General features: G+C 68.2%; 51 protein-coding genes, 2 tRNA genes and 2 pseudogenes (2 of these 55 running past the window's edge). 21 read left to right on the top strand and 34 right to left on the bottom strand.

What is annotated here, in order from left to right; genetic code table 11:
- Positions 1-203, top strand: partial view of a hypothetical protein gene (locus NHN26_RS03590; RefSeq protein ID WP_253088153.1) — the final stretch only. Its footprint begins 265 nt before the window's first position; the window shows 203 of its 468 coding nt (coding positions 266-468); its start codon lies beyond the left edge, outside the window; it ends in the stop codon at positions 201-203.
- Between the two features lie 19 nt (positions 204-222).
- Here NHN26_RS03590 and NHN26_RS03585 read toward each other — a convergent pair whose 3' ends face one another.
- The 6 genes from NHN26_RS03585 to purM form a co-directional block, all read right to left on the bottom strand.
- Positions 223-594 (bottom strand): hypothetical protein, encoded by a 372-nt coding sequence (locus tag NHN26_RS03585; protein WP_253088152.1) that lies wholly within the window; start codon positions 592-594, stop codon positions 223-225.
- A gap of 61 nt (positions 595-655) precedes the next feature.
- Complete coding sequence (locus NHN26_RS03580) at positions 656-1000, bottom strand: hypothetical protein (RefSeq protein ID WP_253088151.1); 345 nt, start codon at positions 998-1000, stop codon at positions 656-658.
- A 212-nt stretch (positions 1001-1212) separates the two neighbouring features.
- Entirely contained in the window at positions 1213-1641 is a 429-nt protein-coding gene (locus NHN26_RS03575) for a hypothetical protein (protein WP_253088150.1), read from the bottom strand.
- 136 nt (positions 1642-1777) lie between these two features.
- Positions 1778-2941, bottom strand: coding sequence for a ribonuclease D (rnd, locus tag NHN26_RS03570; RefSeq protein ID WP_253088149.1), 1164 nt, complete (start codon positions 2939-2941; stop codon positions 1778-1780).
- A 148-nt stretch (positions 2942-3089) separates the two neighbouring features.
- Positions 3090-3680, bottom strand: a complete 591-nt coding sequence (gene purN, locus NHN26_RS03565; protein WP_253088148.1) for a phosphoribosylglycinamide formyltransferase — start codon at positions 3678-3680, stop codon at positions 3090-3092.
- Positions 3677-4723, bottom strand: coding sequence for a phosphoribosylformylglycinamidine cyclo-ligase (gene purM / locus NHN26_RS03560; protein ID WP_253088147.1), 1047 nt, complete (start codon positions 4721-4723; stop codon positions 3677-3679). Before purM ends, purN begins: the two co-directional genes overlap by 4 nt.
- 256 nt (positions 4724-4979) lie before the next feature.
- Between purM and NHN26_RS03555 the strand changes: the two genes are divergently transcribed.
- Together NHN26_RS03555 and NHN26_RS03550 are read left to right on the top strand one after the other, a co-directional pair.
- Positions 4980-5056, top strand: a tRNA-Ile gene (locus NHN26_RS03555).
- A 116-nt stretch (positions 5057-5172) separates the two neighbouring features.
- Entirely contained in the window at positions 5173-6693 is a 1521-nt protein-coding gene (locus tag NHN26_RS03550; RefSeq protein WP_253088146.1) for a fused MFS/spermidine synthase, read from the top strand.
- Positions 6694-6696: 3 nt separating this feature from the next.
- On the opposite strand, the gene NHN26_RS03545 is transcribed toward NHN26_RS03550, so the two are convergent.
- From NHN26_RS03545 to iscR, 9 genes and pseudogenes are all read right to left on the bottom strand, one after another.
- On the bottom strand, positions 6697-7917 hold the full coding sequence (locus tag NHN26_RS03545; RefSeq protein WP_253088145.1) for a cysteine desulfurase: 1221 nt from the start codon (positions 7915-7917) through the stop codon (positions 6697-6699).
- A complete protein-coding gene (locus NHN26_RS03540; RefSeq protein WP_253088144.1) occupies positions 7910-8512 on the bottom strand; it encodes a YIP1 family protein in 603 nt (200 codons plus the stop codon). The genes NHN26_RS03545 and NHN26_RS03540 overlap by 8 nt, the downstream gene beginning before the upstream one ends.
- A gap of 19 nt (positions 8513-8531) precedes the next feature.
- The gene (locus NHN26_RS03535) at positions 8532-9023 is read right to left on the bottom strand and encodes a YIP1 family protein (protein ID WP_132696956.1); all 492 of its coding nucleotides are present in this window, start codon (positions 9021-9023) and stop codon (positions 8532-8534) included.
- A 1-nt stretch (position 9024) separates the two neighbouring features.
- Complete coding sequence (locus NHN26_RS03530) at positions 9025-10314, bottom strand: SufB/SufD family protein (RefSeq protein WP_253088143.1); 1290 nt, start codon at positions 10312-10314, stop codon at positions 9025-9027.
- Entirely contained in the window at positions 10314-11069 is a 756-nt protein-coding gene (sufC, locus tag NHN26_RS03525; protein WP_253088142.1) for a Fe-S cluster assembly ATPase SufC, read from the bottom strand. Before sufC ends, NHN26_RS03530 begins: the two co-directional genes overlap by 1 nt.
- Before the next feature lie 212 nt (positions 11070-11281).
- Positions 11282-11611 (bottom strand): annotated as a pseudogene (locus NHN26_RS03520) (DMT family protein); the annotation flags it as partial.
- A 48-nt stretch (positions 11612-11659) separates the two neighbouring features.
- Positions 11660-13201, bottom strand: coding sequence for a Fe-S cluster assembly protein SufB (gene sufB, locus NHN26_RS03515; protein ID WP_253088141.1), 1542 nt, complete (start codon positions 13199-13201; stop codon positions 11660-11662).
- A gap of 53 nt (positions 13202-13254) precedes the next feature.
- Positions 13255-14301, bottom strand: coding sequence for a cysteine desulfurase family protein (locus NHN26_RS03510; protein ID WP_253088140.1), 1047 nt, complete (start codon positions 14299-14301; stop codon positions 13255-13257).
- Between the two features lie 67 nt (positions 14302-14368).
- Positions 14369-14830, bottom strand: a complete 462-nt coding sequence (iscR, locus tag NHN26_RS03505) for a Fe-S cluster assembly transcriptional regulator IscR (protein WP_253088139.1) — start codon at positions 14828-14830, stop codon at positions 14369-14371.
- 147 nt (positions 14831-14977) lie between these two features.
- On the opposite strand from iscR, the gene NHN26_RS03500 reads away from it, so the two are divergent.
- The 6 genes from NHN26_RS03500 to typA all read left to right on the top strand — a co-directional run bounded on the left by NHN26_RS03500 (position 14978) and on the right by typA (position 20368).
- Entirely contained in the window at positions 14978-15631 is a 654-nt protein-coding gene (locus NHN26_RS03500) for an alpha/beta hydrolase (protein ID WP_253088138.1), read from the top strand.
- A 12-nt stretch (positions 15632-15643) separates the two neighbouring features.
- Positions 15644-15889, top strand: a complete 246-nt coding sequence (locus NHN26_RS03495) for a hypothetical protein (RefSeq protein ID WP_253088137.1) — start codon at positions 15644-15646, stop codon at positions 15887-15889.
- 298 nt (positions 15890-16187) lie between these two features.
- Entirely contained in the window at positions 16188-17402 is a 1215-nt protein-coding gene (locus NHN26_RS03490) for an NADP-dependent isocitrate dehydrogenase (RefSeq protein ID WP_253088136.1), read from the top strand.
- A gap of 118 nt (positions 17403-17520) precedes the next feature.
- Entirely contained in the window at positions 17521-18126 is a 606-nt protein-coding gene (locus NHN26_RS03485; protein WP_253088135.1) for a YitT family protein, read from the top strand.
- A 19-nt stretch (positions 18127-18145) separates the two neighbouring features.
- A complete protein-coding gene (locus tag NHN26_RS03480; RefSeq protein ID WP_253088134.1) occupies positions 18146-18481 on the top strand; it encodes a DMT family transporter in 336 nt (111 codons plus the stop codon).
- A 66-nt stretch (positions 18482-18547) separates the two neighbouring features.
- A complete protein-coding gene (gene typA, locus NHN26_RS03475; RefSeq protein WP_253088133.1) occupies positions 18548-20368 on the top strand; it encodes a translational GTPase TypA in 1821 nt (606 codons plus the stop codon).
- Positions 20369-20481: 113 nt separating this feature from the next.
- Here the strand turns inward: typA and NHN26_RS03470 are convergent, their stop codons facing one another.
- From NHN26_RS03470 to NHN26_RS03460, 3 genes are all read right to left on the bottom strand, one after another.
- Positions 20482-20769, bottom strand: coding sequence for a DUF1330 domain-containing protein (locus NHN26_RS03470; RefSeq protein ID WP_253088132.1), 288 nt, complete (start codon positions 20767-20769; stop codon positions 20482-20484).
- 3 nt (positions 20770-20772) lie between these two features.
- Positions 20773-23430, bottom strand: coding sequence for an alanine--tRNA ligase (alaS, locus tag NHN26_RS03465; RefSeq protein WP_253088131.1), 2658 nt, complete (start codon positions 23428-23430; stop codon positions 20773-20775).
- Positions 23431-23528: 98 nt separating this feature from the next.
- Positions 23529-24275 (bottom strand): GNAT family N-acetyltransferase, encoded by a 747-nt coding sequence (locus NHN26_RS03460; protein WP_253088130.1) that lies wholly within the window; start codon positions 24273-24275, stop codon positions 23529-23531.
- Positions 24276-24383: 108 nt separating this feature from the next.
- On the opposite strand from NHN26_RS03460, the gene msrB reads away from it, so the two are divergent.
- Positions 24384-24779, top strand: a complete 396-nt coding sequence (gene msrB / locus NHN26_RS03455) for a peptide-methionine (R)-S-oxide reductase MsrB (RefSeq protein ID WP_253088129.1) — start codon at positions 24384-24386, stop codon at positions 24777-24779.
- A gap of 27 nt (positions 24780-24806) precedes the next feature.
- Here the strand turns inward: msrB and NHN26_RS03450 are convergent, their stop codons facing one another.
- Entirely contained in the window at positions 24807-25271 is a 465-nt protein-coding gene (locus tag NHN26_RS03450; protein WP_253088128.1) for an outer membrane protein assembly factor BamE, read from the bottom strand.
- Positions 25272-25353: 82 nt separating this feature from the next.
- Between NHN26_RS03450 and NHN26_RS03445 the strand changes: the two genes are divergently transcribed.
- On the top strand, positions 25354-25902 hold the full coding sequence (locus NHN26_RS03445; RefSeq protein WP_253088127.1) for a YceD family protein: 549 nt from the start codon (positions 25354-25356) through the stop codon (positions 25900-25902).
- Between the two features lie 115 nt (positions 25903-26017).
- On the opposite strand, the gene NHN26_RS03440 is transcribed toward NHN26_RS03445, so the two are convergent.
- From NHN26_RS03440 to cysS, 4 genes are all read right to left on the bottom strand, one after another.
- A complete protein-coding gene (locus NHN26_RS03440) occupies positions 26018-26785 on the bottom strand; it encodes a squalene/phytoene synthase family protein (RefSeq protein ID WP_253088126.1) in 768 nt (255 codons plus the stop codon).
- Positions 26782-27498, bottom strand: a complete 717-nt coding sequence (locus tag NHN26_RS03435) for a class I SAM-dependent methyltransferase (RefSeq protein ID WP_253088125.1) — start codon at positions 27496-27498, stop codon at positions 26782-26784. Before NHN26_RS03435 ends, NHN26_RS03440 begins: the two co-directional genes overlap by 4 nt.
- Positions 27498-29126 carry a citramalate synthase gene (gene cimA, locus NHN26_RS03430; protein WP_253088124.1) on the bottom strand — a complete coding sequence of 543 codons (1629 nt, stop codon included), beginning with the start codon at positions 29124-29126 and terminating at the stop codon, positions 27498-27500. The genes NHN26_RS03435 and cimA overlap by 1 nt, the downstream gene beginning before the upstream one ends.
- A gap of 190 nt (positions 29127-29316) precedes the next feature.
- A complete protein-coding gene (gene cysS, locus NHN26_RS03425) occupies positions 29317-30747 on the bottom strand; it encodes a cysteine--tRNA ligase (RefSeq protein ID WP_253088123.1) in 1431 nt (476 codons plus the stop codon).
- Positions 30748-30855: 108 nt separating this feature from the next.
- On the opposite strand from cysS, the gene NHN26_RS03420 reads away from it, so the two are divergent.
- Complete coding sequence (locus NHN26_RS03420; protein ID WP_253088122.1) at positions 30856-31188, top strand: MmcQ/YjbR family DNA-binding protein; 333 nt, start codon at positions 30856-30858, stop codon at positions 31186-31188.
- Between the two features lie 74 nt (positions 31189-31262).
- Complete coding sequence (locus NHN26_RS03415; RefSeq protein ID WP_253088121.1) at positions 31263-32651, top strand: pyridoxal phosphate-dependent decarboxylase family protein; 1389 nt, start codon at positions 31263-31265, stop codon at positions 32649-32651.
- Between the two features lie 19 nt (positions 32652-32670).
- On the opposite strand, the gene NHN26_RS03410 is transcribed toward NHN26_RS03415, so the two are convergent.
- Positions 32671-33270 (bottom strand): outer membrane protein, encoded by a 600-nt coding sequence (locus NHN26_RS03410; protein WP_253088120.1) that lies wholly within the window; start codon positions 33268-33270, stop codon positions 32671-32673.
- Between the two features lie 253 nt (positions 33271-33523).
- On the opposite strand from NHN26_RS03410, the gene NHN26_RS03405 reads away from it, so the two are divergent.
- Positions 33524-34378 (top strand): TPM domain-containing protein, encoded by an 855-nt coding sequence (locus NHN26_RS03405; protein ID WP_253088119.1) that lies wholly within the window; start codon positions 33524-33526, stop codon positions 34376-34378.
- A gap of 75 nt (positions 34379-34453) precedes the next feature.
- Positions 34454-35209 (top strand): SDR family NAD(P)-dependent oxidoreductase, encoded by a 756-nt coding sequence (locus NHN26_RS03400; protein WP_253088118.1) that lies wholly within the window; start codon positions 34454-34456, stop codon positions 35207-35209.
- 144 nt (positions 35210-35353) lie between these two features.
- Here the strand turns inward: NHN26_RS03400 and NHN26_RS03395 are convergent, their stop codons facing one another.
- Both NHN26_RS03395 and recA read right to left on the bottom strand, forming a co-directional pair.
- Positions 35354-37177, bottom strand: coding sequence for an ABC-F family ATP-binding cassette domain-containing protein (locus NHN26_RS03395; RefSeq protein WP_253088117.1), 1824 nt, complete (start codon positions 37175-37177; stop codon positions 35354-35356).
- A gap of 108 nt (positions 37178-37285) precedes the next feature.
- Positions 37286-38359, bottom strand: coding sequence for a recombinase RecA (gene recA, locus NHN26_RS03390; RefSeq protein WP_290442788.1), 1074 nt, complete (start codon positions 38357-38359; stop codon positions 37286-37288).
- Between the two features lie 467 nt (positions 38360-38826).
- Between recA and NHN26_RS03385 the strand changes: the two genes are divergently transcribed.
- From NHN26_RS03385 to NHN26_RS03365, 5 genes and pseudogenes are all read left to right on the top strand, one after another.
- Entirely contained in the window at positions 38827-39813 is a 987-nt protein-coding gene (locus tag NHN26_RS03385; protein ID WP_253088116.1) for a TDT family transporter, read from the top strand.
- Between the two features lie 63 nt (positions 39814-39876).
- On the top strand, positions 39877-40155 hold the full coding sequence (cowN, locus tag NHN26_RS03380; RefSeq protein WP_253088115.1) for a N(2)-fixation sustaining protein CowN: 279 nt from the start codon (positions 39877-39879) through the stop codon (positions 40153-40155).
- 212 nt (positions 40156-40367) lie between these two features.
- Entirely contained in the window at positions 40368-41813 is a 1446-nt protein-coding gene (guaB, locus tag NHN26_RS03375; protein ID WP_253088114.1) for an IMP dehydrogenase, read from the top strand.
- 68 nt (positions 41814-41881) lie between these two features.
- A complete protein-coding gene (locus tag NHN26_RS03370; protein WP_253088113.1) occupies positions 41882-43048 on the top strand; it encodes an RsmB/NOP family class I SAM-dependent RNA methyltransferase in 1167 nt (388 codons plus the stop codon).
- Positions 43049-43142: 94 nt separating this feature from the next.
- Positions 43143-45477: pseudogene (locus NHN26_RS03365) on the top strand (hybrid sensor histidine kinase/response regulator).
- Positions 45478-45711: 234 nt separating this feature from the next.
- On the opposite strand, the gene NHN26_RS03355 reads toward NHN26_RS03365, so the two are convergent.
- From NHN26_RS03355 to NHN26_RS03325, 7 genes are all read right to left on the bottom strand, one after another.
- On the bottom strand, positions 45712-47607 hold the full coding sequence (locus tag NHN26_RS03355) for an acyl-CoA synthetase (RefSeq protein WP_253088110.1): 1896 nt from the start codon (positions 47605-47607) through the stop codon (positions 45712-45714).
- A gap of 144 nt (positions 47608-47751) precedes the next feature.
- The gene (gene lysM, locus NHN26_RS03350) at positions 47752-48180 is read right to left on the bottom strand and encodes a peptidoglycan-binding protein LysM (RefSeq protein WP_132693771.1); all 429 of its coding nucleotides are present in this window, start codon (positions 48178-48180) and stop codon (positions 47752-47754) included.
- An 82-nt stretch (positions 48181-48262) separates the two neighbouring features.
- A complete protein-coding gene (locus NHN26_RS03345) occupies positions 48263-50056 on the bottom strand; it encodes an ABC transporter transmembrane domain-containing protein (RefSeq protein ID WP_253088109.1) in 1794 nt (597 codons plus the stop codon).
- A 91-nt stretch (positions 50057-50147) separates the two neighbouring features.
- Positions 50148-50221: transfer RNA gene (locus NHN26_RS03340), tRNA-Gly, on the bottom strand.
- 54 nt (positions 50222-50275) lie between these two features.
- Entirely contained in the window at positions 50276-50920 is a 645-nt protein-coding gene (locus NHN26_RS03335) for an SOS response-associated peptidase (RefSeq protein WP_253088108.1), read from the bottom strand.
- A gap of 90 nt (positions 50921-51010) precedes the next feature.
- Complete coding sequence (locus tag NHN26_RS03330; protein ID WP_253088107.1) at positions 51011-52069, bottom strand: quinone-dependent dihydroorotate dehydrogenase; 1059 nt, start codon at positions 52067-52069, stop codon at positions 51011-51013.
- Positions 52066-52404, bottom strand: a complete 339-nt coding sequence (locus NHN26_RS03325; protein ID WP_253088106.1) for a DUF952 domain-containing protein — start codon at positions 52402-52404, stop codon at positions 52066-52068. The genes NHN26_RS03330 and NHN26_RS03325 overlap by 4 nt, the downstream gene beginning before the upstream one ends.
- A 105-nt stretch (positions 52405-52509) precedes the next feature.
- Here NHN26_RS03325 and NHN26_RS03320 point away from each other — a divergent pair, with 105 nt between their 5' ends.
- Positions 52510-54099 carry a bifunctional metallophosphatase/5'-nucleotidase gene (locus NHN26_RS03320; RefSeq protein ID WP_253088105.1) on the top strand — a complete coding sequence of 530 codons (1590 nt, stop codon included), beginning with the start codon at positions 52510-52512 and terminating at the stop codon, positions 54097-54099.
- A gap of 142 nt (positions 54100-54241) precedes the next feature.
- Here NHN26_RS03320 and ileS read toward each other — a convergent pair whose 3' ends face one another.
- Positions 54242-55545, bottom strand: the end of a protein-coding gene (gene ileS, locus NHN26_RS03315; protein WP_253088245.1) for an isoleucine--tRNA ligase. Its footprint extends 1624 nt past the window's final position; only the last 1304 of its 2928 coding nucleotides appear in the window; its start codon lies off the right edge, out of view — the gene reads right to left on this strand; it ends in the stop codon at positions 54242-54244.

Genomic DNA, 55545 nt, shown 5'->3' with positions numbered 1-55545 from the left:
TGGTGCGCGACCGCGCCACCCCCGGCGAGACCGGCGTTCTGGTCTACGATTTCCGCCTCGCGCCTCCGAAGGGGTCCACCCGCGTCGGCACCGAGCCCTCGCGCGAACTGACCGCGGGCACCTTCCTGACCGATCAGGATCTGGACGGCGTGCGCGCCATCGTGGTGCGCGGCGCGCAGAACCAGCAGCGCGTCAGCCGCTGATCCGCGCGCCCCGTCCCGCTCACGGCGTCAGCAGATAGGCCCCGCCATACAGCACCGTCAGCACCGCGATGGTGAACAGCCAGTGCCAGAGCGTGGTCCAGCCCGCGCCCTTCGCCGCCGCCTGCTTGCGGGCGCAAAGCGGGCACAGCGTCTCGTTGCCGGGGATCGGGGTGCCGCACCCTTCGCAGGTTGTATCGGGCAGGTTCGCCTTGCGCCGACGCGGGCTGGCCGCAGGGATGGTGGTTGCCTTCGGCATCGGCGTGGCCGCCGAGGTCGGCGCGGGGGCGATCACATCAAGCGTGCTGAGCCATTTTCTGGCGCGATTGGCCACAAGCGTCAGCGCGGTTGCAGCCGTCAATAGGCTCGTCAGAGCCGGAAGGGTCATGGTCATGGAATATCCTGCGAAAGGGGCCGCAGCCTGTGGCGCGGCAGGGTCGATCGGGTGAATGAACTCAGCCCCGAACGCCCGGCGGCGCACGCGCCCCGTTGGCCCCGTCACGCGCCCCCCGCAGATACCCCGCGACCGTCACCGCCGCGATTGCGCGGCATCCGGTGACCCCGCCGGTCGCGGCCCCCGGGGTCAGTCCCGGCGGCACATCCCCGAAGGTCGCAAGCCCAGAATCTCCGGCGGCCCCACGCCCGGACAATTCCGCAAGCGCCGGGGCAGCGGACAGGGCCGCGGCCTGAAACACCGCCACCCCGCCCCGCTCGCCCGCCCGGACGCCCGTCGCAAGAACGAGACTCAGCGCCAGAAGCACCGCGACAGCGGCACCGAACCAGCCGCGCAAACGCGCCAAGGCCGCAGCGCGATGCGCCGCAGCCGGTTCTTCCGAAGCAATGCCCAGAATGCGGGAATGGTCCAAACCGGATCGCCCGAAAAGGCGGGGCGGCAGAATGACCGCCCCCGCTATCCGAACCATATCGCCGCAGCCGCCGCCGCTTCAAGTGCAAAGCCCGCCGGCCGAAGCCGACGGGCCATCCAGATATCCCGGTCCGGACCGGGTGCGGCCTATTTCTGGACCTCGCCCGTGATGATCTGACGGATGAACCGCCCGAACGCTCCATCCGGCAGGCCCGAGCCGCCGCCCGACACCTCACCGCCCGCGAGGGTCGCCCGGTCGCTCAGCAGCGGAAGGTTCAGCTTGGAGGACAGCGGCGTGGGATCCCCCGTCGACAGCTCGACATTGCTGCGGCGCTCGCTGAGGAGCGGCCAGTTGAACCGGCTGGAAAACGGCGTCGGATCGCCGGTGCGCAGTTCCATCGCCCCCGTGCCCGACCGGCTGGACAGCAAGGACAGGCCCAGCGCCGACGAGAACGGCGTGGGGCCCACCCCCGCCAGATTGACCGCGGATTTGCGACTGCTCAGAAGCGGCCAGTTGAACCGGCTCGACAGCGGGGTGGGGTCGTCGATCAACTGGTCATTCTTCTTGTCGGCCATGGCAGACTCCCGTGTTCGCCCAATACTGCCCCAAAGGTGATGCGCACGGCCCTCGCGGCAAGGGCATGGGCGCCGGGAAACCGCCGCAGCGCAGAAATCTCATGCAAACGTGAAGTGCGCCCCGTCCCCGCCGCGCTCAGAGCCCGACAACTTCCACATTGCTGCCCCGCGCGGTCAGCGCGATCTCGCCCCGGCACAGCCGCAGCGCGTCCTCGCCGAACACTTCGCGCCGCCAGCCCCGCAGCGCGGGCACGTCGCGTTCGCCCGCCGCGATCAGGTCCAGGTCCGACGAGGTCGCGATCAGCTTCTGCGCCACGCCGGTCTCCTCGGACTTGGCCTTGAGCAGCACCCGCAGCAGATCGGCCAGGGCCGGGTTCACCTGAAGCCGCGAATTGGTGCCCGGCACCTTGGGATAATCCTCGGGCGCGGTCTCCTGGGCGACACGGACGGCGGCGATGATGCCATCCGCGATCTCGCCCCGCCGCGCCTCGCGCAGCAGCAGCCGCGAGCGCGACAGTTCCTCGATATTCTGCGGCCGGGTCGAGGCCAGTTCCAGCAGCGCGTCGTCCTTGAACACCCGGGCGCGGGGGATGTTGCGCGACTGGGCATAGCCTTCGCGAAACCGCGCCAGTTCCCGCACCACGGCCAGGAACTTGCCCGAACTCGTGCGCGTCTTGATCCGCTGCCACGCCTCCGAGGGGCGCACGATATAGGTCTCGGGGTCGGTCAGCACCCCCAGCTCCTCCTGCAGCCATTTCGCCCGGCCGGTGCGGTCCAGTTCGGCGGCCAGATGCTCGTAGATCACCCGCAGATGGGTGACATCGGCCAGCGCATAGGTCTTCTGCGCATCCGACAGCGGCCGCCGCGACCAGTCGGTAAAGCGCGAGGTCTTGTCGAGATTGTCGCGCGCGATCTTGCGCACCAGCGTCTCGTATCCCACCTGCTCGCCGAACCCGCAGACCATGGCGGCGACCTGGGTATCGAACAGCGGCTCGGGAAAGACCTTGCCCTCGGTATAGAAGATCTCCAGGTCCTGACGCGCGGCGTGGAAGACCTTGACGACATCGGTATTGCGGAACAGTTCGTAAAGCGGGTCGAGCGACAGACCCTCGGCCAGCGGGTCGACCAGCACCGCCGCCCCCTCGGGGTCATCCGGGCCGGGGATCGCCAGTTGCAGCAGGCAGAGCTTGGCGTAATAGGTCCGTTCGCGCAGGAATTCGGTATCGACCGTCACATAGGGCCGGGTCGCGGCCTCCTTGCAGAAGGCGGCCAGCGCCTCGGTGGTGGTCACTGTGATCATCTGCGCCCGTGTCCTGCCGTGTTCATGCGTCTCTCTGCTCCGGCACCACTCCCGCCTCTGATAATGAATGCCGGGGGCCTTGGAAAGGGTGCTTTCTGTCCGCGCAAGGATCGGAAAACCTGCGGGAATCGGGCCATAGCAGGGCCGATCAGGGCAGCAGGACGGGGCTTTTGTCCCCCTCCGCAAAGCGGCGCAGGACTGCGGGATACAGAAGGTGCTCCATCGGCAGCACGCGCGCGGCCAGCGTCCCGGCGGTGTCGCCTGGCAGGATCGGCACCCGCGCCTGGCCAAGGATCGGCCCGCCATCCAGTTCCGCGGTCACCTCATGCACGCTGCAACCCGCCTGCGTGTCGCCCGCCGCAATCGCCCGGGCATGGGTATCAAGCCCGCGATATTTCGGCAGAAGCGAGGGATGGATGTTCAGCATCCGGCCCGCCCAGGCGGTCACGAACCCCTCGGTCAGCACCCGCATGAAGCCCGCAAGACACAGGATGTCGGGCGCGGCCCGGTCAAGCTCGGCCTGCAATGCGGCCTCGAACGCGGCGCGGTCACGGCCGAAGGGGCGGTGATCGACCACAGCGGTCGGAATGCCCATCGCCTGCGCCCGTGCAAGCCCCCCCGCCCCCGGCACGTTCGACAGCACCAGCACGGGCCGCGCGGGATGATCGCCCACCATGCTCTCGGCCAGCGCGACCATGTTCGACCCGCCGCCCGAGATCAGGATCGCGACGCGCTTCACACCAGCCGACCCCGGTAGGCCACCCCCTGCCCCGCCACGACCCGGCCGATCCGGTGCACCCTCTCGCCCTCGGCCGCCAGCAGATCGGCCAGCGCGTCAGCCCGCTCGGACGCAACCGCCAGCACCATGCCCAGCCCGGCATTGAAGGTCTTGAGCAGTTCCGCCTGCTCCATCCCGGCCGTCCCGACCAGCCAGCGAAAGACCGGCGGCAAGTCCCATTCCGACAGGTCGATCTCGGCGCCCAGCCCCTCGGGCAGGACGCGCGGCAGGTTCTCGGTGATCCCGCCGCCGGTGATATGGGCCAGCGCATGCACGCCCCCCGCCCTTATCGCCGCCAGCGCGGGGCGCACATAAAGCCGCGTCGGCACCAGCAGCGCCGCGCCCAGCGGGCCATCGGCAAAGGGCGCGGGCGCGTCCCAGCCCAGCCCGGCCAGCTCGACCACCTTGCGCACCAGCGAATAGCCGTTGGAATGCACCCCGTCCGAGGCCAGCCCCAGCAGCACATCGCCCTCGGCCACGCCAGCGGGCAACTCGGCGCCCCGCTCCATCGCGCCCACCGCAAAGCCTGCAAGGTCGAAATCGCCGTCGTGATACATCCCCGGCATTTCCGCCGTCTCGCCCCCGATCAGCGCGCAACCCGCCCGGGCGCAGCCCTCGGCGATGCCCTCGATCACGGTTGCGGCCTCATCGACCGACAGCTTTCCGGTCGCGAAATAGTCGAGAAAGAACAGCGGCTCCGCCCCCTGGCAGACCAGATCGTTCACGCACATCGCGACAAGGTCGATCCCCACCCCGCCCAGTTCGCCGGTGTCGATGGCGATCCGCAGCTTGGTGCCCACCCCGTCGGTCGCGGCCACCAGAACCGGGTCGGTGTAGCCGGCCGCCTTGAGGTCGAACAGCGCGCCGAACCCGCCCAGCCCCGACATCACGCCGGGCCGCGCGGTGCGTTTGGCGGCGGGCTTGATCCGCTCGACCAGCGCATTGCCCGCGTCGATATCGACCCCCGCCGCAGCATAGGTCAGGCCATTCTTGCGCTCGCTCATCGACGCCCTCCATCTGGTCGGCGCAGCGTTAGCCGATCCCCCGCCCCCTGTCCACGGGGCCCACCGCACGCCCCGTTAACCGCCCGCCTGTCCGCAAAAAGGTCCGATGGAAGTCCGATGGAAGTCCGATACGGTTCCGATCGCCATATCCCTGCAAAACAAGGCCGTTAACCCCGAATCGCGCCGCATCGCGGACTCCGCGGCCCGATGGCCACCTTGACGGCCCGCCCCGCTCTGCTACTCAGGGCCACAGGTCGGGCCTGTAGCTCAATTGGTCAGAGCAGGGCGCTCATAACGCCTTGGTTGGGGGTTCGAGTCCCTCCGGGCCTACCAGATTTCCGATGTCTGCCGATCCCGCTGCGGATCCGTCCGGCATATGGAAAAACCTCTTGCCGAGCCGCATCCCGGTTCCGCAAATGAACCCGCAGACCCAAGGACAAGGCCCGGCCATGACCCCATCTTCTCCAGCCGTACCGATCTGGCTTCTGGTGGCCCTGCAGGGCATCGTCTCGGCCGCAAGCCTTGTGGTCGAGATCGTGGCGGGGCGCATGATCGCGCCCTATGTGGGCATGTCGCTCTATACTTGGACGGCGATCATCGCGGTGGTGTTGGCGGGGTTCTCGGCCGGGCATTGGTGGGGCGGGCGGATCGCCGAACGCGACAGTCCCGCCGCCCTCCGGCGCACCGGCTGGGCCATCGTGGGCGCTGCACTGACCACGGGGGGCGCGGTTCTGCTGCTGCGCCAGGTTGCGGGGCCGGTGCTGGAGGCGGTGTCCCAGCCGATGGCGGCGATCACGGTTCTGGCCGCGGCGGTCTTCTTCCTGCCCTCGTTCTTTGCTGGCGTTCCCGCGCCGGTGCTGTCCATCGTGGCGATCCGCGCGGGCGGTCGGTCGGGGCACGCGCTGGGGGCGATGTTCGCGGCCGGCGCGCTGGGGGCCATCGCGGGCACGCTGCTGGCTGGATTCCTGTTCATCTCCTGGCTGGGCACGACACTGACACTGGCCGTCGTCACCGCCTGCTATGCCGTCGTCGCGGCGATCCTGTTCCAGCTGGCCGCAAGGCCCGGGATCGGCGCGCCCGCGATGGCGGCGCTGGTCGCTGCGCTGGGACTGGCCGGCGGCGGGCTTGCCCTGCCCCGGATCTGCGATACCGAAAGCCAGTATTTCTGCATCCGCACCGTCGAACTTGTGCCCGAGGCGCCGGGCAGCGTGCGGCTGATGGTGCTGGATCATCTGGCCCATGGCATTTCGGGCCGCGACGACCCCACGCTGGCCTATACCGAACATTCCGCGATGCTGGACGGGATCACCCGGATGCGGATGCAGGACCGGGCCTTTCGCGCCTATTTCATCGGGGGGGGCAGCTATTCGGTGCCGCGCATCTGGGCGGCGCGCGCGTCGGGTACGGTGACGGTGGCCGAGATCGACCCGCAGGTGACGCGGGCGGCGGCGCGGGATTTCTGGTTCGACCCTGCCACGACCGAGGTGCTGCACGAGGACGCCCGCCGCGCGCTGAACAGGCGGCCCGAGGCGCGGTTCGACGTGGTGGTGGGCGACGCGTTCCACGACATCGCGGTGCCCGCGCATCTGGTGACGCGGGAATTCTTCGAACTGGTGCGCGACCGGCTGGTCGAGGACGGCATCTATGTGATGACGGTGATCGACCATGCCGACCGGCTGCGCGCACTGGCCGCCATCGTTGCGACGCTGCGCGAGGTGTTCCCCGCGGTCGAGGTCTGGACCGAGATGCGCCCGCCCCTGCCCGGCGAGCGGCGGGTCTTTGCACTGGTGGCCGGGCAGACGCAAAGCCCGGTGGACGGCCTGACCCTGCGCGCGTCCGAGCCGCGCAGCTTCGGCGCACTGGACGACAGCTTCATCGAGGGGCTGCTGGCCGAACAGGCGCCGCCCGTGCTGACCGACGACTACGCTCCGATCGACCGGCTGGTGGGGCTGGGCAAGCTGATCGACTGAGGCTCAGGCGAACAGGTCGTGGCACAGCTCCAGCGCCTCGACCAGTTTGTCGACTTCGGCGCGGGTGTTGTACATCGCGAATGACGCCCGGCAGGTCGCGCTGACCCCCAGATGGTCCATCAGCGGCCCGGCGCAATGATGCCCGGCGCGCACCGCCACGCCCTTCTTGTCGAGCACGGTCGAGATGTCATGGGGATGCGCCGGGCCGTCCAGCGTGAACGAGAAGATCGCGCCCCTCCGGTCTGCATGGCCATGGACCTGCAACCAGTTCAATCCCTTCAGACGGTCCATCGCATAGGATCCGATATCCGCCTCATGGGCGGCGATCTTCTCCATCCCGACGTCCATCATGTAGTCGAGCGCCACGCCCAGGCCGATCTGCTGGACGATGCCGGGCGTGCCCGCCTCGAACTTCATCGGCGGGTCGGCATAGGTGACGATATCCTTGTGCACCTCGCGGATCATGTCGCCACCACCGAAGAAGGGCCGCATCTCGGCCAGACGCTCCTTGCGGATATGGATCGCGCCCGAACCCGAGGGACCGTAAAGCTTGTGCCCCGTGACGACGTAGAAATCCGCCCCCAGCGCATCGACATCGACCGGCATGTGAACCGCGGCCTGGCTGCCATCGACCAGCACCGGCACGCCGCGCTCGCGTGCGCCCCGCACGATGGCGGCCACATCGACCACGGTGCCCAGCACGTTCGACATATGCGTGACGGCAACCAGCCGGGTGCGCGGCCCGATCGCGTCAAGCACCGCCTGCGGATCCAGATTGCCCGCCGCATCCACATCGACCCATTTCAGCACCACGCCCTGCCGTTCGCGCAGGAAATGCCAGGGCACGATATTGGCGTGATGCTCCATCACCGACAGAACGATCTCGTCCCCGGCCTCAAACCGGGGCGCGGCCCAGGCATAGGAGACAAGGTTGATCCCCTCGGTCGCGCCCGAGGTGAACACGATCTCGTCCTCGTCCGCCGCCCCCAGAAAGCGGGCGACGATCCCGCGCACGGCCTCGTATTTCTCGGTCGCGATGTTGGAAAGCGTGTGCAGGCCCCGATGCACATTCGCGTATTCCTGCGCATAGGCCAGCGTCACCGCCTCGATCACCGCGCGGGGCTTTTGTGCCGAGGCGCCATTGTCGAGATAGACCAGCGGCTTGCCGTTCACCGTGCGGGACAGGATCGGGAAATCCGCGCGGATCTTCTCGACGTCATACATCCGAAAGCGCTCCGCCAAAGGTGATGCCGAGCAACGACATCAGGATGCTCATCCCGATGACGATCCCGAACATCGAGGCCAGGATCATGAAGAACGTCTTGAGCACCGAGGAAAAGCCGTGAAGAACAGCCACGAAATTGCTGAGAAGATAGAAGAAAAGCCCGATGCCGAACATGCCCACCAGGCCGGCCAGCGGCGGCAGGATCAGCAGGCTTGCGGTCTGCACCACCTGCAGCAGCACCATGATCACCTGCAGCCAGACCATCAGCGCCAGCGCACCCGCGAAGCTGCCGATGCCGCCGAAGAACCGTCCGATGCCGTAGACCGCATAGACCGTCACCACCAGAAGCCCGCCCTGCACCACCGCGATCAGCAGCGGGTTCTCGCCGAAGATCGGCAGCAGCGGGTCCGTTGGTGTCGGCACCAGGTAATCGCCGATCCGGGTCAGCAGCACGCTGACCGCCACCACCGCCATCAGCGCCTGCCACAGCACGCCCTCCGGCAGGTCGAGCGCAAGCATGCGGCGCGCGCCTTCGCGGGGGTCGCTCACGGTGTCGCGCGCAAGCGCGAGCAGGGAGGGGGGGCTGTCGGACATGGAACGGTTTTCCTGAAACTCAGACACGGCCGCTTTTCTCGGCCTCGGCCAGAGACAACAACCAGATCGCCGCGAACGCAACCGTAAGAACCGACGCAATCAGGTTCGTGATCGCCCCCGCCCCCAGGAATCCGGCCAGAAGACCAAAGCCCAGGATCGCGGGCGACACCACCAGCAGCGTCCAGAACAGTGCCAGACGTGCGCCGTAGAACGTGCCCGCGCCGCCCATCATCCGGGCAAAGAGGTGACTGAACGCCGCGATCCCGTAGAAGAACAACGGCGCCAGAAACATCCAGCCAAACAGTGCCGCACCCAGCAACGCCTCCAGCGGGACGGCGTCGCTCATCAGGGATTCGCGCATCAGCCGCGGCCATTGCGCTACGAAGATCAGGAAACAGGCCAGCATCAGGTAGACCAGCGCGCGGTCCTCACGCTGACCGGCCTGCAACTGGCGGCGGAGCGCGGCGCGCGGGCTGCGCCACGTCGCCACGATTTCCTTGATGATAGACATCCTACCCCCTGTGGCGGGCCAGCCACTGGACAAGCCGCTCGACGATCTCGCCGCGGATCTCCTCCGATTCGATCTCCTCGACCGCCTCGGCGATGAACGACAATACCATCATGTCGACCGCCTCGGCCCGCGGCACACCGCGCGAGCGCAGGTAGAACAGCGCCGTCTCGTCGATGGCCCCGCTGGTCGAGCCATGCGAACAGGCCACGTCGTCGGCATAGATTTCCAGTTCCGGCTTGACCAGGAACTGGCTGTCCCCGTCCAGCAGCAGCGATTGCGAGATCTGGTAGCCGTCGGTCTTCTGCGCGCCGGGCTGAACGAGAATCTTGCCCTGGAAGACGCCGGTGGCGCCGTTTTTCAGCACCTTCTTGAAGACCTGGCGGCTTTCGCAGCGCTCGGCGTCATGGGTGACGAAGACCGTGTCGTCATGGTGGAAATCCGCCCCGTCGCCCACGCAGGCGCCCGCCACATGGGCCACGCCGTCGTCGCCCGCCAGCTCGATCACGCATTCATTGCGCGTCAGCGCCCCATTCGCGGTCATGGTGAAGGACTTGAACGTCGCTTCGCGCCCAAGCCGGGCGAAGATATGGGTTGCCGCGCGCCGGTCATGGTCGCGCCCCTGCACCCGGACATGGTGGAAGGCGCCGCCATCGGCGATCTCGACCTCCATCACCTTGTTGAACCGCGCCGCGGCCGGGCCGTTCTCCAGAACGGTCAGATCGGCGCCCGGCTCGATCTTGATGACATGGTGCAGGATCGCGTCAGAGCTGTCCGACTCGTGCCGATAGATCAGGTTCACCGGCTTCTCGGCGCGGCCCGTCGCACGGATCAGAAAGCCATCGGTGGCGAAGGCGGTGTTCAGCGCGGCCAGCGGCCGGTCCACCGGCTCCTGTCCGCGTGCCTCCAGCGTGCCGTAAAGATCGGCGGCCCAGTGAATATCCTGACCCTGCGCCTCGGCCAGACGGGTGATCTCGATCCCCGCCAGCGCCGGATCGTCCGAGGCCGCCGCATCGAAGACCCCGTCGACGAAGACCAGCCTCACCCGATCCATGCCGTCGAAGACCGGGATCTTCTGGCGCGCGTGATGCGTCGCGGGCACCGGCTCGGCGGACACGAAATCCGCCGGATCGGTGAAGCGCCAGTATTCGTCGCGCCGCCCCGGCATGCCCATCGCCTGCACCCGCGCCAACGCCCCCTCGCGCGCGAGCCGCGTCCAACCCGGCGCGGAAGGCAGGCTCAGCCCGGCCAGCCGCACTTCGGTCGCGGTCAGTTTCGCCTGCGGCAAAGCCATCACGCCGCCTCCCCGATCAGGTCGGCATAGCCGTTCTTCTCGACCTCAAGCGCCAGTTCCGGCCCGCCCGTCTTGATGATCCGCCCATCCACCATGATATGGACCACGTCCGGCACGATATGGTCCAGCAAACGCTGGTAATGCGTGATGACCAGGAAGCCGCGATCGGGGCTGCGCATCGCGTTCACGCCATCGGCCACCAGCTTCATCGCGTCCACGTCCAGCCCCGAATCGGTCTCGTCGAGGATGCAGACGCGGGGCTCCAGCATCGCCATCTGCAGGATCTCGTTGCGCTTCTTCTCGCCGCCCGAAAAGCCCATGTTCACGGGCCGCTTCAGCATCTCGGCGTCGATGTTCAGTTCCTTCGCCTTCTCACGCACCACCTTCAGGAAGGTCGCCGCGTCCATCTCCTCCTCGCCGCGGGCCTTGCGCTGGGCATTCACCGCCGTGCGCAGGAAGGTCATGTTGCCCACGCCCGGGATCTCGACCGGATACTGGAAGGCCAGGAAGACACCAGCCGCCGCGCGTTCCTCGGGCTCCATCCCCAGGATGTCCTCGCCCAGAAGCGTCGCCGAGCCGTCCGTCACCTCATAGCCGCCGCGTCCCGCAAGGACATAGGACAGCGTCGACTTGCCCGATCCGTTCGGCCCCATGATCGCATGCACCTTGCCCGCCTCGACGGTCAGGGTAAGGCCCTTGAGGATCTCCTTGCCCTCTTCCTCAAGAGAGGCTCGCAGGTTCTTGATCTCCAGCATCTTTCTTTTCCTTCACCCAAGGGTTTCGACGATCCCCGGCGCGGGCATCATCAGAATGTTTTCGGTCTCGACGGTCATCCCCGTCCTTCCGTTCCTGTTGCATCCTGCGCCCCGGCGCTTGCCGCGCGGACGGGCGCAGGCGCGTCAATCGCGTCGATCACGCCGATCGGCTCGGGCAGCGGCACCTTGTCGGCGCGCGCGCCCGGCGCGAAGAAGACCAGCGCCGCGCCCGCCGCGATCAGCGTGAACCCCAGGATGACCTGCCAGCCGATCGCCTCGCGCAGATACAGCACCGAGAACCCGACGAAGACCGTCAGCGTCAGCACCTCCTGGATGGTCTTGAGCTGCGCGGCGGAATAGACCTGATGACCCAGCCGGTTCGCCGGCACCGCCAGCCAGTATTCGAAGAACGCGATGCCCCAGCTGACCAGCACCACCACGGCCAGCGGCGCCGCCTTGAACTTGAGATGGCCGTACCAGGCGAAGGTCATGAACACGTTCGACACGGCCAGAAGGCCGATCGGCGCAAGATATGGCCACATTGCCGCGCGTCTCCGAGATGCCAGCCCTGCCCCTGTCCGCCCGCCCCATCAGCCCACCGAACCCTCGAGGCTGATCGCCACGAGCTGCTGCGCCTCCATGGCGAATTCCATCGGCAGGGCCTGCAAGACCTCCTTGCAGAAGCCGTTGACGACCAGTGCGACGGCCTCTTCCTCGTCCATCCCGCGGCTTCGGCAATAGAACAGCTGGTCGTCATCCACCTTGGATGTCGTCGCCTCATGTTCGACCCGGGACGAATTGTTGCGCACCTCGATATAGGGCACCGTATGCGCCCCGCAGGTGCTGCCGATCAGCAGGCTGTCGCACTGGGTATAGTTGCGGCTGTTCTTGGCCTTGGGGTGCATCGACACGAGCCCGCGATAGGTGTTCTGCGCATGGCCCGCGGAAATCCCCTTGGACACGATCCGGCTGCGCGTGTTCTTGCCCAGATGCACCATCTTGGTCCCGGTATCGGCCTGCTGCCAGTTGTTGGTGATGGCGATCGAGTAGAACTCGCCCTGGCTGTCATCGCCGCGCAGGATGCAGGAGGGATATTTCCACGTCACCGCCGAGCCGGTCTCGACCTGCGTCCACATCACCTTGGACCGCGCGCCGCGGCAATCGGCGCGCTTGGTGACGAAATTGTAGATGCCGCCCTTGCCGTGCTCGTCGCCCGGGTACCAGTTCTGGACGGTGGAATATTTCACCTCGGCATCGTCAAGCACCACGATCTCCACGACCGCCGCGTGCAACTGCGCGACGTCGCGCTGGGGTGCGGTGCAGCCTTCCAGATAGGACACATAGGCGCCCTTGTCGGCGATGATCAGCGTGCGCTCGAACTGGCCGGTATTCTCGGCGTTGATCCGGAAATAGGTGCTGAGTTCCATCGGACAGCGCACGCCGGGCGGCACATAGACGAAGGAGCCATCCGAGAATACCGCGCTGTTGAGCGTGGCATAGAAATTGTCCGATTGCGGAACGACGCTCCCGAGGTATTTCTTCACCAGGTCCGGGTGCTTCCGGATCGCTTCGGAGACCGAGCAGAAGATGACGCCCGCCTTCTCCAACTCCTTCTGGAAGGTGGTGCCCACGCTGACCGAATCGAACACCGCATCGACCGCGACCTTGCGCCCTTCGGCGGGCGCGTCCTCGGCGCCCTCGACACCGGCCAGGATCATCTGTTCCTTCAGCGGGATGCCCAGCTTCTTGTAGGTCTCCAGCAGCTTGGGATCGACCTCGTCCAGCGACTTGGGCTTTTCCGCCATGCTCTTGGGCCGGGCGTAATAATACTGCTTCTGGAAGTCGATCTCGGGATAGTCGACCATCGCCCATTTGGGCTCGTCGAGCTGCTGCCAGCGCCGGAAGGCGGCCAGCCGCCACTCGGTCATCCATTCGGGCTCTTCGTTCTTGGCCGAGATCAGCCGCACGATGTCCTCGTTGAGGCCCATCGGGGCGTATTCCATCTCGATATCGGTTTCCCAACCATGCTTGTACTTGCCCGCCATCGACTGGACGGTCTCGACGGTCTCGCGATCGACCCCCTCGCGGATCTCCGTGACGCCCTCGCGATCGGCATTGTCCAAAGCAGCCATGTGATCCTTCCGCCTTTCCTGCCGGCCCCGCAGGGGCACCGGTCCAACTCGTTTCAGCCCGCCCGGGCCCTGATCCTTGCGGCTGCCGAAAGCCACGCCTCGGCAAACCGCATCACATCCTCTTGTCGCAGCCCCGGCCCCAGCGAGACCCGCACCGCCGATGCCGCCGCCACCTCGCCCAGGCCCATCGCCCGCAGCACGCGGCTTGCGCGCAGCTTGCCCGAGGAACAGGCCGACCCCGCGGAAATCGCGAACCCGGCAAGGTCCATCTGCATCACCTGGGTTTCGCCCTTCCAACCCGGAGTGGCGAAGCACGAGGTGTTTGGCAACCTTTGCGCAGCTTTCCCGACAAAAATAGTCTCGTTTGCGGCAGCCTCAATGCTGTTTTCTAGAATATTTCTAAGATGCTCGATTTCTAGCCATTTTCCAGCAGAAAGTTCTCGCGATGCCGCTTCCGCAGCCGCTCCGAAGCCCGCGATGCCCACCACATTCTCGGTTCCAGCCCTGCGGCCCAGCTCCTGCCCGCCCCCGCGGATTCGCGCCTCCAGCTCGATCCCGCGCCGCAGAACAAGCGCCCCGACCCCCTTGGGACCCCCGATCTTGTGGGCCGAAACCAGTGCCATGTCGCAGCCCAGCCAGTTGAACGCCACCGGCAACTTGCCGAACGCTTGCGTCATGTCGCAGACCGCGATGCCCGGCGGCAGGTCCTGGATCACGCCGGTTTCGGAATTGGCCAGTTGCAGCGCCGTGCGCGCGGGATCGGCCACGCTTACCTGTCCGTTCCGGTCCACCGCCAGGCAGGGATCGACCCAGGAAGCGACCGAATCATGCTCGATATCGCCCGCAACCAGCCCCCGCCCGGCACAGGCCAGCGCGGCGGCCTCGCTCGCGCCCGAGGTAAAGACGATCTCCGCCCCCTCCGCCCCCAGGGCCGAAGCGACCTGCGCACGCGCCTTCTCGACCAGCGCCCGCGCCGCGCGCCCCTCGGCATGCACGCTCGACGGGTTGCCTACCACATCCATCGCCGCGATCATCGCCGCGCGCGCCTCCGGCCGCAAAGGCGCCGTCGCATTCCAGTCCAGATAGACGCGCCCGCCCATGCCCTGTCCTTCTTCTGGCCCAAAATATCCCGGGGGAGTCCGCGCCAGCGGACGGGGGCAGCGCCCCCTACTCGTCGTCCACCACCTCGAACAGCGCCGGCACCGCCGGACAAGGGGCAAGGTCATTCGCCGTGATGTCCGACAGCCGCGTCTGGTGCAGGAAAACATAGACATGGGCCGAAAGACCCTCCCACAGCCGGTTGGTCAGCGATTGCGCGCGACTGCCCGACAGCGCGCCCGAGGCGCCCGCGCCCTTGTGCATCGCGCTTACCGTCTCGTCCACCGCCGCCAGCACATCGACCACCCGGATCTCGGAAGGCGGCCGCGCCAGCCGGTAGCCGCCGCCCGGTCCGCGCACCGACTCCACAAGACCCGCGCGGCGCAGCTTGACGAACAACTGCTCCAGATAGGGCAGCGAGATATCCTGCCGCTTCGAGATCTCGGCCAGCGACACCAGCCCGCCCTCGGGGGTCAGGGCCAGATCGACCAGCGCCACCATCGCGTAGCGCCCCTTGGTGCTCAGTTTCATCGCCACCCTCCCGCAGACGGTTGACGCAGCGCGGGTGGGCCATTACCTCGGACTGCACCCCGAGCCCACGCTCGTCGGGTGGACCTGTCCTATTTAGCCCGGCCCTTCTCGTCAAGAATCCGGGCCTCGCGAACGAGAAGAACATAAATGCCCGAGGTCATCTTTCCCGGCCCCGAAGGCCGTCTCGAAGGCCGCTACCATCCGCAGAAAGACAAGGACGCCCCCATCGCCATCGTGCTGCATCCGCATCCGCAATTCGGCGGAACGATGAACAACCGGGTCGTCTACAACCTGCACTACGCGTTTCACCGCATGGGCTTTACCGTGCTGCGGTTCAATTTCCGCGGGGTGGGGCGCAGCCAGGGCGAATACGACCAGGGCATCGGCGAGTTGTCGGATGCCGCGGCCGCGCTCGATTACCTGCAATCCATGAACCAGAATGCCAAGCATTGCTGGGTTGCGGGGTTCTCCTTCGGGGCGTGGATCGGCATGCAGCTTCTGATGCGGCGGCCCGAGATCACGGGTTTCGTCTCGGTCAGCCCGCCTGCCAACATGTACGATTTCTCGTTCCTCGCCCCCTGCCCGTCCTCGGGCCTGGTGATCCACGGCTCGGCCGACCGCGTCGCGCCGCCCGCCGATACCCGTTCGCTGGTGGACAAGCTGCACGAGCAGAAGGGCATCACCATCACCCATGACGAGATCGAGGGCGCGGACCACTTCTTCCAGGACCCGCATATGGACACGCTGATCGACCATGTGAGCACCTATGTCCGGCGTCGCCTGACCGAGGGCACCCGCTGACGGGAGAGCCAGATGGCGATTCTCGACGATCTTGCCGATGCGCTGGCCCGCGAGGCGCTGGACCTGGCGGAACAGCTCGACGATGATCGGCTGATCGACGAGATGTCCAAGGCGATCGGCGAGTCCTCGCCCACGACCCAGGACGCGTTCATGACCGCCGTGCGCATCCGCCGCGCCCTTGGCCGCGGTCGCGCGGTGATGGAGCGCAAGCGCGGCACCCGCGCCCTGCCCCCGCCCGAACAGGGTGATCCCGCCTAAGGGCCGACCAGGGGCGGCCGAGGCATGCGGCAGGCCGCCGGGGGCTGGAGCGTTGGCATGGGCAGCGGCTCGGGCAATGCGGGGCCTCGCGCCAGGTCGCGCGCCTGTCCCGGCGGGCCGGGCGCCGCAGAACCGCGCGATCAGGTCGATGCGTGGACCGATCTCGCGGCCGCCCGCGACCGCGATTGCCCCGCGGGACTACCACGGTATACCAACGCATACCGCTCTGGCCTGAACCGGTGAAATCGGCTATGACCCGAACGATGCGCGATTCCCGCAATCCTGAACGAGGGGCCACATGACGAAGATCAAAGTCGACAACCCGGTCGTCGAGCTCGACGGCGACGAGATGACCCGGATCATCTGGGACTTCATCAAGAAGAAGCTGATCCTGCCCTATCTCGATGTCGACCTTCTGTATTACGACCTCGGCATAGAGGAACGCGACCGGACCGACGACCAGATCACCATCGACGCCGCCGAGAAGATCAGGGAGGTCGGCGTCGGCGTGAAATGCGCCACGATCACCCCCGACGAGGCGCGCGTCGAGGAATTCGGCCTCAAGAAGATGTGGAAATCGCCCAACGGCACGATCCGCAACATCCTGGGCGGCGTCGTCTTCCGCGCCCCGATCATCTGCCGCAACGTCCCCCGCCTGGTGCCCGGCTGGACCCAGCCCATCGTGATCGGCCGCCACGCCTTCGGCGACCAGTATCGCGCCACCGACATCAGGTTTCCCGGCCCCGGCACGCTGAGCCTGAAATTCGTGGGCGAGGACGGCACGGTGATCGAGGAAGAGGTCTACAAGGCGCCGTCCTCGGGCATCTACATGGGCATGTACAACCTCGACCAGTCGATCATCGACTTCGCGCGGGCCTCGATGAACTACGCGCTCAGCATGGGCTGGCCGCTCTACCTGTCGACCAAGAACACCATCCTGAAACAGTATGACGGCCAGTTCATGATCCTGTTCCAGAAGGTGTTCGACGAGGAATTCGCCGACCGCTTCAAGGCCAAGGGCATCACCTATGAACACCGCCTGATCGACGACATGGTCGCCTGCGCGATGAAGTGGAATGGCGGCTTCGTCTGGGCCTGCAAGAACTATGACGGCGACGTGCAGTCCGACACCGTGGCGCAGGGCTTCGGCTCGCTGGGGCTGATGACCAGCCAGCTGATGACGCCCGACGGCAAGATCGTCGAGGCCGAGGCCGCGCACGGCACCGTCACCCGCCACTACCGCCAGCACCAGAAGGGCGAAGAGACCTCGACCAATTCCATCGCGTCGATCTACGCCTGGACGGGCGGGCTGAAGCATCGCGCCAAGCTGGACGGCAACGAGCGGCTCGCCCATTTCGCGGAGACGCTGGAACGGGTGGTGGTCGAAACGGTCGAGGCGGGCGACATGACCAAGGATCTGGCGCTGCTGGTCGGGCCGGACCAGAAATGGCTGACCACCATGGGCTTTCTGGAGAAGGTGGACGAGAACCTGAACAGGGCGCTGGCGGGCTGAGGCGCGGGCGGGTCGCACCCGCCCACCCGAAGACCGGGCCGCATGTCGTCAGGGCATGCGGCCCCCCGGGGACGCCATCCGGCTGGACAATTCCGTCCGGCAACGGCATTTCCGGATCATGCAGCTTTCCGTTCCCCGCCACAGCCTGCTTGACGACGCTCAGGGGCTGATCGTCGGCACGCTTCTGGTGGCGATCTCGGTGCAATTGCTCAGTGCAGCGGGGCTGGTCACCGGCCAGATCGCGGGGCTGGCGCTGGTGGCTTCCTATGCCTCCGGATGGTCCTTCGGCGCCGTCTTCTTCGCGCTCAACCTGCCCTTCTACCTGCTGGCGCTGCGCCGCATGGGGCGGGCCTTCACGCTCAAGACCCTTGCGGCGGTGGGTCTTCTCTCGCTGTTCACGGAAACGCTGCCCCATGTCATGAGCCTTGGCCCCGTTCAGCCGCTCGCGGCCGCGATCCTGGCAGGCGTGACCGCGGGCGCGGGGCTGCTTGCGCTTTTCCGCCATGGGGCAAGCCTTGGCGGCGTCGGCATCGTGGCGGTCTGGCTGCAGGACAGGCATGGCATTCGCGCGGGTTGGGTGCAGCTTGGCTTCGACGCGGCGGTCTTTGCGCTGGCCGCAGCCGTGATCGCGCCACTGACCCTGCTCTGGTCGCTGATCGGGGCGGTCGTGCTGAATGTCATCATCGCCACCAACCACCGTCGCGACCGCTATATCGCCCGCTAGGCAATCAGGACACAGCCCCATGCCGAAATCCTACATTTTCCTTCTCGTGGCCATCCTGACCGAAACCATCGCGACCTCGGCCTTGCAGGCCAGCCAGCAATTCACCCGGCTTCTGCCCTCGGTCATCGTCGTGCTGGGCTATGCGCTGTCCTTCTACCTGCTCTCGCACGCGCTCAAGACAATTCCCGTCGGCATCGCCTATGCCGTCTGGTCGGGGCTGGGGATCGTCCTGATCGCACTGATCGGCTGGTGGGTCTTCGGCCAGCGCATCGACCTGCCCGCGGTTCTGGGCATGGCGCTGATCCTTGCGGGCATCCTGGTGATCCACCTGTTCTCGAAAAGCGCGGCGCATTAGCATTGGTGCTGGCCTTTTGGGGCAAAAGCCACTATCCGCAGCGCAAATCCCCCAGAGGCCAAACCCATGGACATTCGCAACATCGCGATCATCGCGCATGTGGACCACGGCAAGACGACGCTTGTGGACCAGCTCTTGAAGCAATCCGGTTCCTTCCGCGAGAATCAGGCGGTGGCCGAACGCGCGATGGATTCCAACGATCTGGAACGCGAACGCGGCATCACCATCCTGGCCAAGGCCACCTCGGTCGACTGGGACGGGCATCGGGTGAACATCGTCGACACCCCCGGCCACGCCGATTTCGGCGGCGAGGTCGAGCGTATCCTGTCGATGGTCGATGGTGTCGTGCTGCTGGTCGATGCCGCCGAAGGGCCGATGCCGCAGACCAAGTTCGTCACCTCCAAGGCGCTGGCGCTGGGGCTGCGTCCCATCGTGGTTCTGAACAAGGTCGACAAGCCCGAGGCCGAACCCGACCGCGCGCTGGACGAGGTGTTCGACCTTTTCGCCAATCTCGGCGCGAATGACGAACAGCTCGATTTCCCGCATATGTATGCCTCGGGCCGGTCGGGCTGGGCCGATCTCACGCTGGACGGGCCGCGCAAGGACCTGCATGCGCTCTTTGACCTGATCCTCGACCATGTGCCCGCGCCGAAGCAGTTGGCCCATGTCGATGAACCTTTCCGCATGCTGGCCACGACGCTGTCGGCCGACCCCTTCATCGGCCGTATCCTGACGGGCCGGATCGAATCGGGCCGGGTGCGGGCGGGCGACACGATCAAGGCGCTGTCGCGCAGCGGCGAGGAACTGGAACGCTTCCGCGTCTCGAAGGTGCTGGCCTTCCGCGGGCTGTCGCAAACCGCCATCGAGGTGGGCGAGGCGGGCGATATCGTGACGCTTGCGGGCATGTCGAAAGCCACCGTCGCCGACACGCTGTGCGCGACCGCCGTGACCGAACCCCTGCCCGCCCAGCCCATCGACCCGCCGACGATTTCCGTCACCTTCGGCATCAATGACAGCCCGCTGGCGGGCCGCGAGGGCAAGAAGGTGCAATCGCGGGTGATTCGCGAACGGCTGATGAAAGAGGCCGAACTGAACGTCGCGATCAAGGTGACCGACACGCCGGGCGGCGAGGCGTTCGAGGTCGCGGGCCGCGGCGAATTGCAGATGGGCGTGCTGATCGAGAACATGCGCCGCGAAGGGTTCGAACTGTCGATCTCGCGCCCGCGGGTGCTGATGCGCGAGGAGAACGGCCAGAAACTGGAGCCGGTCGAAGAGGTCACCATCGACGTCGATGACGACTATTCCGGCGTCGTGATCGAGAAGCTGAGCGGCCCCCGCCGCGGCGAGATGGTCGAAATGCGGCCCGCGGGCGCGGGCAAGACCCGGATCGTGGCCCACGTCCCTTCGCGCGGGCTGATCGGCTATCACGGCGAGTTCCTGACCGACACCCGCGGCACGGGCGTTCTGAACCGCGTGTTCCATGAATGGGCGCCCTTCAAGGGACCGATCCCGGGGCGCCGGGCCGGCGTTCTGATCTCGATGGAGAACGGCGTCTCGGTGGCCTACGCGCTGTTCAATCTCGAGGAACGCGGACGGCTTTTCATCGGCGCGCAGGAGCCCGTCTATGAGGGCATGATCATCGGCGAGCACAGCCGCGACAACGACCTGGAAGTGAACCCGCTGAAAGGCAAGAAGCTGACCAACATCCGCGCCTCCGGCACGGACGAGGCGGTGCGGCTGACCACGCCGGTCAGGATGAGCCTGGAAGAAGCCATCGCCTATATCGACGATGACGAACTGGTGGAGGTGACCCCCAGCGCGATCCGTCTGCGCAAGCGCTTCCTCGATCCGCACGAACGCAAGCGCCAGTCCCGCGCGGCGGGCTGAATTCCGGCCCCTTGCGGGGCCGGGCGCCTTCGGCGCGTGGGTATTTGGACCAAGAAGAAACAAGGCGCCGCGCCCCATTCAAGGGTGCGGCGCCTTGCTTTCTGGGGCCTGCGTCAGTCGGTGGTTTCGACGACCAGCAATTCCCGTTCCGAGGCGCCGCGGGCATGGTCCAGCGCGGCCTGGTATTCGGGGCTGTTGTAGCAGGCAACCGCCGCCTCGAGGCTGGGAAAGCGCGCCACGACATTGCGCGGGCGCTCGCGGCCTTCGAGCTGCACGAAACGGCCGCCCCGCGCGAGGAAGGTGCCGCCATGCGCGGCGATGGCGGGACCGGCCAGTTCGGCGTACTTGCCATAGGCGTCGGGGTCCGTGACGGTGACATGCGCGATCCAGAGGGCCCCCATCGCTCAGCCCTCCAGCAGGGTTTCGGCGGCGCGGATCGCGGCCTCGGCATTGGCGATGTCGCGTGCGCCGCCCTGCGCCATGTCGGCCCGCCCGCCGCCGCCCTTGCCGCCCAGTTCGGCCACCGCCGCCTTGACCAGATCGACGGCCGAGACGCGGGCGGTCAGGTCGCCCGTCACGCCCGCGGCGACCGCGGCCTTGCCCTCGGCCTCGGCGATCAGGAGGATCGCGCCCGAGCCGAGCCGGGCCTTGTGCTCGTCAATGAGCGGCGGCAGGTCCTTGCCCGAGACACCCGTCAGCACCTGGGCGAGGAAGGGCACGCCGCCCACCTCACGCGCCTCGGGTGCCGCCCCGGCGGGACCGGCCATCGCCAGGTCTCGGCGGAGCGTGGCCACCTCGTTTTCCAGCGCGCGGCGTTCGTCCACCAGCGCCCGCACCCGCGCCACCACGTCGGCGGGCTGGGCGCGCAGCACCTCGGCCACCTCGGCCAGCCGGTTCTGCTGGGCGATCAGGTGGTCGAGCGCGCCCTGCCCGGTCAGTGCCTCGATCCGGCGCACACCGGCCGAGGAGGCGCTGTCGCCCAGCACCACGCACAGCCCGATATCGCCGGTGCGTTCGACATGGGTGCCGCCGCACAGCTCCAGCGACCAGGTGTTGCCGTCCTGCCCCTTGCCGGTGGGCGCGCGGCCCATCGAGACCACGCGCACCTCGTCGCCGTATTTCTCGCCGAACAGCGCCTGCGCGCCGATGGCGCGGGCATCGTCCGGTGTCATGATCCGGGTTTCCACGGGGCTGTTCTGCCGGATGAAGGCGTTGACCTCGCTCTCGACAGCGGCCAGTTCCTGCGCGCTCATCGCCTTTGAATGCGAGAAGTCGAAGCGCAGCCGGTCGGGCGCGTTCAGCGAGCCCTTTTGCGCGACATGATCGCCCAGCGTCTGGCGCAGCGCCTCGTGCAGCAGGTGCGTGGCCGAGTGATTGGCCCGGATCGCCGAACGGCGGGCGTGATCGACGCGCAATTCCAGCGGGTCGCCGACCGACAGCCCCCCCTTGGCGGGCGTCACCTTGTGGGCGAACAGTCCGCCGGGCATCTTCTGGGTGTCATGGATCACGCCCGAGGCATCGGGTTTCAGCCATGTGCCGCTATCGCCCACCTGCCCGCCGGATTCGGCATAGAACGGGGTCTGGTTGACCACCAGCCAGCCGGTCGCGCCTTCGGACAGCGAGGCCACCTCGGCGCCCTCCACGACCAGCGCCAGCACCTGCCCTTCGGCCACCTCGGTATCGTAGCCCAGGAATTCGGTCGGGGCGACGCGCTCGGCGATCTCGTACCAGATGGTCGCCTCCTTCGCCTCGCCCGAACCGGCCCAGCTGGCGCGCGCCTTGGCCTTCTGCTCGGCCATGGCCGCGTCGAAGCCCGCCACATCGACCCCGCGCCCCATCTCGCGCAGCGCGTCCTGCGTCAGGTCGAGCGGGAAGCCATAGGTGTCGTAAAGCCTGAAGGCCGCCTCGCCGGGCAGCGCCGCGCCTTCGGGCAGGCGGGCCAGTTCGTCGTCCAGCAGGCGAAGCCCGCGATCGAGCGTCTGCTTGAAGCGGGTTTCCTCCAGCTTCAGCGTCTCCTCGATCAGCGCCTGAGCGCGGCGCAGTTCGGGATAGGCCGCGCCCATCTGGGTCACCAGCGCCCCCACCAGCCGGTGCATCACCGGATCCTGCGCGCCCAGCAGATGCGCGTGCCGCATCGCGCGGCGCATGATCCGGCGCAGCACATAGCCGCGCCCGTCATTGCTGGGCATCACCCCGTCCGCGATCAGGAAGGAGGTCGAGCGCAGATGGTCCGCGATCACCCGATGGTGGACATTGCCCGGCCCGTCCGGCTCGGACGAGGTCGCATGCGCCGATGCCTCGATCAGCGCGCGCATCAGGTCGGTGTCGTAATTGTCATGCTTGCCCTGCAACAGCGCGCCGATCCGTTCCAGCCCCATGCCGGTGTCGATCGACTGCATGTCGAGGGCGCGCATGCTGCCATCCTCGAACTGCTCGTTCTGCATGAAGACGAGGTTCCAGATCTCGATGAAGCGGTCGCCATCCTCGTCCTTGCTGCCCGGCGGGCCGCCCCAGATCGAGGGGCCATGGTCGAAGAAGATCTCCGTGCAGGGGCCGCAAGGGCCGGTGGGGCCCATCATCCAGAAATTGTCGTTGGTGGGGATGCGGATGATCCGCTCGTCGGGCAGGCCCGCGACCTTCTTCCAGATCGCGGCGGCCTCGTCATCGGTGTGATAGACGGTGACCAGCAGACGATCCTTTGGAATGTCGAAATCGCGGGTCAGCAACTCCCAGGCATAGGGGATCGCGTTTTCCTTGAAATAGTCGCCGAAGCTGAAATTCCCCAGCATCTCGAAGAAGGTATGATGCCGCGCGGTATAGCCGACATTGTCCAGATCGTTGTGCTTGCCGCCCGCGCGGACGCATTTCTGCGAGGTGGTGGCACGGGTGTAGTCGCGCTTCTCGACCCCGGTGAACAGGTTCTTGAACTGCACCATCCCCGAGTTGGTGAACATCAGCGTGGGGTCGTTGCGCGGCAAAAGGGGCGAACTTTCGACCACCTCGTGGCCGTTCTTCTGGAAATAGCTCAGAAAGGTCGAACGGATGTCGTTCAGGCTGGGCATGTCGGTCGCGCCTCGGGGTCTCGGGATTTCCGATCCGATGTATCGCCGCGCGCGGGGGCTGTCCATGGCCAAGGCGGCGCTGCGCCCGGCTGCCCCCCTCAGCCCGCGGTGGCGCGCAGCAGCCGCTTGCGCGCGGGCGGGATCGCGCGGATTTCGAGCCCGGTGAACACATGCAGCGTGTTCAGGTCGCGATCGACAACCGCATGGTCGGAAACCCAGCCGCCCATCACCAGGTAGCTGCGCAGAAGCGGCGGCATTGCCAGCATGGCGCGCTTGGCATCCGGCTTGCGGCGGCGCAGCCGCTGGGCAAAGCGGAAGACATTGGGCGCCTTGACCCGCGGCAGCCAGCGCGGGGGGGCGAGATGGCGCTCGGTCAGCAGCGCGAAGGCATCCATATGCGCCGCGGCCTCGGTGCCCTTGAAGGAGGAACAGCCGAACAGCATCTCGACGCCCGTCTCGTCGACAAAGCGCGTCATCGCTCCCCATGCGACGCGCAGGATATCCGGATCGCGCCAGTCGGGATGGATGCAGAAGCGCCCCATCTCGACCATCGGCCCGTCGAACTCGGCCAGCGCCGACAACTCGTAATACTGCGCCGAATAGCTTTGCCCGATCTCGGCCCCGCCCTTGAGCGGCATGAGCCTGAAACAGCAGACAAGTTCACCGCTGCGCACCTCCTCGACCAGCACATGGCGGCAGAGCGCGTCGAAGGCATCGGCATCCAGCCCATCGGGGGCGTCGGGCGCGGCGCGGAAGGTCAGGTAGCGCAGACGCTGCGCGGCCTCGATATCGTCCGGGGTCTGGGCGAAGCGGGCGGCGTATCGTCCCCTGCGAAGTGACAGCATCGTGACCGCTCCCGCGGACTGGCGGACGGCGAGCGTCCGACTATCTATGTTCACGACGGCGTTAGCACAGAATTTGTGACAACTGAAGGACAGGGCGCGCGAGGCAAGATGACCCAGAAGATCACCAGAACCGATGCCGAATGGCGCGCGCAATTGTCGGACCTTGCCTACAAGGTGACCCGCAGGCACGGCACCGAGCGGCCCTTTACCCATGACGATTTCCCGAAACGGCCGGGCAGTTTCCGCTGCACCTGCTGCGGCGCGGTCCTTTTCGATGCCGAAGACAAGTTCGACAGCGGCACGGGCTGGCCCAGCTTCACCCGCCCCGCGGATCCGGACGCGGTGGGGGAAACCACGGATCGCAGCTTTTTCATGACCCGGACCGAGGTGCATTGCGCCCGCTGCGACGCCCATCTGGGCCATGTCTTTCCCGACGGGCCCGCGCCCACGGGGCTGCGCTACTGCATCAACGGGGTTGCGCTGAATTTCGAGGAAAGGGGCTGAACCGCCCCATCTTTGGGGGCCGGGCGGCTAGCGCGGACCGATAGCATCCTCGGCGCGAAAATTGCCAAGGTTGCGGAACAGCTGGCCGAGGAAGGTGATGCCCTTGACATTCGATTCGGTCACCCGCCGATTGAGCGCGATCACCCGGCCCTGTTCCAGCCCGAAGCGTTCGACATTCTCGACCGTGCCGTTCGAGGCAAACGAGATCGCCACCACCTGCCGCTCGATATTCTCGGGCGCGCGGGGGCCGACCGTCTTCCAGGTGTTCTCGACGTAATACCACGCCTCGTCGCGCATCACGCCATTGACCGAGGGGGTGCCGACCAGTTCGGCCACGCTGTCGCGGGTATCCACGCCCACCACAATTGCGGACAGATCCTCCTCGGAGGGGGCGTAGCCGTTCTTGCGCATGATCGGGGAACAGCCCGCAATCGACGCGCACAGAACGACGACGAGCGCCAGTCTGGCGGAACCTGCCCGGGGCCTTGCCATGCCAACCTCTTGTCACAAGGGCTCTTGCCTCCTAATCCGCTTACATCAGAGAGCCACCCGGGTTCAAGGAAGGAACGTCGCCATGACCGATACCGAACACACGGGCACGACGATCCGGCTCGCCGCGCTGCCGGGCCGCACGCCGGTATCGCTGCGACTGGAACCAGACGCCTCGGAGCGCGCGGCGATGGCCGGGCGGCTGGGGCTGCTGGCGCTGAAAAAGCTGCGCTTCGGGGGCGAGCTGGTGCCCGAGGCGCGGCGCGACTGGCGGCTGTCGGGGCGGCTGGGGGCGACCGTGGTCCAGCCCTGCGTGGTGACGCTTACCCCGGTGACAACGCGGGTCGAGACCGATCTCGTGCGCGTCTACCGCGCGGGACTCGCGCCCCCGGCCCCGGGCAGCGAGATCGAGATGCCCGAGGATGACAGCGAGGAGCCCCTGCCCGAACGGCTTGATCTGCTGGCGGTGATCGAGGAGGCGCTGGCGCTGGCGCTGCCGCTCTATCCGCGTGCCGAGGGGGCGGAAACCGGCGAGGCCAGCTTTGGCCCGCCCGGGGTGGCCGCGATGCGCGACGAGGACACGAAACCCTTTGCCGCGCTGGCCCGGCTGAAGGGGCGGGACGGGGCCGAATAGCGGTTGTGGGACTGCGTGTTTCGCCTCGCTTGCGCGAGGCGACCGGGGCCGGGGGCTGCTCCCCCGGCCCTTTGGGTATTTGGGCCAAGAAGAAAAGGCAGGCGTGGGTGGAGGGCTACCAGCGTCCGGTCAGGCTGCGGATCAGCAGCCCCGCGCGGCGGTGGAATTCCGAGGGGGCAAGCCGGCCGTCGGCCACGCGGGTGGGATCGGCCGCGGCGCGGCCGAGGATCGCACCCGCGCGCCAGGCGGTCAGCGCGGCGGGGGTCGCGGCGGGGGGAATCGCGGCGCGCTGGCGGCGGGCGGCGGCAAGCCGGGCAAGGCCCTGGCGGGCCAGCGCGGCGACGGCTGCGGGACGGCCATCGACCAGCGGCAGGCGGCCGCGCGCCTCGAGATCCGGCACCGCCAAGAGCCAGGCGGCGATGCCCTGGGCGAAGGCCAGGTCGCGCAAGGCGCGCTCGCCCGTTGCGGCGCCCAGCACGCGCGCCGCGACCCACATCAACGTGCCGAAACAGGCGTCGATATGCGCCTCGAACGTCGCCTGATCGGCAAAGGGGGCGCGGGTGCAATCCCAGCGGCGCGCGGCCACGAGAGAATCGAGCAGAATTGCGCCCTCGGGATCGAGCACCTGCGCCAGCGGTGTCGCGACCTCGTGGCGGCGGACCGGGCCGCCGCGCGCGATCTCGTCCAGCACGTCGCGCCACCATTGAAGGCGCATCTCGGCGATCATCGGCTCGGCGGTGAGCCAGGGCGCGCGCGCCACCTCGACATTGAAGGCATAAAGCGGCAGCAGCCGCTCGCGCGCCGCGACCGGCGCAGTCATCGAGGCGAGGAAGCGGTCGGGATCGCCCCGCCGGACGATCTCGGCGCAGGCATCGAGGCTCATCGCGGCCGGGCCACGGTCAGCAGATAGCCGTATTCGGCCCGGCAGGCGCGCCAGGTGGCGATCTCATCCTCGGCCGCCGCCAGCACATCGGCAAGCGCGGCCGACGCGCCGGGGCGGAGGGTGGCGATCTGGCGTTCCATCGGCTGGAAATAGCCCTCCCATGCCGCATCGGACAGGGGGCGCTGACCAAGGACCGCGTATCCCGCGGCCTCGACCTGGGCCGCAATGCCTGCCGCGTCTGTGATCTGGGGGTATTCCCGATCCCAGAAGGCGCGCGCCGGGGCCGAGGGCGTCGCGGTGAACCAGCAGGCCACGGAAAACGCCACCGCACCACCCGGGGCCACCGCCGCGCGCCAGCGGCTCAGCCCCTCGGTCACACCGAGGAAATAGAGCGCGCCGGCCGACCAGATCAGATCGAAGGGACCGGTCAGCGCGCCCATGTCGCCCTGCCGCACCCGGACCCGCGGCTCATCCGCGAAACGCGCCGTCGCCCGTTCGGCATAATGGGGGTGCAGCTCCACCGCCTCGACCCGGCCGCGCGGCACATGGGCCAGCAGCGCCGCGATATCCGCCCCCGGCCCGCAGCCCGCATCGCAGATCGCGCCATCCGCGGGCACGCCTGCAAGGGCCAGCGCCCAGTCCAGGCTGTCGTCGTCGCTCGGCCCGCTGCGGGGCAAGTCGTCGTAAAGCGTGAAGAAGGCTTCCATGTCCATCAGGCTTTCCCCGATACCGGCGCCCCGTCGCGCACCAGTTTCCACACGACCGCATCCAGAAGCGCCTCGAAACTGGCATCGACGATATTGGGCGAGACCCCCACCGTGGCCCAGCGCCGCCCCTGTCCGTCCTCGCTGTCGATGATGACGCGGGTCACGGCCTCGGTGCCGCCATTGGTGATGCGCACCTTGAAATCGACCAGTTTCATGTCGTCGATATAGGGCTGATGAAGGCCCAGATCCTTGGCCAGCGCCCGCCAGAGCGCGTTGACCGGCCCCCGGTCGCGCCCCTCGGCATCGCGGCTTTCCGAGACCGAGAGCTTCTTTTCGCCGCCCACCTTGACCACCACCACCGCCTCGGACTGGCTGACCATCCGGTCATAGCGGTTCTTGCGCCGTTCGACCGTCACCCGGTAGCGCTTGACCTCGAAGAAGGCGGGCAGCCGGTCGAGGATGCGCCGCGCGACCAGTTCAAAACTGGCCTGCGCGCCGTCATAGGAATAGCCCTCGCCCTCACGCGTCTTGATCTCGTCAAGGATCAGCGCCAGCCGCGGATCGCCCTCGGGCACCTCCAGCCCCGCCTCGGACAGCCGCCTTCGCAGGTTGGACTGCCCGGCCTGGTTCGACATCGGGATCACCCGGATATTGCCGACAAGGGCGGGGTCGATATGCTCGTAGGTCGCGGGATCCTTGAGGATGGCGCTGGCATGCAGCCCCGCCTTGTGGGCAAAGGCCGAGGCGCCGACATAGGCCGCCGCCTTGCGCGGCACCCGGTTCAGGATGTCGTCCAGAAGCCGCGAGGCCCGCGTCAGCCCGGTCAGCGCCTCTGCCGTCACGCCGGTTTCGAACCGGCTGGCATAGGGCTCCTTGAGCAGGAAGGTCGGGATCAGCGTGGTCAGGTTCGCGTTGCCGCACCGCTCGCCCAGCCCGTTCAGCGTGCCCTGCACCTGCCGCGCGCCCGCATCGACAGCGGCCAGGCTGCCCGCCACCGCATTGCCGGTATCGTCATGGGTGTGGATGCCCAGTGCCGTGCCGGGGATGCCGCGGGCGATCACCTCGGCCGTGATCTCGCCGATCTCATGGGGCAGCGTGCCGCCATTGGTGTCGCACAGCACGATCCAGCGCGCGCCCGCCAGATGCGCGGCCACAAGGCAATCAAGCGCATAGGCCGGGTCGGCCTTCCAGCCGTCGAAGAAGTGTTCGGCGTCGAACAGCGCCTCGCGGCCCTCTCGCGCGACATGGGCAATGGATTTCGCGATGTTTTCGACGTTCTCGGCCAGCGTGATGCCCATCGCCGTCGTGACGTGGAAATCATGGGTCTTGCCAACGAGGCAGACGCTTCGGGTCTTGGCGTTCAGGACGGCCGCCAGCACCTCGTCATTCTCGGCCGACCGCCCGGCCCGCTTGGTCATGCCAAAGGCGGTCAGCCGCGCGCGGGTCTTGGGCGCGGTCTCGAAAAAGGCGCTGTCGGTGGGGTTGGCACCCGGCCAGCCGCCCTCGATATGGTCGACGCCGAGCGCGTCCAGCGTCCGCGCGATCCGGCATTTCTCGTCGGTCGAGAACTGCACCCCCTGCGTCTGCTGCCCGTCGCGAAGCGTGGTGTCGTAGAGGAAAAGGCGTTCCTTCATCGGCCGGGTATCCGGTCGAAAAGGAGGGTAGCGCCCGAGCCTGGGAGGGCGCCCGCGACGGCCGGGCGGCGCGAGGCAGCGCAACCGCCCATGCCAGCACTTCGGCGCAGGACGTCATCAAGGCGCCCTCCCGGGGGGAGGGTCGGGCGCTGCCCGGCGTGCCGCCGGGCGATGCGGCTCGGGCGGTCCATCATTCCCATTCCACCGCACCGTCGATTGCAGCCAATCCAGCCAAATCGAACCCCTTGCCCGGAACTAACTCGACCCCCGACTTGCTCATCCGCACCTCTACACCGGCGGCAAGCAACGCCGCCTTCAGCCGGTCCACCTCCTTGAAGTCCTTGCTTTCCAGTGCCCTCGCGCGCTCGGCTTCCAAACGTTCCTTGAACGGATGAAGCGTGACGACAGCTTCCACATCGCGATAAAGCCTGTCCTCCCACTGATCACCAAATCCGAGGAGGCCCAGCCCGGCAGAAAGCTGCTCCAAATCACCTTGTTTCGAAAGATCGTGCAGTCGCGAAATCGCAAGGGGCGTGTTCAGATCGTCGGCAAGTGCCGCCATAACGCCATTTGGCAATGCCGACGGGCGCGATGTGCTTTCTACGCCATCAAGTTGCCTACGCCACTTAAGCAACACGGCCTCCGCCTCCCGCGCCTTCTCCGCCGTCCAGTCCATAGGCTTTCGATAGTGCGTGGACAGGAACACGAAGCGGATCACCTCGCCCGGCACGCCCTGGTCCAGCAAATCCCGGACGGTGAAGAAATTGCCCAGAGACTTGGACATCTTCCTGCCCTCGACCTGCAGCATCTCGTTATGCATCCAGACCCGGGCAAACCCGCCCTCGGGGTGGGCGCAGCAGCTTTGGGCGATCTCGTTCTCGTGATGCGGGAATTGCAGGTCGATGCCGCCGCCATGGATGTCGAAGGACGCCCCCAGCAATTCATGCGCCATGGCCGAGCATTCGATATGCCAGCCCGGCCGCCCCCGGCCCCAGGGGCTGTCCCAGCCCGGCAACTCGTCGTCCGAGGGCTTCCACAGCACGAAATCCATCGGGTCTTCCTTGAACGGCGCCACCTCGACCCGCGCGCCCGCGATCATGTCGTCGACCGACCGCCCCGACAGCGCGCCATAGGCCGCATAGGACCGCACCCGGAACAGCACATGCCCCTCGGCCGCATAGGCATGACCCTTGGCGATCAGCCCCTCGATCATGGCGATCATCGCCCCGATCCACTCGGTCGCGCGCGGCTCGCGGGTCGGGCGCAGCGCCCCCAGCGCATCCATGTCGGCGTGATACCAGCCGATGGTCTCGTCCGTCCGCTCGCGGATCAGTTCCTCCAGCGACCGCGGATCGCCCGCCGCGCGCCGCGCCCGGGCGGCGGCGTTGATCTTGTCATCGACATCGGTGAAATTGCGCACATAAGTCACCGCGCCCTCGCCATACACATGGCGCAACAGCCGGAACAGCACGTCAAAGGTCACCACGGGCCGCGCATTGCCCAGATGCGCGCGGTCATAGACGGTGGGCCCGCAGACATACATCCGCACATTGGCGGGGTCGAGGGGCTCGAACGTCTCCTTGCGGCGCGTCCTGCTGTTGTATAGGCGGATCTCGGTCATGGCGTGGTCCTTCGCGCGCGTCCCGGGCCGGGTTCTGGCATATCCGCGCCGCGATGGGAATATGCCGACCGGCTTGCCCAACCGCGCGCCACGGGGCACCCTGCCCGCATGACCGAGGATCAGATCATCGCCTTCTGCAACGCGCTGCCCGGCGCCACGCGCGACCAGCCCTTCGGCCCCGAGGCCGAGGTCTGGAAACTCGGCGGCAAGATCTTCGCGATCCTCGCCCTCGGTCAGGGCCGCGTCTCGCTCAAATGCCCCGATCCCGCCTTTGCCGAAATGCTGATCGAAACCGGCCGCGCCACCCGCGCCCCCTATCTGCCCCGCGGCGGCTGGATCGCGCTGCCCGCCTCCGATCCCGACCTTGCCCACCGCCTGACCGAAAGCCACGCCACCATCCGCACCAGCCTGCCCAGACGCCTGCGCGACAGCCTCGGCTGAGACGCCGCGCCCCCTTGCCCCTTCTTCTGGCCCCAAATATCCCCGCCGGAGGCATCCGACAGGAGACAGGGGCGATGGACCACGACGATCTGGCGCATTGGTCGAAACGCGCCGCCGACTGGGCGCGCGAGTATCACCGGGGGCTGCGCGACCGCCCCGTGCGGGCGCAGACAACGCCCTGCGCCACCGCCGCCCGCCTGCCCGCCGCGCCGCCCGAACAGCCCGAGCCGATGGAAACCATCTGGGCCGATTTCGAGCGGCTTGTGCCCGATGCCATGACCCATTGGCAGCATCCTCGCTTCTTCGCCTATTTCCCGGCGAACGCCGCCCCCGCCTCCATGCTGGCCGAGCAACTGGCCAATGCGATGGCCGCGCAATGCATGCTCTGGCAGACCGCCCCCGCCGCCACGGAACTTGAACAGGTGACGGTCGACTGGCTGCGCCAGGCGCTGGGGCTTGCCCCCCGCTTCACCGGCACGATCCATGACAGCGCCACCACCGCCACGCTCTCGGCCGTGCTGACGATGCGCGAGCGCGCGCTGTCCTGGGCGGGCAATGCGCAGGGGCTGTCGGGCCAGAAGCGGCTGAGGCTTTATGCCAGCGCCCAGACCCATTCCTCGGTCGACAAGGCGGCGCGGCTGTCGGGGATCGGGCAGGAGAACCTGGTCAAGGTGCCGACCGACGCGACCCATGCAATGGATCCCGAGGCGCTTGATGCCGCGATCCGGGCTGATCTGGCGGCGGGCTACCTTCCGGCGGGCGTGATCCTGTGCGTCGGCGGCACCGGGATCGGCGCCATCGACCGGGTCGCGGAAACGCTGGCCATCGCCCGGGCGCATGACCTTTACACCCATGTCGATGCCGCCTGGGCGGGTTCGGCGATGATCTGCCCGGAATTCCGGCCGCTATGGCAGGGGATCGACGGGGCCGATTCCATCGTCACGAACCCGCATAAATGGCTGGGCGTGCAGTTCGACTGCGCGGTGCAGTTCCTCGCCGACCCCGCGCCGCAGGTCCGCACGCTGGGGCTGCGGCCCGATTACCTGGAAACTCTGGGCCAGTCGGATGTGACCGATTTCAACGAGTGGACGGTGCCGCTGGGCCGCCGGTTCCGGGCGCTCAAGCTGTGGTTCGTGCTGCGCGCCTATGGGCTCGAGGGGTTGCGCGCCCGCATCCGCAACCATGTCGCCTGGGCCGCCGAGGCGCGCGACGCCATCGCCGCCCTGCCCGGCTTCGAGATCGTGACAGAGCCGCTTCTGTCGCTGTTCACCTTCGCGCTTGGCGACGATGCCGCGACCGAGGCGCTTCTGAAACGGGTGAATGATGACGGCCGCGTCTACCTGACCCAGACGCGGCATCAGGGCCGGTTCGTGATCCGGGTGCAGGTCGGCTCGTTCGACTGCACGCGCGCGGACGTGATGATGCTGCCCCGCGTGCTGGCGGAGGTGAGCGGGGCGGCCTGACGCCGCCCCGGCCCCCGGTTCAGAACCGGAACGACGCGCGCAGCGTCGCGGTGGTGGCATCGCCACCCACACCCGAGGAGCCGAACTCGTCGAAATCGTGGTAGAGAACCTCGCCACCGATGATCCAGGATGGCGACGGCTGCCAGGCAAGCCCCACACCGACGAACGGGCCCGTCTCGTCGCCCAGCGAGGTGCCGGCACGCGCCGCGCCCGCCGTGCCGTAGAGCATGGTCGACCCCATGTCGTAACCCACCTGCCCCTTCAGCCGCCAGACATCGTCCAGCTCCTCGGTGCCGCCCGCAAGGCCGATATCGGCGCGGTCATAGTCCAGTTCGATGCCGGTCACCAGCGTGCCCATGTCCCAGCGATAGCCGACATGAAAGCCATAGATCTCGCCATCGCCGCCGCTCGCACCCGAGACATTCACATCGGCATAGCCCAGTTGCAGACCGGCATAGGCGCCGCCCCAATCGCCGCTCGGGGCAGGCACCGGCACGGGCGCCGCGGCAATGACCGGCTGATCGGCCGGGGCGGGGCTGTAGCTGCCGGCCAGCGCCGGGGTGACCGCAACGGCGCCGAAAGTCAACGCCAGCGGAAGCGTGAAACGATTCAGCTTCATCGGAATTCTCCTTGCCTCTCTATCGTCCTCGGAATTCGGCCCGATAAAGGGCCAGGCGTCCGAACCGGCGCCTCTCGATGATACTGTAAAAAGGGCTGCATCGCCTGCAGTGAAAGGGACGAACACGGGGATGTGACACCGCGCCTGTTCCACGCTCCCCGCCCGGCAACTTTCCGCCGGGCGGGGGCTGGACAAGCGGCAGCCGCTCGCCCAGCCTCCGGACAATCGCTCCCCGCCTCCCCGGAGACCGCCCATGGCCCGCCGCCTTGCCCTGATCCTGACGATCCCGCTGCTGGTCGCGCAGGCCCCGGCACTTGCCCAGACCGGCAACTGGCCCGCGCCTGACGATCTTTTTGTCAACGACCATGCCGCGATCATCGAGGCCGCGGCCGAGGACCGCCTGCGCGCCGCGCTGTCCGCGCTGCGGGCCGAAACCGGGGTCGAGATGACCGTGGTGACCATCGCCCGCCGGTCCGTTTACGGCTATGTCGGCCTGTTCGAGGATTTCGCGACGGACCTTTTCAACACCTGGGGCGTGGGCGATGCGACGCGCAATGACGGCATCCTTGTTCTGGTTGCCCATCGCGACCGCGAGATGCGGCTGGAACTGGGCGCAGGTTACGCGCGCGACTGGGACCGCGTGGCGCGCGATGTGGTCGAGGAGAGCTTCCTGCCCCTGTTCCGCGAGGACCGCTATTCCGAGGGGATCGAGACCGGCACCATGGCCGCCATCGCCCGCATCGCCCGGCCCCATGCCGCGGGCAAGCCGCCCGGGTCCGGCTCGGGCACGGGCGGATGGGGGGCGGGGCTTCTGCCGCCGCTGCTGTTCGCGGCCTTCTTTCTGGCGGTCGCCTTCCGGCGGCGGCTGGGCGATCTGGGCCTGCGGGTCCGGCGCTGCCCCGGTTGCGGCCATCGCGGCCTGCACCGGAGCCGCGAGGTGATCCGCCCCGCCACAAGCGCCGAGGCGGGCGAAGGCCGACAGGTCACCTCCTGCCCCGCCTGCGGGCGGAGCGACACGAAAACCTACCCGATCTCGCGCCCCGGCGGGTCGAGCGGCGGCTTCGGCGGCGGCCGGTCCTCGGGCGGGGGCGCCAGCGGACGCTGGTAGGCCGCAAGGACGCATGGACAAGTCGCGCGCGCCGCGGCTAGCACTGGCCGGACGGGCCGAGAGGGAGGGGAAACCATGCGGATAAGCGAAACCAAGGCGATCGTGACCGGGGCCGCCTCGGGTCTCGGGGCGGCGGCGGCGCGCGCACTTTGCGCGGGCGAGGCGGCGGTGACCATCCTCGACCGCGACGCCGAGCGCGGCATGGCGCTGGCGGCCGAGATCGGCGCGGGCTTCCAGCCGGTCGATGTCACCGACGAAACCTCGGTCGCCCAGGCCATCGGCGAGGCGGTCGCGCAGATGGGCGGACTGACCGCCTGCATCAACTGCGCCGGCATCGCCACCGCCGAGCGGCTTCTGGGCCGGAACGGGCCGCACGCATTGGAAAGCTTCCGCCGCACCGTCGAGATCAACCTGATCGGCAGCTTCAACGTGCTGCGCCTGGCCGCCGCCGAGATGGCCGGGAACGATCACGAGGCCGATGGCTGCCGCGGCGTGATCGTCAACACCGCCTCGATCGCCGCCTTCGACGGGCAGAAGGGCCAGGCCGGCTATGCCGCTTCCAAGGGCGGTGTCGCCGCGATGACCCTGCCGCTTGCCCGCGACCTTGCGAATCTGCGCATCCGCGTGATGGCCGTCGCACCCGGCGTCTTCCGCACCCCGATGCTCGAAGGTCTGGGCCAGGAGGTGATGGACGGGCTGGCTGCCGACGTGCCGAACCCGCCACGGCTGGGCGATCCGGCGGAATTCGCGGCCCTTGTCTGCCACATCATCGAGAATTGCTATCTGAACGGCGAGGTGATCCGGCTCGACGGCGCGCTGAGAATGCGCTGAGGCCGCCCGATCCGGCCTCGCCGGGAAAACCCCTATCCCTGCTTCTTCTGGCCGCAAATATCCCGGGGGGAGTCCGAAGGACGGGGGGCAGCGCCCCCCACCCGGTCGTCCCGGCGCAAGCCGGGGCGAAACCGCTCCCCCCGGCTAGCGTTCGGCCGCCTCGGCCTTCTCGGCCAGCATCAGCCAGTCCTCCTCGGCCTCGGACAACGCTGACTGTCGTTCGGCCAGCGCCTCGCTCGCCCTCGCGAATTTCGAGGGATCGCGCGCAAACAGCTCCGGATCGGCCAGCAGCGCCTCGATCCTGCCGATCTCGGCCTCCAGCCGCGCGATCTCCGCGGGCAGCGCATCGAGCCTGTGCCTTTCGGTGAAGCTCAGCCCCTGCGCGGCCCTTTCCGCCTTCCTGGGCACCTGTTTCGGAGCCGGGGCGGCAGGCTTCTCGGATGGCCGCGCATCGCTCACGCCCCCCCGCTGACCTCGGTAATCGGACCAGCCCCCGGCATAGACCACGGCCTTGCCGTCGCCCTCCATCGCGATGGTGGTGGACGCCACCCGGTCGAGGAAATCGCGATCATGGCTGACCAGCAGCACCGTGCCGTCATAGTCCGACAGCAATTCCTGCAACAGATCCAGCGTCTCGACATCCAGATCGTTCGTCGGCTCGTCCAGAACCAGAAGGTTCGACTCGCGCGCCATGATCCGCGCCAGCAGAAGCCGCGCCCGCTCGCCGCCCGACAGCGCGCGGACCGGCGCGCGGGCCTGCGCCTCGTCGAACAGGAAATCCTTGAGATAACCGACAACATGGCGGGGCTGGCCACGCACCAGCACCTGGTCGGCCTTGCCCGAAACGCGCATCTCCGGATCGCCGGTCAGGCTTTCCCACAACGTCATGTCGGGGTCCAGCGCTGCGCGGTTCTGGTCGAACACCGCCATCTGCACGTTCGAGCCCAGGACCACCTCGCCGGTATCGGGCGCCAGTTCGCCGGTGAGCATCCGCAACAGCGTCGTCTTGCCCGCGCCGTTCGGTCCGACCAGCGCCACACGCTCGCCCCGGTGGATGCGCAGGCTGAAATCGCGCAGGATCGCACGGTCGGCAAAGCTTTTCGAGATACCCTTGGCCTCGATCACCCGCTTGCCCGATTGCGGCCCCGAGTCCAGCGCCATCGCCGCGGTGCCCTGCCGCCGGATCATCGCCGCGCGGTCCTCGCGCATCGTGGCCAGCGCGCGCAGCCGTCCCTGGTTGCGCTTGCGCCGGGCCGATATCCCCTCGACCGCCCAGCGGCCCTCGGCCTTGATCCTGCGCTCGAGCTTGTGGCGCGCCTCGTCCTCCTCGGCCCAGACCTTGTCGCGCCATTCCTCGAACGCCTCGAAGCCGCGCTCCTGGCGGCGCACCTCGCCCCGGTCGATCCACAGCGTCGCCCGCGCCAGCGCGCGCAGGAAGGCCCGGTCATGCGAGATCAGCACGAAGGCCGAGCGTGTCTCGCCCAGTTGCGATTCCAGCCAGGCAATCGCCTCGATGTCCAGGTGGTTGGTCGGCTCGTCCAGCAGCATCAGAGACGGCGCCTCGGCCAGAAGACGGGCCAGCGCCGCCCGCCGCCGCTCGCCGCCCGAGGCGGTCGCGACCGGGGTGGCGGGATCGAATTTCAGCCCCTCGGCCACCATCGCCACGCGGTATTCCTCGCCCGGCGGCAATGTGGCGGCGGCGAAATCGCCCAGCGTGGCAAAGCCCGACAGGTCGGGATCCTGCTCCATGTAGCCGACCGTGGTGCCGGGCGAGAGGATACGCGCCCCCGCATCGGGCTCGACCAGACCGGCCATCACCTTCATCAGCGTCGACTTGCCCGATCCGTTGCGCCCCACCAGCGCCACCCGGTCGCCCGGTTGGATCACCAGATCGAGACCCTCGAAGACAGGGTTGCCGCCAAAGGTCAGCGAGATGCCGGAAAGCTGCAGAAGGGGTGCGCGCGCCATGGGCGCTGGCTACTGCGCCCCGCCCCCGCGGTCAAGCGACCGCCTGGCGGCCAGCAAAAGACCCGCCGGCGCGCGCCGACGGGTTCACGGGATCGGTCGCGGACCGGCTCAGGCTTCCATCACGTCGTCGCCGCCATCGTCATCGCCCATGTGGAAGTCGAGACCATGCGCGGCCCGGATCTTGTCCTCGATCTGCATCGAGACATCCGGGTTGTCCTTCAGGAACTGCTTGGCATTCTCGCGGCCCTGGCCGATGCGTTCGTCGCCGAAGGAATACCAGGCCCCCGACTTGTCGACGACACCGGCCTTCACGCCCAGGTCGATCAGCTCGCCGGTCTTCGAGATCCCCTCGCCATACATGATGTCGAACTCGACCTGCTTGAACGGCGGCGCGACCTTGTTCTTGACCACCTTGACGCGGGTGGCGTTGCCCACCACCTCGTCGCGGTCCTTGATCGCGCCGATCCGGCGGATGTCGAGACGGACCGAGGAATAGAATTTCAGCGCGTTGCCACCCGTGGTTGTCTCGGGGCTGCCGAACATCACGCCGATCTTCATGCGGATCTGGTTGATGAAGATCACCGTGCATTTCGACCGGCTGATCGAGCCCGTCAGCTTGCGCATCGCCTGGCTCATCAGCCGGGCCTGCACGCCGACATTCGAATCGCCCATGTCGCCTTCAAGCTCGGATTTGGGCGTCAGCGCGGCGACCGAGTCGACCACGACCATGCTGACCGCACCCGAGCGGACCAGCGTATCGACGATCTCGAGTGCCTGCTCGCCGGTATCGGGCTGGGAAATCAGCAACTCGTCCAGATCGACGCCCAGCTTGCGGGCATAGATCGGGTCCAGCGCGTGCTCGGCATCGACAAAGGCGCAGATGCCGCCCTTCTTCTGTTCCTCGGCCACGCAATGCAGCGTCAGCGTGGTCTTGCCCGAGCTTTCGGGGCCATAGACCTCGATGATCCGGCCCTTGGGCAGCCCGCCGATCCCCAGCGCGATATCAAGCCCCAGCGACCCGGTCGAGGTCGACTCGATCTCGGCCACGGGGTTGTCGGCGCCGAGCTTCATGATCGAGCCCTTGCCGAACTGCCGTTCGATCTGCGCCAGCGCCGAGTCGAGCGCCTTCTGCTTGTCGGAATTGCGCTTGTCCACCATGTCGAGAAGGTTCGCTGTGCCCATATGTCCCATCCTTATTCCACACCCCAAAGCGGGCGGCAATGACCACTCTTGTTCGCCTCTTGTTCTCACAGGTATCGGATCAAACAGAGAACATTTCAAGTCAAATTCGAGCATCCCGAGCATTGACGGAATCGGTTAACGAATGGTTCACGGACACATGGCGATGCCGCCCTGAACCTGCGCGCCCCTCAAGCCATTCTGCTCGCATAAAAATTTCCGACCCCAGAGCGCAAACCGGTCCCGTCCGGGTAACGTGGCCTTTCAGGGTATCCCGCTGCGCCTCCCGGCAATTGCGACAATGCGATGGCCCTCGCGATTGCGAACCGATCACACGGGCTTCACTGCGCTGGCCTCTTGCTTGGGCGTGGCGCTGGCCATTTGGGCAATGCGGGGCATCCGGCATGCGCGACCGCCGCCCCCTGCCCCGGCCGCTTGCCCCGGCCTCGGCGGCATGGCAGATCACCCGCATGTCCCGCACGCTGCCGCCTCCCCTTTCGCCCCGCCCGCACTTCGGCGACCAGACGCCGCCCGCGATCTTTCCTCCAGTGCTCGGCGCGCTTTCGCTGGGCCTTGCCTGGCGGCAGGCGGCCGAGGTCTTCCCCGTCCCCGCCGCGATGGGCGAGATGATCCTGGGGGCTGTCACTCTGCTCTGCCTGTTCTGCATTGCGGCCTACGCGCTGAAACTCGCGCGGCGGCCGGGCGTCCTGACCGAGGACCTGCGCGTGCTGCCGGGCCAGGCGGGGCTCTCGGCGATGGTGCTGGCGACATACCTTGTCGCGGCGGCGCTGGTCCCGCTCGCGCCCGGCGTCGCGCTGGCCCTGCTGGGCGCAGGTCTCGCGCTGCATGCCGGTCTGGTCCTGCTGCTTGTGCTCACGCTGATCCGCGGCCCGGCCGGACAGCGCCGCGTGAACCCGGTCTGGCATCTGCAATTCGTGGGCGTCATCATCGCCGCGCTTCCGGCACAGGCCCTGGGATTCACCCTGCTTGCAACCGTTCTGCTGGGCGCGACGGGCATGGCCGCGCTGGCGATCTGGGGCGCCAGCCTCGCCCAGGCCCTGCGCGAGAAGGTGCCCGCGCCGCTGCGCCCGCTGCTTGCGATCCACCTCGCGCCCGCCTGCCTGTTCGGCTCCGTGGCCCTGTCGCTGGACCGGCCCGGCCTCGCCTGGGGCTGCCTGGGGCTGGCCGCGCTGCTGGCCGGGATGCTGCTCCTGCGCCTGCCCTGGCTGCTCGCGGCTGGTTTCTCGCCGCTCTGGGGCGCATTCACCTTCCCGCTTGCAGCCCTCGCCAATCTTGTCCTCGCCATGGCCGCCGCCGAACCGGTCGGGGCCATGCGCATCGCAGGCGGGCTGGTGCTCGTCGCTGCAACGCTCGCGATCCCGCCCATCCTGATCGCGATCCTGCGATCCTGGGCGCGTGGCGGGCTCGGAGACAAGACCAACGCCGCCCGCGTCTGAGCGGCAGAACGATCCACGACGCCCGGCAAAGGGACCGGGCACCAGACCTGGGACAATGACACCATGACCGACCAGAATCCCGACCGTTATGTCAGCTTTCTCGGACTCGACTGCACCGGCAAGGCCGACCGGCTGATCGAGATGCTCGCCGCCCGCCTGGCCGGTACGGAGTCGCGCTGGGGCGTCTATTTCGACCGCAAACTGGCCGAGAAGACGCGCATGGGGGCGGACAACCTGCATTTCGTCGGCAGTCAGGTCAACGCGCTCCAGGCCTTCTTCGAGGAATGCGACGACAGGGCCGCGCTCGACCTGCTGTTCGACCTCGAACAGACCCGCTGCTGAGCCCCTTCCTTCTTCTGGCCCGAAATATCCCCGCCGGAGGCGCCGCGCGCGGCACGCGCGCGGCCACGCCCAACCCCGGACAAGCCGGGCGCCTGCGCCCTGCGCCGGACGGGGGCGGGAGCGCCCCGTCCACGCCCCGCGATTGACCCTTTCCTTTTCCGCCCCCCCGTGAAATAGGGAAGCGCCAAACGAAGACTCCCCAGGAGATCCCCATGGAGATTCGCGAGGCGCTCACCTTCGACGACGTGCTTCTGGTTCCGGGCGCAAGCTCGGTGCTGCCCAACCAGGCCGACACGGCCACCTTCGTCACCCGCGCGATCCGGCTGAACATCCCGCTTCTGTCCTCGGCGATGGACACGGTCACCGAACATCGCATGGCGATCGCGATGGCGCAGGCGGGCGGGATCGGCGTGATCCATCGCAACCTCACCATCGAGGAACAGGCGCGCGAAGTGCGCCGCGTCAAGCGCTCCGAGAGCGGCGTGGTCTACAACCCGATCACGCTGACCCCCGACCAGACGCTGGCCGACGCCAAGGCGCTGATCGAGCGTTACAATTTCACGGGCTTCCCGGTGATCGACGGCAAGGGCCATGTGGTGGGCATCGTCACCAACCGCGACATGCGCTTCGCCGCCAGCGACGCGACCCCGGTCCATGCGATGATGACCGCCGAGAACCTCGCCGTGCTCAAGGAACCGGTCGACCGCGCCGAGGCGCTGAACCTGATGAAGGCGCGGCGGATCGAGAAGCTGCTCATTACCGACGAGGCGGGCAGGCTGACGGGCCTGCTGACGCTGAAGGACACCGAGAAATCGGTCCTGAACCCGCAGGCGGTCAAGGACGAGCTGGGCCGGCTGCGGGTCGCGGCCGCCTCGACCGTGGGCGATGCGGGTTTCGAGCGGTCGCAGGCGCTGATCGACGCGGGCGTGGACCTGATCGTGATCGACACCGCCCATGGCCATTCCGAGGGGGTGGCGCGCGCCGTCGAGCGGATCAAGGCCAGCAGTTCCGTGCAGGTGATGGCGGGCAATGTCGCCACCGCCGAGGCGACGCGCGCGCTGATCGACGCGGGCGCGGACGCGGTCAAGGTCGGCATCGGGCCGGGCTCGATCTGCACCACGCGGATGGTGGCGGGCGTCGGCGTGCCGCAACTGACCGCGATCATGGATTGCGCCCGGGCGGCGGGCGATGTGCCGGTGATCGCCGATGGCGGCATCAAGTATTCCGGCGATTTCGCCAAGGCGATCGCGGCGGGCGCCTCCTGCGCGATGGTCGGCTCGATGATCGCGGGCACCGATGAATCCCCGGGCGAGGTGATCCTCTACCAGGGCCGGTCCTTCAAGTCCTATCGCGGCATGGGCAGCCTTGGCGCCATGGCGCGCGGCTCGGCCGACCGCTATTTCCAGAAGGACGCGGCCAGCGACAAGCTCGTGCCCGAGGGGATCGAAGGTCAGGTGCCCTACAAGGGGGCCGCAGGGGCCGTGATTCACCAGCTTGTGGGCGGCCTGCGCGCGGCGATGGGCTATACCGGCTGCGCGACCGTCGCAGAGATGCGAAGCAAGTGCCGCTTCGTGCGGATCACCGGCGCAGGGCTCAAGGAATCCCATGTCCATGACGTGCAGATCACCCGCGAAAGCCCGAATTACCGGGTAATGTAGGGCGATCCTGAAACAATTATATCAGGAATTTGCGGGCCGATCTTCATGCTGAACCCGAGATCGCGACCATGACGCCCGCAGCGCGGACCGCCGCGGCGATCGGCCTGCTCGATGCCTGGCTGGCCGGCGCGCCGGTCGAGCGGCTCCTGACCACCTGGGGACGGCAGAACCGGTATGCCGGCGCAAAGGACCGCGCGGCGATCCGCGATCTGGTCTTCGACGCGCTGCGCTGCCGCCGGTCCTTTGCCGCGCTCGGGGGCAGCGCTACCGGACGCGGGCTGATGCTGGGGCTGCTGCGCGCGGACGGGATCGCGCCCGGGACGATCTTCACCGGCGAGGGTCATGCGCCCCCGCCCCTGACCGCGGCGGAACAGGCCGTCCCCCCTGCCGACCTGCCCGAAGAGATCGCCTGCGACTGCCCCGACGCATTGGCCGCGGTGCTGCACGACAGCCTCGGGGCCGATTTCCTCCCCATCATGCAGGCGCTGCGCCACCGCGCGCCGGTCTTCCTGCGCGCCAATCTGCGCCGCTCTACGCGGGACAAGGCCGCCGCGGCGCTGGCCGCCGAGGGGATCGAGACCCGGCCGCATCCGCTCTCGCCCACCGCGCTGGAGGTGACCGCGAATGCCCGCCGCGTCCAGCAGTCGCGTACCTGGCGCGAGGGGCTGGTCGAGTTGCAGGACGCCGCGTCGCAGACGGTGGCCGATCTGATGCCGCTGCCCGAGGGCGGGCGCGTGCTGGATTTCTGCGCCGGGGGCGGGGGCAAGACGCTGGCGCTGGCGGGGCGGGTGTCGGCGCGGTTCTTCGCCCATGATGCCGCGCCCGGGCGGATGCGCGACCTGCCCGCGCGGGCCGCGCGGGCGGGCGTCGAGGTGACGCTTGTTGCGGCCGATGACCTCGCGGCCGCTGCGCCCTTCGACCTCGTGCTCTGCGATGTGCCCTGCACGGGCAGCGGGGCGTGGCGGCGCAGCCCCGAGGCCAAGTGGCGGACCGGTCCCGACGATCTTGCCCGGCTCCTTGCGGTTCAGGCCGGCATTCTTGACCGCGCCGCGCCGCTGGTCGCGCCGGGCGGGGCGCTGGGCTATGCCACCTGTTCGCTGATCGAGGCCGAGAATGGCGGCCAAGTCGCGGCCTTCCTTTCGCGTCAGCCGGGCTGGACGCGCGTCGCCGAGCGCCGCCTGACGCCGCTGGACGGCGGCGACGGGTTCCATGCGGCGGTGCTGCGCCGGAATTGAGCCTTGCGCGCGGGCGGGCGCGCATCATTAACACCTGGTTAACCGGCGCGGCCCAAACTGGGACGCCGATCCGAATCCCAACGGAGTCTGCCCTTTGCCGCGCCTAGCCCCCGCTTTTTCCAGCCTCGGACAGACGGCCGCCGCCTATGCGGAGCGGGCCTGGGCCATTTTTCTCGGCGGTATCGCGCTGGCGCTGATCGCGCGGGCCGTGCCCATTCCCTGGCTCGCGGTGCTGCTGCTCTCCGCGGCCATGACCCTTGCCGCGCTCGCGACCTTCCTCCGGATCGCCGACATGTGGGGCCGCCGCCTGCCCCCCGGGCGGCTTCGGCGGCTCTGTGCCGGGGCGCCGGGGGCCTGCGTGCTGACCGACGGGCACGGCCGGGTGCTGCTGGCCAATCCCGCCGCGCTCAGACGGGTCGCGGCGAACCGTGGCAAGCCATTGGCCGCCGCCCTTCCGGCGGTCTTCGCCGATCCCGACCGCGCGGTTGCGACCCTGATCTCGGCCGCCGCGCGCGGCGACGGCGCCACGCATGTCCGTCCCGGCGGGGATGCGTCGCTGCGCATGCGGGTCGAACGCGCGGCACCCGGCATCTTCATCTGGCATCTGGACGGCGGTGAACCGCCCGCGCCCGACAGCGCATTGCCGATGCTGCGGCTCGATCCCGAGGGCAAGGTCCTGTCCTCGAATGCGGCCGCGCGGGACCTTCTGGGCCATGTCCCGGCCACGTTGCAGGCCCTGCGCCGCGGCCAGCCGCCCGCCGCCCATCCCGATGGCGAGGAGATCGAGATCGAGACCGCGGACGGGCCGTTGCGGCGGCGCCTGATGGCGTTGCCGGGTCGGGACGGGCTGCGCGAACTCTACCTGCTTCCGGCCGGAAGCGGCGGGGGCGTGGCCCAGCCGCCGGAGGGGCTGCTCGACGCGCTGCCGGTGGCGATCCTTCAACTCGATACCGATGGCACCGTGCGCCTGGCCAATACCCGCGCGCGCGAGTTGCTGGCCGGTGAACCCGGCACGGGCCTCAACCTGTGCGAGCGGCTGGAGGGGCTGGGCAGGCCCGTCAGCGACTGGCTGGCCGAGGCCGCCGCGGGCCGGGCCAGCAACATGGCCGAAGTGCTGCGCGTGGCGCGTGACGACCGCGAATTGTTCGTCCAGGTCGCACTGGCGCGGATGGCGGGCAGCGGGCTTGTCGCGGTGCTGCATGACGTGACCGAGATGAAGACGCTCGAGGCGCAGTTCACCCAAAGCCAGAAGATGCAGGCGGTCGGCCAGCTTGCCGGCGGGATCGCGCATGATTTCAACAACCTTCTGACCGCAATCTCGGGCCATTGCGACCTGCTGATGCTGCGCCATGACGCGGGCGATCCCGATTACGGCGATCTCGTGCAGATCCACCAGAACGCCAACCGCGCGGCCAGCCTTGTCGGCCAGTTGCTTGCCTTCTCGCGCAAGCAGACGCTCAGCCCCGAGGTGCTGGAACTGCGCGACACGATGGGCGAGCTTGCGCATCTGCTCGACCGGCTGGTGGGCGAACGCGTGCGGCTGCGCATCCGCAATGGCGAGGGGTTGCCGCCGATCCGCGCGGACAAGCGCAAGCTGGAACAGGTGGTGATGAACCTCGTGGTCAACGCCCGCGACGCGATGCCGAGGGGGGGGAGAGATCCGGCTTGAAACCGAGGCGGTCGAACTGGAGACCGAGCTCCGGCGCGATCGCGCGGTGGTGCCCGCGGGCCCCTATGCCGTGGTCCGGGTGATCGACAAGGGCGAGGGCATCCCGCCCGACCGGTTGACCAAGATCTTCGAACCCTTCTTCACGACCAAGCGTCCGGGCGAAGGCACCGGGCTCGGCCTTTCGACCGTCTATGGCATCGTCAAGCAGACCGGCGGCTTCATCTTCGTCGACAGCGAACTGGGCAAGGGCTCGACCTTCACGCTCTACCTGCCGGCCTATCACGGCGAGGCGGAGGCAGAGGCCATCCCCGCCGCCGAGACCGAAGAGGAACTGCCCGACAGCGGCGTGGTGCTGCTGGTCGAGGACGAGGCGCCGGTGCGCTCCTTCGCATCGCGCGCGCTGGCGATGCGCGGCCATACCGTGCTCGAGGCCGAGAGCGGCGAGGAAGCACTGGAGATCCTCGCCGATCCCGGGCTCAGGATCGATGTCTTCGTGACGGATGTGGTGATGCCGGGTCTCGACGGGCCGGGCTGGGTCGCGCAGGCGCTTCAGGAACGGCCCGGAACCAAGGTCGTCTTCGTCTCGGGCTATGCCGAGGACAGTTTCGGAGAGATCCGCGCGCGCATCCCGAATTCGGTCTACCTGCCGAAACCCTTCTCGCTGGCCGACCTGACGGCGACGGTCCAGCGCCAGCTTCGTGCAACTGCCACCCGGCCCGGACCGTCCGACAGGCCCCTGGACGAGGCGGGCGCCCTCTAGGGCAATCCGGCCCGCCGCCTTTTTCAGGGCCACGCGGCAGTCGGACCTGTTCTCCCTACGCCTGTCCCCATCGCCCTTCCTCGAAGGGGCGCCCGCCTGCGCCGTCCACTATGTCGGGCTGCGCTGCGCGCGGCCTCCCCCCGCGGATCGGGGACGTCGCCAAAGCGGGACGCAGCCGCCCAAGGCCCGATATCGAGCCTGTGCACAACGCCCCGCGCGCAGGAACCACCGCGCTCAGTCGATCCATTCCCAGGGCACGGTAAAGCTGCCCAGCACCGCGCGCGGGGCGTTCTCGTCGTCGGCGCCGTGGCGCGTCAGCCGGGCCACCAGCCCACGCTTGCGGTCCTCGACCACCTCGCCCACCCGCGCCGACAGCCCCGCCTCGGCCAGCGCGGCGTCATAGACCCGCCGGATCGCGCGCTTGCGCAGTTCGGGCTTGAACACCTTGCCGACCGCGGTCTTGGGCAATTCCCCGATGATCTCGACATGCTTCGGGATCGCGGCGCGTTCGTGGATATGGATCCTGGCATGGGCCAGCAATTCCTCGGGCGTCACGGTGGCGTCCTTGACGAGTTCCACATAGGCGCAGGGCAATTCGCCCGCGAAGGCATCGGGCTGGCCGATCGCGCCGACAAGGGCCACGGCGCGATGCCCCGCCAGCGCCTCCTCGATCTCGGCGGGGTCGATATTGTGGCCGCCGCGGATGATGATGTCCTTGGCCCGGCCGGTGATGTAAAGATAGCCATCCGCGTCGATCCGGCCCAGATCGCCCGTCCGCAGGAACCGCCCGCCCGCGAAAAGCCCGTGGTTCTTGGCGACATCGGTATAGGTCGACCCCTCGACCACGCCGGGATTGGCGACGCAGATCTCGCCCACCTCATCCACCTCGCATTCGCCCAGCACATTGCCCTCGGCATCGCATTTCAGGATATGCACCTGCGTATAGGGAAACGGAATGCCGACCGAGCCGATCTTCTTGGCGCCGTCCGGCGGGTTGATCGAGACCAGGCAGGTCGCCTCGGTCAGCCCGTAGCCCTCGCAGATGGTGACGCCCGTGGCCTCCTCGAAGCGGCGGTAAAGCTCGACCGGCAGCGGCGCCGAGCCGGAAAACGCATAGCGCAGCGTCGAGACATCGGCATCGACCTTGCGCTGCATCAGCGCGGCGATGGCGGTGGGCACGGTGATGACGAAGGTCACGCCCCAGCGTTCGATCAGCTTCCAGAAATTGTCGAACACCCCATCGCCGCGATAGCCCGCAGGCGTCGGCAGCACCACATGCGCCCCGGCCGAGATCACCGACATCAGCACCGGATAGGCGGCAAAGACATGGAACAGAGGCAAGGGACAGATCAGCGTGTCCTGCTCGCTGAACAAGAGCCGATGGCCCAGCCAGCCATTGTAGATCATCCCCGAAACCCGGTGCTGCGCGACCTTGGGCAGACCGGTCGTGCCGCCGGTATGGAACAGCGCCGCGATCCGGTCCTCGGAATGGTCGGGAAAATCCAGCCGGTCGGCGCGTTCCCTTGCCATTTCCTTGTGGAAATCCAGCAGGTCGGCATGGTGGTTGTCGGGGTTCTTCGGCCGGATCAGCGGCACGATCAGCTTCTTGGCACCGGTCAGGTAGCGCAAGAGGTCCACCTCCAGCACCGTGCGCACATTCGGCGCGTGGCGCACGGCCTCGGCGACCTTCTGGCCGACATCGGTCTTGGGGAAGGTGCGCAGCGTGACCACCACCCTGGCATTGGTCTCGCGCAGGATCGCACCGATGGTCTCGGCCTCCAGCAGCGGATTGATCGGGTTCACGATCCCCGCCACGGCCCCGCCCAGCAACGTCACCGCGGTTTCGGTGCAGTTCGGCAGGACATAGGCGATGACGTCCTTCTCGCCGATGCCGAGCCGGCGGAACAGGTTCGCGGCCTGGGTCACGCGGCCGTGCAGCTCGGCCCAGCTCAGCGTCTCGGCCGGCGCCCCGGGGTCCGAGAACATCTGGAAGCTCAGCGCCGGGCGGTCTGGATGCGCGCGGGCCGTCGTGCTCAGGAACTCATGGATGCTGCGCGCCACGGGACGCGCATGCCAGTCGGATTCCGCCTCGATCGCGTCGCGATCGGCGCGTGAGGCATAGGCTGCCATCGTCTTTCCTCCCCGGGGCCGTTCTCTGCGGCGCCGCTCTCCCTTATGGAGGATCAGGATGGCCGGATTTCCCGCCCGCCGCAAGATCCCCTGCCATGGCCGCAACGCCACGTCAGGCCGGGCGCTGCGGCGGGCAGGACGGGATCAGCCCTGCGGAATGCGCAGCACCTGGCCGGGATAGATCTTGTCGGGATCGCTCAGCATCGGCTTGTTGGCCTCGAAGATCTCGGTATAGCGCGCGCCATTGCCCAGCGTCTTTTCCGCGATCTTCCACAGGCTGTCGCCCTTGACGACGGTGTGGAACACCGGATCCGCGCCGCCCGCCGCATCCTCGACAGCGGCCACGCCTTCGATATTTCCGACCGCCAGCATCACCTTCTCCTTGGCTTCCTGGCTGGCCGCGGTGCCGGTCACCTTGACCTTGTCGCCCTCGACCGAGATCTCCAGCCCCCCGGCATCAAGCCCCAGATCGGCGATTTCCTTGTGCAACTCCTCGACGCTGGGCGCCTCGGCCGCCTCGGCCCGGCCGCCCAGCTTCTTCCCCGCATTCTTGACGAATGACCACAATCCCATTTTCCGTCCTCCTCGGCAAAAATCGTGAACGATGCGCCAGAGTAGACAGGGATTTGCGACAAGCAAACGAAATCGCCGCGGCTCAGGCGGCGCTTTCGATCCCGTCGGTGAATTGCAGCCGGGCCAGGCGCGCATACAGCCCGCCCTGCGCTACCAGCGCCTCGTGGCTGCCCTCGGCGACGATCCGCCCGCCATCGAAGACCAGGATGCGGTCGGCCTTCTTCACGGTGGCCAGCCGGTGCGCCACGATCAGCGTGGTGCGGGTGGCGGCCATCTCGTCCACCGCGTGCTGCACCGCGCGTTCCGATTCCGCATCCAGCGCCGATGTCGCCTCGTCCAGCAGCAGCACGGGCGCATCGCGCAGGATCGCGCGGGCAATCGCGACCCGCTGTTTCTGCCCGCCCGACAGCATCATGCCCCGTTCGCCCACCTGGGTATCATAGCCCTGCGGCAGCGCGGCCAGGAAGTCATGCGCGGCCGCCGCGCGGGCGGCCTGTTCGACCTCGGCATCGGTCGCCTCGGGCCGGCCGAAACGGATATTCTCGCGCGCCGAAGCGGCAAAGATCACCGGATCCTGCGGCACCAGCGCGATATGGTGGCGGAAGGTGGCGCGCGTGGTCGCCCGCAGATCCACCCCGTCCATCAGGATGCGCCCCTCCTGAGGGTCGTAGAAGCGCAGCAGAAGCTGGATGATCGTCGTCTTGCCCGCCCCCGAGGGACCGACCAGCGCCACGGTCTCGCCCGGCCGCACATGCAGGTTCACCCCGTCCAGCGCCGAAACGCCGGGCCGCGAGGGATAGGAAAAGCGCACATCCTCGAAGCGGATATCCCCGCGCGCCCGGGCGGGCAGCGGCAGGGGACGCGCGGGGTCCGTCACGCTGTCCTCGGCGGTCAGAAGCTCCACCAGCCGTTCGGTCGCGCCCGCGGCGCGCTGCAACTCGCCCCAGATCTCGGTCATCGCGCCCACGGCAGCGGCCACCATCACCGAATAGATCACGAACTGGACCAGCTCGCCCACGCTCATCGCGTCGGCGCGCACGTCGCGGGCGCCGACCCACAACACGCCCACGATCCCCGCAAAGACCAGGAAGATCACGATCACCGTCATCACCGCCCGCGTGCCGACCCGCTGGCGCGCGGCGACATAGCTTTTCTCGGTCACGTCATGGAAGGTGCCCCGGCTTGCCGCCTCATGGGTGAAGGCCTGCACCGTCTGCACCGCCAGCAGCGCCTCGGAGGCATTGCCCGACGAGGCCGCGATCCAGTCCTGGTTCTCGCGGCTCAGGCGGCGCAACCGACGCCCCAGCAGCACGATCGGCACGATCACCGCCGGAACCAGCACCAGAACGGCAGAGGTCAGCTTGGCCGAGGTCGCCAGCATCAGCACCAGCCCGCCGAAGAAGATCAGCACGTTGCGCAGCGCGACCGACACCGACGAGCCGATCACCGACAGGATCAGCGTGGTATCGGTGGTGATCCGGCTCAGAACCTCGCCGGTCATCGTCTTTTCGTAGAAGGCCGGGCTCATCCCGATCATCCGGTCGAAGACGGCGGTGCGGATATCGGCCACCACCCGCTCGCCCAGCAGGGTCACAAGGTAATAGCGCAGCGCGGTGCCCAGCGCGAACAGCGCCGCGATACCCAGCGCCGCCGCGAAATAGCTGTCCAGAAGTGCGGCCGCCTCGGTCTCGAACGCATCGACCACGCGCCGCACCGCCATCGGCAGGATCAGCGAGACCGCCGCGGTCAGCACCAGAACGGCAAGCGCCGCGCCCAGCAGCGCCTTGTAGGGCAGCACATAGGGCCAAAGCGCGCGCAGCGCCCCGATCCGCTTCGATTTCTCGCGGTCTTCCTCGACCCTGGCCCTGGGGGGCATGGCATGCTCCTGCTTGTCCGTGGCTGTTGTAGGGCCGGGCGGCGGGGACAACAAGTCGCAGCGGTCGATTTCACGGCACAGGACGGGGGCGTGGAGCGGGTAGACGGAATCGAACCGACATAGCCTGCTTGGAAGGCAGGGGCTTTACCATTAAGCTATACCCGCACGCCCCCGTGACTAGGCCACGACCGGGCGGCGGTCAAGCCGCAACTGGTCCGATCAGGTCGCGACAGGCGCGATCAGCCCCGGCCCCGCGGCGCGGTTCGAGTTCACCGCCAGCACGCCCTCGGCGGCCGGCCGCATCAGCACCGCCGCCCCATGCCCCGCCTCCCCCAGCCAGAGCGGCCAGTCGGCCCGCTCGACGATCACCGGCATCCGGTGGTGGATCGTGGCCATCGCGGGATTGGCCTCGGTGGTGACGATGGCGCAGGTACTCAGCCGCTGGCCCTCGCGCTCCCAATCCTGCCAGATACCGGCCATCGCCATCGGCGCGCCATCGGCGCGGCGGACATACCAGGGCAGCCTGGCGCCATCCGCCGCCTTACTCCATTCGTAGAACCCGCTCGCCGGAATCAGGCAGCGGCGGCGCCGCGCGGCCTCGGCAAAGGCGGGCTTCGTCGCGATCGTGTCGGCGCGCGCATTGATCAGCAGCGGTCCATCGGTCAGGGTCTTGTACCAATGCGGCACGAACCCCCAGCGCAGCGCCCGCAGCCGCCGCATGCCCCCCTCGCCGGTCACCGCGGCAACCGGATTGGTCGGGCAGACATTGTAATTCGGCCCCTCGGGCAGATCGTTCGCGGGCATGGCCTCGAAAAGCTTCGCCATGGCCTCGACCGGCAGGGTGATCGCGAACCGTCCGCACATGGGCGCAAAGGTTAGGGCCGTGACCCGGAGTTTTCAAAAGCCTTTGCAGAATCCTTCAACCGGGTGCCGCGCCCGCGCCCACAGGCCCGTTCAGACCCACTCGTCCCGCCCCGTGCCGACTGCCTCGGCCACATTGGCGAACCCGTCGCGCGCCAGCAGCCCCTCCAGCCCCTGCACGATCTGGGCCACCAGCCCCAGTCCGCCATAGACCAGCGCGGTATATAGCTGCACGGCACGCGCGCCCGCGCGGATCTTGGCATAGGCGTCCTCGGCCGAGCCGACGCCCCCCACCCCGATCAGCGGCAGCCGCCCGCCCGTCGCCACCGACAGCCGCGCCAGCACCCGGGTCGAGCGTGCGAAAAGCGGCGCGCCCGACAGCCCCCCCGCCTCGCCCGCATGGCGGCTTGTCAGCTCGCCGCGCGCCAGCGTGGTGTTGGTCGCGACGATCCCCGAAATCCCCGCCTCCAGCGCGACCCCGGCGATCTCGTCGATCTCGGCATCCGACAGATCCGGCGCGATCTTGAGAAAGACCGGGATCGGCCGCGCCAGCCCCGCCCGCGCCGCCATCACGCCGGCCAGAAGGGCGGACAGCGCCGCGCGGCCCTGCAAGTCGCGCAGCCGTTCGGTATTGGGCGACGAGACATTGACCGTGGCGAAATCCACATGCGCCCCGCAATGGGCCAGCACGGCGGCGAAATCCGCCGCCCGGTCGGCGCTGTCCTTGTTCGCACCCAGGTTCAGCCCGACCACCGCCCCCTCGGGCCGCGCCGCCAGCCGCGCGCCGATCGCCACCATGCCCTCGTTGTTGAAGCCGAAGCGGTTGATCGCCGCGCGGTCCTCGCTCAGCCGGAACAGCCGCGGGCGCGGGTTGCCGGGCTGCGGGCGCGGCGTCGCCGCCCCCACCTCGACAAAGCCGAAACCCGCGCGGGCAAGCGGCCCCAGCGCCACGGCATTCTTGTCATAGCCCGCCGCAAGCCCGACCGGGTTCGGCAAGGCCAGCCCCGCCAGATCGGTCGCCAGCCTGTCCGAGGTGATCGCCCCCGGCAGCGGCACCAGCCCCGCGCGCAGCGCCGTCAGCGACAGCCCATGCGCCCGCTCTGGGGCCATCCGGTGCAACAGGGCCAGCCCCGCGCGCTCCAGCGGGGTCATACCACGCCCTCGGGAAAGATATGCCCGGTCGCACCCAGCGGCAGGGACTTGTCCCAGACCACATCCGCCACGCTCAACTCGCGATAGAGATGGGGAAACAGCGCGCCGCCCCGCGACGGCTCCCAGCGCAGCGCCTCACCCAGACGGTCGGCCGCCACCGCCACCAGCACCAGATCGCTTTCCCCCGCGAAATGCTTCTCGGCGGTGCCGGTCACCTGCTCGGCCGTGGACAGGTGGATGAACCCGTCGGCCAGATCGACCGGCGCGCCCGCAGTCAGGCCCGCCGCGCGAAAGGCGTCCCACTCGGCCCGGCGGAAAATCTTGTAGATCAGCATCCCGCTCCCATGCCCGCAGATGCAGCCCCGGTCAAGCGCCAGAGGCTTTGACAGCCCGGCCACGGCGCGTCAGACTTTCCGCGTTCAACCGAAGGGGGATTCATCATGGCAACGCGCGCCCTGTCCGCTGCGCTGTTCCTGGCACTGGCAGCAACCCCGGCCCGGGCCGAGTTCAGTCTGACAATCCTGCACACCAACGATTTCCACGCCCGGTTCGAGCCGATCTCGAAGCATGATTCGGTCTGTTCCGAGGCCGAGAACGCGGCGGGCGAATGTTTCGGCGGCTCGGCCCGGCTGGCCACTGCCATCGCCGAGGCCCGTGCGCGCAACGCCAACACGATCCTTGTCGATGCGGGCGACAAGTTCCAGGGCACGCTGTTCTACACCCGCTACAAGGGGGCGGCCACGGCCGAGATGATGACCCGGCTCGGCTATGACGCGATGGCAGTGGGCAATCACGAATTCGACGACGGCCCCGAGGTGCTGGCCCGCTTCGTCGCCTCGGTCGATTTCCCGGTGCTGATGGCCAATGCCGATCTCTCGGCCGAACCGCTGCTGCGCGACGGCATCGCGAAATCGGCGGTGATCGAACGCGGCGGCACAAGGCTGGGGCTGATCGGCCTGACGCCGGTGGACAACCCCGATCTGGCCAGCCCCGGCCCCAATATCGTCTTCACCGACCCGGTTGCCGCGGTGCAGGCCGAAATCGACCGGCTGACCGCGGACGGCATCGACAAGATCATCCTGCTCAGCCATTCGGGCCATGACCACGACCAGCGGATCGCGGCGGAAACCACCGGGATCGACGTGATCGTGGGCGGCCATTCCCACACGCTCCTGTCCAACAGCGTCGAGGGCGCGGCAGGCCCCTACCCGACCATCGTGGGCCAGACCGCCATCGTGCAGGCCTATGGCTATGGCAAGTACCTGGGCGAACTCAGCGTGACCTTCGACGCCGCGGGCCGCGTGGCCGAGGCGGTGGGCGAACCGATCCTGCTCGACGCCACCATCGCCGAGGATGCGGACACCAGGGCGCGCATCGCCGAACTGGCCCAACCGCTCGAGGAAATCCGCCAGAAGGTGGTCGCCGAGGCCGCCGAACCCATCGAGGGTGACCGCAGCATCTGCCGGGTGACGGAATGCGCCATGGGCAATCTGGTGGCCGAGGCGATGCTCGACCGGGTGCGCGCACAAGGCATCAGCATCGCGCTCCAGAATGGCGGCGGCCTGCGCGCCTCGCTCGAGGCAGGCCCCGTGACGATGGGCGACGTGCTGACCGTGCTGCCCTTCCAGAACACGCTTTCCACCTTCTTCGTGCCCGGCCGCAAGGTGGTCGAGGCGCTGGAAAACGGCCTGTCCCAGGTCGAGGACGGCGCCGGCCGCTTCCCGCAGGTCGCGGGGCTGCGATTCACCTGGGCGCCAGCCGCCGAACCCGGCGCGCGGGTCCGATCCGTCGAGGTGATGGAAAACGGCGCCTGGGCGCCCATCGTGCCCGAGCAGGTCTATGGACTGGTCTCGAACAATTACCTCCGCAATGGCGGCGACGGCTACCGGATGTTCCTCGATGCCCGGGATGTCTACGATTTCGGCCCCGACCTGGCCGATGTGACCGCCGAATTCCTCGCCGCCAACGCCCCCTACCACCCCGTCACCGACGGCCGGATCGCCACACTCGGGCACGCGCCGCCCCGATAGGCCCCGCAAGACCCCGGGTCAGTCCCTTCTTCTGGCCGCAAATATCCCCGCCGGAGGCGCCGCGCGCGGCACGCGCGCGGCCCGGCCCAACCCCGGGCGGTCGGCGCGCAAGCGCCGCGCGGCCCGGGGGCGGAAGTGCCCCCTAACCGCCCAACGCCGCGTTGCAGCGCGCGCAGGTCCCCGGATGGGCATGCCCCCCCACATCGGGCAGGATCTTCCAGCAGCGCTGGCATTTCTCGCCCTCGGCCTTCTCGAAGACCACGCCCACGCCCGGCACTTCGGGCAGGCGGAAGGCCTCGTTCGGGCTGGGATCGGCGGTCAGCAGGATGTCCGAGGTGATGCAGAGATCGGCGAAATCGACCGTCTTCAGCGCCGCCAGAACGGCGGCGTCCTCGACATGCACCACCGGCGCGGCCTCCAGGCTCGCGCCGATCACCTTGTCCCGGCGCTGGATCTCCAGCGCCGCCGTCACCACGCGCCGCACCTGCCGGACCCCCGCCCATTTCCCCGCCAGCGCCTCATCGCGCCAGGCGGCGGGCGTTTCCGGGATGTCCTCCAGATGCACCGACCCGTCCTCGTCCGGAAAGCGCGCAAGCCACACATCCTCCATCGTGAAGACGAGGATCGGCGCCAGCCAGGTGGTCAGCCGGTGGAACAGCAGATCCAGCACACTGCGCGCGGCGCGGCGGCGCATGCTGTCGGGCGCATCGCAATACAGCGCGTCCTTGCGGATGTCGAAATAGAAGGCCGACAGATCCACGGTGCAGAAGTTGAACAGCGCCTGGAACACGCCCTGGAAATCATAGCTGTCATAGCCCTGCCGCACCCGCTGGTCGAGCTCGGCCAGACGGTGCAGCACCCAGCGTTCCAGCTCGGGCATGTCCTCTGGCGCGACCCGTTCGGCCTCCGAGAACCCGGCCAGATTGCCCAGCATGAAGCGCAGCGTGTTGCGCAGCCGCCGGTAGCTGTCGGCCACGCCCTTCAGGATCTCGGGCCCGATGCGCAGGTCCACCGAATAATCCGACTGCGCCACCCAGAGCCGCAGGATATCCGCGCCATATTGCTTGATGACATCCTCGGGCGCGACGGTATTGCCGAGCGATTTGGACATCTTGTTGCCCTTCTCGTCCAGCGTGAAGCCATGGGTCAGCACGCCGCGATAGGGCGCCCGGCCGATGGTGCCGCAGGCCTGAAGCATCGAGGAATGGAACCAGCCGCGATGCTGGTCGGTGCCCTCCAGATACAGATCCGCAATCCCGTCCGCCGCCCCGTCCGCCCGGTCGCGCAGCACGAAGGCATGGGTCGAGCCGCTGTCGAACCACACATCCAGCACGTCCATGACCTGATCATAGGCGTCGGGGTCATGGTCCGGTCCAAGGAACCGCGCCTTCGCCCCCTCTGCATACCAGGCATCCGCCCCTTCGGCCTCGAAGGCCGCCACGATGC

This window comes from Rhodovulum tesquicola (genome assembly GCF_024128855.1).
GTDB lineage: Bacteria > Pseudomonadota > Alphaproteobacteria > Rhodobacterales > Rhodobacteraceae > Rhodovulum > Rhodovulum tesquicola.
Note: the sequence above shows the minus strand (reverse complement) of the source record. Positions and strands in the feature narration are given on the sequence as shown.

Bases quoted from the DNA above. Each gene is read 5' to 3' on its own strand.
- NHN26_RS03585 (WP_253088152.1), bottom strand. From the start codon at position 594: ATGACCATGACCCTTCCGGCTCTGACGAGCCTATTGACGGCTGCAACC.
- NHN26_RS03575 (WP_253088150.1), bottom strand. From the start codon at position 1,641: ATGGCCGACAAGAAGAATGACCAGTTGATCGACGACCCCACCCCGCTG.
- rnd (WP_253088149.1), bottom strand. From the start codon at position 2,941: ATGATCACAGTGACCACCACCGAGGCGCTGGCCGCCTTCTGCAAGGAG.
- purM (WP_253088147.1), bottom strand. From the start codon at position 4,723: ATGAGCGAGCGCAAGAATGGCCTGACCTATGCTGCGGCGGGGGTCGAT.
- NHN26_RS03550 (WP_253088146.1), top strand. From the start codon at position 5,173: ATGACCCCATCTTCTCCAGCCGTACCGATCTGGCTTCTGGTGGCCCTG.
- NHN26_RS03545 (WP_253088145.1), bottom strand. From the start codon at position 7,917: ATGTATGACGTCGAGAAGATCCGCGCGGATTTCCCGATCCTGTCCCGC.
- NHN26_RS03540 (WP_253088144.1), bottom strand. From the start codon at position 8,512: ATGTCCGACAGCCCCCCCTCCCTGCTCGCGCTTGCGCGCGACACCGTG.
- NHN26_RS03535 (WP_132696956.1), bottom strand. From the start codon at position 9,023: ATGTCTATCATCAAGGAAATCGTGGCGACGTGGCGCAGCCCGCGCGCC.
- NHN26_RS03530 (WP_253088143.1), bottom strand. From the start codon at position 10,314: ATGGCTTTGCCGCAGGCGAAACTGACCGCGACCGAAGTGCGGCTGGCC.
- sufC (WP_253088142.1), bottom strand. From the start codon at position 11,069: ATGCTGGAGATCAAGAACCTGCGAGCCTCTCTTGAGGAAGAGGGCAAG.
- sufB (WP_253088141.1), bottom strand. From the start codon at position 13,201: ATGGCTGCTTTGGACAATGCCGATCGCGAGGGCGTCACGGAGATCCGC.
- NHN26_RS03510 (WP_253088140.1), bottom strand. From the start codon at position 14,301: ATGGGCGGGCGCGTCTATCTGGACTGGAATGCGACGGCGCCTTTGCGG.
- iscR (WP_253088139.1), bottom strand. From the start codon at position 14,830: ATGAAACTGAGCACCAAGGGGCGCTACGCGATGGTGGCGCTGGTCGAT.
- NHN26_RS03500 (WP_253088138.1), top strand. From the start codon at position 14,978: ATGCCCGAGGTCATCTTTCCCGGCCCCGAAGGCCGTCTCGAAGGCCGC.
- NHN26_RS03495 (WP_253088137.1), top strand. From the start codon at position 15,644: ATGGCGATTCTCGACGATCTTGCCGATGCGCTGGCCCGCGAGGCGCTG.
- NHN26_RS03490 (WP_253088136.1), top strand. From the start codon at position 16,188: ATGACGAAGATCAAAGTCGACAACCCGGTCGTCGAGCTCGACGGCGAC.
- NHN26_RS03485 (WP_253088135.1), top strand. From the start codon at position 17,521: ATGCAGCTTTCCGTTCCCCGCCACAGCCTGCTTGACGACGCTCAGGGG.
- NHN26_RS03480 (WP_253088134.1), top strand. From the start codon at position 18,146: ATGCCGAAATCCTACATTTTCCTTCTCGTGGCCATCCTGACCGAAACC.
- typA (WP_253088133.1), top strand. From the start codon at position 18,548: ATGGACATTCGCAACATCGCGATCATCGCGCATGTGGACCACGGCAAG.
- NHN26_RS03470 (WP_253088132.1), bottom strand. From the start codon at position 20,769: ATGGGGGCCCTCTGGATCGCGCATGTCACCGTCACGGACCCCGACGCC.
- alaS (WP_253088131.1), bottom strand. From the start codon at position 23,430: ATGCCCAGCCTGAACGACATCCGTTCGACCTTTCTGAGCTATTTCCAG.
- NHN26_RS03460 (WP_253088130.1), bottom strand. From the start codon at position 24,275: ATGCTGTCACTTCGCAGGGGACGATACGCCGCCCGCTTCGCCCAGACC.
- msrB (WP_253088129.1), top strand. From the start codon at position 24,384: ATGACCCAGAAGATCACCAGAACCGATGCCGAATGGCGCGCGCAATTG.
- NHN26_RS03450 (WP_253088128.1), bottom strand. From the start codon at position 25,271: ATGGCAAGGCCCCGGGCAGGTTCCGCCAGACTGGCGCTCGTCGTCGTT.
- NHN26_RS03445 (WP_253088127.1), top strand. From the start codon at position 25,354: ATGACCGATACCGAACACACGGGCACGACGATCCGGCTCGCCGCGCTG.
- NHN26_RS03440 (WP_253088126.1), bottom strand. From the start codon at position 26,785: ATGAGCCTCGATGCCTGCGCCGAGATCGTCCGGCGGGGCGATCCCGAC.
- NHN26_RS03435 (WP_253088125.1), bottom strand. From the start codon at position 27,498: ATGGACATGGAAGCCTTCTTCACGCTTTACGACGACTTGCCCCGCAGC.
- cimA (WP_253088124.1), bottom strand. From the start codon at position 29,126: ATGAAGGAACGCCTTTTCCTCTACGACACCACGCTTCGCGACGGGCAG.
- cysS (WP_253088123.1), bottom strand. From the start codon at position 30,747: ATGACCGAGATCCGCCTATACAACAGCAGGACGCGCCGCAAGGAGACG.
- NHN26_RS03420 (WP_253088122.1), top strand. From the start codon at position 30,856: ATGACCGAGGATCAGATCATCGCCTTCTGCAACGCGCTGCCCGGCGCC.
- NHN26_RS03415 (WP_253088121.1), top strand. From the start codon at position 31,263: ATGGACCACGACGATCTGGCGCATTGGTCGAAACGCGCCGCCGACTGG.
- NHN26_RS03410 (WP_253088120.1), bottom strand. From the start codon at position 33,270: ATGAAGCTGAATCGTTTCACGCTTCCGCTGGCGTTGACTTTCGGCGCC.
- NHN26_RS03405 (WP_253088119.1), top strand. From the start codon at position 33,524: ATGGCCCGCCGCCTTGCCCTGATCCTGACGATCCCGCTGCTGGTCGCG.
- NHN26_RS03400 (WP_253088118.1), top strand. From the start codon at position 34,454: ATGCGGATAAGCGAAACCAAGGCGATCGTGACCGGGGCCGCCTCGGGT.
- NHN26_RS03395 (WP_253088117.1), bottom strand. From the start codon at position 37,177: ATGGCGCGCGCACCCCTTCTGCAGCTTTCCGGCATCTCGCTGACCTTT.
- recA (WP_290442788.1), bottom strand. From the start codon at position 38,359: ATGGGCACAGCGAACCTTCTCGACATGGTGGACAAGCGCAATTCCGAC.
- NHN26_RS03385 (WP_253088116.1), top strand. From the start codon at position 38,827: ATGTCCCGCACGCTGCCGCCTCCCCTTTCGCCCCGCCCGCACTTCGGC.
- cowN (WP_253088115.1), top strand. From the start codon at position 39,877: ATGACCGACCAGAATCCCGACCGTTATGTCAGCTTTCTCGGACTCGAC.
- guaB (WP_253088114.1), top strand. From the start codon at position 40,368: ATGGAGATTCGCGAGGCGCTCACCTTCGACGACGTGCTTCTGGTTCCG.
- NHN26_RS03370 (WP_253088113.1), top strand. From the start codon at position 41,882: ATGACGCCCGCAGCGCGGACCGCCGCGGCGATCGGCCTGCTCGATGCC.
- NHN26_RS03355 (WP_253088110.1), bottom strand. From the start codon at position 47,607: ATGGCAGCCTATGCCTCACGCGCCGATCGCGACGCGATCGAGGCGGAA.
- lysM (WP_132693771.1), bottom strand. From the start codon at position 48,180: ATGGGATTGTGGTCATTCGTCAAGAATGCGGGGAAGAAGCTGGGCGGC.
- NHN26_RS03345 (WP_253088109.1), bottom strand. From the start codon at position 50,056: ATGCCCCCCAGGGCCAGGGTCGAGGAAGACCGCGAGAAATCGAAGCGG.
- NHN26_RS03335 (WP_253088108.1), bottom strand. From the start codon at position 50,920: ATGTGCGGACGGTTCGCGATCACCCTGCCGGTCGAGGCCATGGCGAAG.
- NHN26_RS03330 (WP_253088107.1), bottom strand. From the start codon at position 52,069: ATGACCCCGCTGGAGCGCGCGGGGCTGGCCCTGTTGCACCGGATGGCC.
- NHN26_RS03325 (WP_253088106.1), bottom strand. From the start codon at position 52,404: ATGCTGATCTACAAGATTTTCCGCCGGGCCGAGTGGGACGCCTTTCGC.
- NHN26_RS03320 (WP_253088105.1), top strand. From the start codon at position 52,510: ATGGCAACGCGCGCCCTGTCCGCTGCGCTGTTCCTGGCACTGGCAGCA.